This is a genomic window from Streptococcus sp. 27098_8_91 (assembly GCF_041432385.1).
In the GTDB taxonomy this organism is placed as follows: domain Bacteria; phylum Bacillota; class Bacilli; order Lactobacillales; family Streptococcaceae; genus Streptococcus.
On record NZ_JAPVZN010000007.1, the window covers coordinates 1 to 57671 of the forward strand.

Annotated in this window: 49 protein-coding genes (1 of these 49 running past the window's edge); 15 read left to right on the plus strand and 34 right to left on the minus strand. The window is 41.6% G+C overall.

The features are described 5' to 3' along the window. Nucleotides 1–4757, minus strand: a 4757-nt coding sequence (locus tag O3611_RS07020; protein ID WP_371608193.1) for an Ig-like domain-containing protein, incomplete at its 3' end; no start/stop codon positions are given. Nucleotides 4758–5049: 292 nt separating this feature from the next. Between O3611_RS07020 and O3611_RS07025 the strand changes: the two genes are divergently transcribed. Together O3611_RS07025 and O3611_RS07030 are read left to right on the plus strand one after the other, a co-directional pair. Further along, the gene (locus O3611_RS07025; protein ID WP_371608194.1) at nucleotides 5050–6519 is read left to right on the plus strand and encodes a M protein trans-acting positive regulator PRD domain-containing protein; all 1470 of its coding nucleotides are present in this window, start codon (nucleotides 5050–5052) and stop codon (nucleotides 6517–6519) included. Nucleotides 6520–7269: 750 nt separating this feature from the next. Continuing rightward, on the plus strand, nucleotides 7270–10965 hold the full coding sequence (locus tag O3611_RS07030; protein WP_371608195.1) for a pullulanase: 3696 nt from the start codon (nucleotides 7270–7272) through the stop codon (nucleotides 10963–10965). 95 nt (nucleotides 10966–11060) lie between these two features. Here O3611_RS07030 and O3611_RS07035 read toward each other — a convergent pair whose 3' ends face one another. The 3 genes from O3611_RS07035 to O3611_RS07045 all read right to left on the minus strand — a co-directional run bounded on the left by O3611_RS07035 (nucleotide 11061) and on the right by O3611_RS07045 (nucleotide 13579). Continuing rightward, nucleotides 11061–11906 carry an IS630 family transposase gene (locus tag O3611_RS07035; protein ID WP_371608196.1) on the minus strand — a complete coding sequence of 282 codons (846 nt, stop codon included), beginning with the start codon at nucleotides 11904–11906 and terminating at the stop codon, nucleotides 11061–11063. Nucleotides 11907–12230: 324 nt separating this feature from the next. Next, nucleotides 12231–12668: an Rrf2 family transcriptional regulator gene (locus O3611_RS07040; protein ID WP_371608197.1), complete on the minus strand. Its 438-nt coding sequence runs from the start codon at nucleotides 12666–12668 to the stop codon at nucleotides 12231–12233. A gap of 71 nt (nucleotides 12669–12739) precedes the next feature. Further along, complete coding sequence (locus O3611_RS07045) at nucleotides 12740–13579, minus strand: metallophosphoesterase (RefSeq protein WP_371608198.1); 840 nt, start codon at nucleotides 13577–13579, stop codon at nucleotides 12740–12742. Between the two features lie 144 nt (nucleotides 13580–13723). Between O3611_RS07045 and O3611_RS07050 the strand changes: the two genes are divergently transcribed. After that, entirely contained in the window at nucleotides 13724–14176 is a 453-nt protein-coding gene (locus O3611_RS07050; protein WP_049504821.1) for a universal stress protein, read from the plus strand. 116 nt (nucleotides 14177–14292) lie between these two features. On the opposite strand, the gene O3611_RS07055 is transcribed toward O3611_RS07050, so the two are convergent. Next, the gene (locus O3611_RS07055) at nucleotides 14293–15684 is read right to left on the minus strand and encodes a Cof-type HAD-IIB family hydrolase (protein WP_371608199.1); all 1392 of its coding nucleotides are present in this window, start codon (nucleotides 15682–15684) and stop codon (nucleotides 14293–14295) included. A 66-nt stretch (nucleotides 15685–15750) separates the two neighbouring features. On the opposite strand from O3611_RS07055, the gene O3611_RS07060 reads away from it, so the two are divergent. Continuing rightward, nucleotides 15751–16713 (plus strand): asparaginase, encoded by a 963-nt coding sequence (locus O3611_RS07060; RefSeq protein WP_049527269.1) that lies wholly within the window; start codon nucleotides 15751–15753, stop codon nucleotides 16711–16713. 304 nt (nucleotides 16714–17017) lie between these two features. Here the strand turns inward: O3611_RS07060 and ccpA are convergent, their stop codons facing one another. Beyond that, nucleotides 17018–18025: a catabolite control protein A gene (gene ccpA, locus O3611_RS07065; RefSeq protein WP_371608200.1), complete on the minus strand. Its 1008-nt coding sequence runs from the start codon at nucleotides 18023–18025 to the stop codon at nucleotides 17018–17020. A 205-nt stretch (nucleotides 18026–18230) separates the two neighbouring features. On the opposite strand from ccpA, the gene O3611_RS07070 reads away from it, so the two are divergent. Beyond that, nucleotides 18231–18548, plus strand: a complete 318-nt coding sequence (locus tag O3611_RS07070; protein WP_311522812.1) for a DUF960 domain-containing protein — start codon at nucleotides 18231–18233, stop codon at nucleotides 18546–18548. Nucleotides 18549–18590: 42 nt separating this feature from the next. Here O3611_RS07070 and folK read toward each other — a convergent pair whose 3' ends face one another. From folK to O3611_RS07105, 7 genes are all read right to left on the minus strand, one after another. Next, entirely contained in the window at nucleotides 18591–19403 is an 813-nt protein-coding gene (folK, locus tag O3611_RS07075; protein WP_371608201.1) for a 2-amino-4-hydroxy-6-hydroxymethyldihydropteridine diphosphokinase, read from the minus strand. A 41-nt stretch (nucleotides 19404–19444) separates the two neighbouring features. After that, nucleotides 19445–19999, minus strand: coding sequence for a GTP cyclohydrolase I FolE (gene folE / locus O3611_RS07080; RefSeq protein ID WP_000380927.1), 555 nt, complete (start codon nucleotides 19997–19999; stop codon nucleotides 19445–19447). Nucleotide 20000: 1 nt separating this feature from the next. Continuing rightward, nucleotides 20001–21299 carry a folylpolyglutamate synthase/dihydrofolate synthase family protein gene (locus O3611_RS07085; RefSeq protein WP_371608202.1) on the minus strand — a complete coding sequence of 433 codons (1299 nt, stop codon included), beginning with the start codon at nucleotides 21297–21299 and terminating at the stop codon, nucleotides 20001–20003. 1 nt (nucleotide 21300) lies between these two features. Continuing rightward, nucleotides 21301–22245: a dihydropteroate synthase gene (gene folP / locus O3611_RS07090; RefSeq protein WP_371608203.1), complete on the minus strand. Its 945-nt coding sequence runs from the start codon at nucleotides 22243–22245 to the stop codon at nucleotides 21301–21303. Nucleotides 22246–22552: 307 nt separating this feature from the next. Continuing rightward, nucleotides 22553–23752 (minus strand): phosphoglycerate kinase, encoded by a 1200-nt coding sequence (pgk, locus tag O3611_RS07095; RefSeq protein ID WP_001096781.1) that lies wholly within the window; start codon nucleotides 23750–23752, stop codon nucleotides 22553–22555. A 374-nt stretch (nucleotides 23753–24126) separates the two neighbouring features. After that, nucleotides 24127–24663 carry a hypothetical protein gene (locus O3611_RS07100; RefSeq protein ID WP_371608204.1) on the minus strand — a complete coding sequence of 179 codons (537 nt, stop codon included), beginning with the start codon at nucleotides 24661–24663 and terminating at the stop codon, nucleotides 24127–24129. Between the two features lie 240 nt (nucleotides 24664–24903). Further along, nucleotides 24904–30165, minus strand: a complete 5262-nt coding sequence (locus tag O3611_RS07105; protein WP_371608205.1) for a G5 domain-containing protein — start codon at nucleotides 30163–30165, stop codon at nucleotides 24904–24906. Between the two features lie 304 nt (nucleotides 30166–30469). On the opposite strand from O3611_RS07105, the gene O3611_RS07110 reads away from it, so the two are divergent. Then, complete coding sequence (locus O3611_RS07110) at nucleotides 30470–32101, plus strand: Na/Pi cotransporter family protein (protein WP_371608206.1); 1632 nt, start codon at nucleotides 30470–30472, stop codon at nucleotides 32099–32101. 134 nt (nucleotides 32102–32235) lie between these two features. On the opposite strand, the gene O3611_RS07115 is transcribed toward O3611_RS07110, so the two are convergent. From O3611_RS07115 to O3611_RS07170, 12 genes are all read right to left on the minus strand, one after another. Then, a complete protein-coding gene (locus O3611_RS07115) occupies nucleotides 32236–32532 on the minus strand; it encodes a bacteriocin immunity protein (RefSeq protein WP_371608207.1) in 297 nt (98 codons plus the stop codon). 24 nt (nucleotides 32533–32556) lie between these two features. Beyond that, nucleotides 32557–33621: a glutamyl aminopeptidase gene (gene pepA / locus O3611_RS07120; protein ID WP_153224885.1), complete on the minus strand. Its 1065-nt coding sequence runs from the start codon at nucleotides 33619–33621 to the stop codon at nucleotides 32557–32559. A gap of 103 nt (nucleotides 33622–33724) precedes the next feature. After that, nucleotides 33725–33979 (minus strand): membrane protein insertion efficiency factor YidD, encoded by a 255-nt coding sequence (yidD, locus tag O3611_RS07125; protein ID WP_049510280.1) that lies wholly within the window; start codon nucleotides 33977–33979, stop codon nucleotides 33725–33727. After that, nucleotides 33979–34704 carry a pseudouridine synthase gene (locus O3611_RS07130; RefSeq protein WP_016466836.1) on the minus strand — a complete coding sequence of 242 codons (726 nt, stop codon included), beginning with the start codon at nucleotides 34702–34704 and terminating at the stop codon, nucleotides 33979–33981. The genes yidD and O3611_RS07130 overlap by 1 nt, the downstream gene beginning before the upstream one ends. Next, nucleotides 34691–35260: an SMC-Scp complex subunit ScpB gene (scpB, locus tag O3611_RS07135; protein ID WP_371608208.1), complete on the minus strand. Its 570-nt coding sequence runs from the start codon at nucleotides 35258–35260 to the stop codon at nucleotides 34691–34693. Before scpB ends, O3611_RS07130 begins: the two co-directional genes overlap by 14 nt. Nucleotides 35261–35272: 12 nt before the next feature. Then, complete coding sequence (locus O3611_RS07140; RefSeq protein WP_371608209.1) at nucleotides 35273–36007, minus strand: segregation/condensation protein A; 735 nt, start codon at nucleotides 36005–36007, stop codon at nucleotides 35273–35275. Beyond that, on the minus strand, nucleotides 36007–36741 hold the full coding sequence (gene xerD / locus O3611_RS07145) for a site-specific tyrosine recombinase XerD (RefSeq protein WP_371608210.1): 735 nt from the start codon (nucleotides 36739–36741) through the stop codon (nucleotides 36007–36009). The genes O3611_RS07140 and xerD overlap by 1 nt, the downstream gene beginning before the upstream one ends. Continuing rightward, a complete protein-coding gene (cbpB, locus tag O3611_RS07150; RefSeq protein WP_371608211.1) occupies nucleotides 36738–37199 on the minus strand; it encodes a cyclic-di-AMP-binding protein CbpB in 462 nt (153 codons plus the stop codon). Before cbpB ends, xerD begins: the two co-directional genes overlap by 4 nt. Beyond that, nucleotides 37196–37717, minus strand: a complete 522-nt coding sequence (locus tag O3611_RS07155; RefSeq protein WP_004251713.1) for a metallophosphoesterase — start codon at nucleotides 37715–37717, stop codon at nucleotides 37196–37198. The genes cbpB and O3611_RS07155 overlap by 4 nt, the downstream gene beginning before the upstream one ends. After that, on the minus strand, nucleotides 37693–38664 hold the full coding sequence (locus O3611_RS07160) for a nucleoside-triphosphate diphosphatase (RefSeq protein ID WP_061863415.1): 972 nt from the start codon (nucleotides 38662–38664) through the stop codon (nucleotides 37693–37695). The genes O3611_RS07155 and O3611_RS07160 overlap by 25 nt, the downstream gene beginning before the upstream one ends. Beyond that, nucleotides 38661–39455 (minus strand): glutamate racemase, encoded by a 795-nt coding sequence (gene racE / locus O3611_RS07165; RefSeq protein WP_049503242.1) that lies wholly within the window; start codon nucleotides 39453–39455, stop codon nucleotides 38661–38663. The genes O3611_RS07160 and racE overlap by 4 nt, the downstream gene beginning before the upstream one ends. 205 nt (nucleotides 39456–39660) lie before the next feature. Continuing rightward, entirely contained in the window at nucleotides 39661–39906 is a 246-nt protein-coding gene (locus O3611_RS07170; protein WP_001048970.1) for a YneF family protein, read from the minus strand. A 315-nt stretch (nucleotides 39907–40221) separates the two neighbouring features. Here O3611_RS07170 and O3611_RS07175 point away from each other — a divergent pair, with 315 nt between their 5' ends. After that, nucleotides 40222–45735 (plus strand): SIALI-17 repeat-containing surface protein, encoded by a 5514-nt coding sequence (locus O3611_RS07175; protein ID WP_371608212.1) that lies wholly within the window; start codon nucleotides 40222–40224, stop codon nucleotides 45733–45735. A 110-nt stretch (nucleotides 45736–45845) separates the two neighbouring features. Here O3611_RS07175 and O3611_RS07180 read toward each other — a convergent pair whose 3' ends face one another. From O3611_RS07180 to O3611_RS07190, 3 genes are all read right to left on the minus strand, one after another. After that, entirely contained in the window at nucleotides 45846–46508 is a 663-nt protein-coding gene (locus tag O3611_RS07180) for a hypothetical protein (protein ID WP_248034830.1), read from the minus strand. A gap of 190 nt (nucleotides 46509–46698) precedes the next feature. Then, the gene (locus O3611_RS07185) at nucleotides 46699–47394 is read right to left on the minus strand and encodes an LrgB family protein (RefSeq protein ID WP_248034829.1); all 696 of its coding nucleotides are present in this window, start codon (nucleotides 47392–47394) and stop codon (nucleotides 46699–46701) included. Next, nucleotides 47391–47765 carry a CidA/LrgA family protein gene (locus O3611_RS07190; protein WP_000781321.1) on the minus strand — a complete coding sequence of 125 codons (375 nt, stop codon included), beginning with the start codon at nucleotides 47763–47765 and terminating at the stop codon, nucleotides 47391–47393. Before O3611_RS07190 ends, O3611_RS07185 begins: the two co-directional genes overlap by 4 nt. A 281-nt stretch (nucleotides 47766–48046) precedes the next feature. Between O3611_RS07190 and O3611_RS07195 the strand changes: the two genes are divergently transcribed. The 7 genes from O3611_RS07195 to queF all read left to right on the plus strand — a co-directional run bounded on the left by O3611_RS07195 (nucleotide 48047) and on the right by queF (nucleotide 51594). Next, nucleotides 48047–48427, plus strand: coding sequence for a MarR family transcriptional regulator (locus O3611_RS07195; protein WP_084917404.1), 381 nt, complete (start codon nucleotides 48047–48049; stop codon nucleotides 48425–48427). A gap of 99 nt (nucleotides 48428–48526) precedes the next feature. Further along, nucleotides 48527–48748, plus strand: coding sequence for a DUF4649 family protein (locus O3611_RS07200; RefSeq protein ID WP_000570256.1), 222 nt, complete (start codon nucleotides 48527–48529; stop codon nucleotides 48746–48748). A 14-nt stretch (nucleotides 48749–48762) separates the two neighbouring features. Next, nucleotides 48763–49077, plus strand: a complete 315-nt coding sequence (trxA, locus tag O3611_RS07205) for a thioredoxin (RefSeq protein WP_001029581.1) — start codon at nucleotides 48763–48765, stop codon at nucleotides 49075–49077. A gap of 201 nt (nucleotides 49078–49278) precedes the next feature. After that, a complete protein-coding gene (gene queC / locus O3611_RS07210; protein ID WP_153224871.1) occupies nucleotides 49279–49932 on the plus strand; it encodes a 7-cyano-7-deazaguanine synthase QueC in 654 nt (217 codons plus the stop codon). Next, entirely contained in the window at nucleotides 49932–50375 is a 444-nt protein-coding gene (gene queD, locus O3611_RS07215; RefSeq protein ID WP_125415378.1) for a 6-carboxytetrahydropterin synthase QueD, read from the plus strand. The genes queC and queD overlap by 1 nt, the downstream gene beginning before the upstream one ends. Beyond that, on the plus strand, nucleotides 50368–51084 hold the full coding sequence (gene queE / locus O3611_RS07220) for a 7-carboxy-7-deazaguanine synthase QueE (protein ID WP_371608213.1): 717 nt from the start codon (nucleotides 50368–50370) through the stop codon (nucleotides 51082–51084). Before queD ends, queE begins: the two co-directional genes overlap by 8 nt. An 18-nt stretch (nucleotides 51085–51102) precedes the next feature. Next, complete coding sequence (gene queF / locus O3611_RS07225; RefSeq protein WP_371608214.1) at nucleotides 51103–51594, plus strand: preQ(1) synthase; 492 nt, start codon at nucleotides 51103–51105, stop codon at nucleotides 51592–51594. Between the two features lie 262 nt (nucleotides 51595–51856). On the opposite strand, the gene O3611_RS07230 is transcribed toward queF, so the two are convergent. From O3611_RS07230 to O3611_RS07240, 3 genes are all read right to left on the minus strand, one after another. After that, nucleotides 51857–52525 carry an MIP/aquaporin family protein gene (locus tag O3611_RS07230; protein WP_371608215.1) on the minus strand — a complete coding sequence of 223 codons (669 nt, stop codon included), beginning with the start codon at nucleotides 52523–52525 and terminating at the stop codon, nucleotides 51857–51859. 109 nt (nucleotides 52526–52634) lie between these two features. Next, a complete protein-coding gene (locus tag O3611_RS07235; RefSeq protein WP_371608216.1) occupies nucleotides 52635–53426 on the minus strand; it encodes a DUF2785 domain-containing protein in 792 nt (263 codons plus the stop codon). 11 nt (nucleotides 53427–53437) lie between these two features. Next, nucleotides 53438–53770 (minus strand): helix-turn-helix domain-containing protein, encoded by a 333-nt coding sequence (locus O3611_RS07240; RefSeq protein ID WP_001133064.1) that lies wholly within the window; start codon nucleotides 53768–53770, stop codon nucleotides 53438–53440. 149 nt (nucleotides 53771–53919) lie between these two features. Between O3611_RS07240 and O3611_RS07245 the strand changes: the two genes are divergently transcribed. Beyond that, the gene (locus O3611_RS07245; RefSeq protein ID WP_371608217.1) at nucleotides 53920–54309 is read left to right on the plus strand and encodes a nuclear transport factor 2 family protein; all 390 of its coding nucleotides are present in this window, start codon (nucleotides 53920–53922) and stop codon (nucleotides 54307–54309) included. A gap of 169 nt (nucleotides 54310–54478) precedes the next feature. Here the strand turns inward: O3611_RS07245 and pepF are convergent, their stop codons facing one another. The 3 genes in view from pepF to prmA are tightly spaced (at most 10 nt apart) and all read right to left on the minus strand, a layout consistent with a single transcriptional unit that may run on beyond the window. Then, nucleotides 54479–56275 carry an oligoendopeptidase F gene (pepF, locus tag O3611_RS07250; RefSeq protein WP_371608218.1) on the minus strand — a complete coding sequence of 599 codons (1797 nt, stop codon included), beginning with the start codon at nucleotides 56273–56275 and terminating at the stop codon, nucleotides 54479–54481. Between the two features lie 10 nt (nucleotides 56276–56285). Next, the gene (locus O3611_RS07255; RefSeq protein ID WP_371608219.1) at nucleotides 56286–57029 is read right to left on the minus strand and encodes a 16S rRNA (uracil(1498)-N(3))-methyltransferase; all 744 of its coding nucleotides are present in this window, start codon (nucleotides 57027–57029) and stop codon (nucleotides 56286–56288) included. Nucleotide 57030: 1 nt separating this feature from the next. Continuing rightward, a protein-coding gene (gene prmA / locus O3611_RS07260) for a 50S ribosomal protein L11 methyltransferase (RefSeq protein ID WP_371608249.1) crosses the window boundary here: on the minus strand, nucleotides 57031–57671 show its 3' portion. It continues 310 nt past the right edge of the window; only the last 641 of its 951 coding nucleotides appear in the window; its start codon lies off the right edge, out of view; it ends in the stop codon at nucleotides 57031–57033.

Consider the following 57671-nt stretch of genomic DNA (forward strand, 5'->3'; position numbering starts at 1 on the left):
TCCTTAGCTTTTGGCTCGTTCTTATCTGCATCTGTTGGTTTTTTAGTTACAAATTTTGATAGTGGTTCTTTATCTGTAGAACCATCTGTATATGTTACTACAAGATTTCCTTTGTCATCGTTTGTGACTGATTTAATCTTACCATTTTTATCAACTGGAGTATCTTTTGCGATATTCGCATCGTCATTTTTCTTGTTGTACTCAAGTTTCAGTTTTTCTTTGATTTTATCTAAGTCATCGTTTGTTACATTGGTTGGATCTGCTACCTCAACTTTATCAGCTGGAGCTGGAGTTGCAATATCGTACTTATCTGTTTGAGATTTAACGATAAAGTGAACATATCCTGGAGTCTGAGTTGCATTCGGATTTTTATCTAATGCATTAAAATCTGTATTTGATGGTGCATTATCATTGTCATTAGCAACAACAAAACTTGTCCAATGGTTTGGAGCTTTAAGTGTTGTAACACCTGTCATCTTAATAGTAGCTGTAGCACCTGATACAGTACCATCACCATGAGTGACTGCTGAATTCTCGATTTTTCCAGTTGTGAAACCGTAATCTGCCGTATTATCTTTTCCAATACCACCAGGACCACGTACATACATATCTTTAACAGCAGTGTTGTCTGATGCTTTGAATGTTAAATCAGTGTTTTCACCTGTATAAACATAGATTTCTTTCTTAGCTTCATTTGAGTATGGAAGTTCTACTTTTGGAGCTACGTTTACAAATTCTGACAATGGTTTTGTATCTTTAGAACCATCTTTATAGGTTACAACAACATCGTTTCCTTCTTTTTCTACTTTATCAACAACTGTTGAAGCATCTTTTACTTCTTCACCTTTTTTGTCAGCTAAACGTGCATCTGGATTGTTTTGAGAATATTCAACTTTAACTTTCTCTTTAATTTTTTCAAACTCTTTATCAGTAACATTGTTAGCATCTGATACGGTTACTTTATCAGCCGATGCTGGAGTTTTAATATCATATTTCTTAGTTTGTGCTTTTAATACGAAAGTTACTGCACCTGGGTCGGTTAAGTAAGAACCAACAACCTCTCCATTTTTCTTAGTTTTTACCGCAGTATTATTGATTAATGCTCCATCAGTATCAGTTGCAGTGGCAAAACGTGTTACAAGCTCTAAAGAGTCGTTTTCTGTTTTTGGCAATCTATCATCAAGACCAGAAACTCGACCTGTTACTTTAATTTTTGCTGGTGTAGCAGTTTCAGAATTAATCGCTGTTACAGTATATCCAAATTCATTATCTTGTTTTTCTGGGTTCCCATCAATATTATTTAAGGCAATATTTCCACCTTTTTTAAGTGAAGCTGATTTAATTTTTCCAGAATCATCATTAAAGGTAATATCAACGTCTGCATCTTCACCAGTATAAAGATAAACTTCTTTTTTGTTTGGAGCTGGATCTGAATACGGAATCTCTACTGTTGGTGCTACGTTTTCACGTGCTGGAGTTGCTACTTTAGGATCACTTGCTACTGATGTGTTACCTGCCGCATCTGTTGCTTTGGCTGTTACATTACCTGCTGGAATATCAACTTTTGGAGTAATCGTTGCTTTTCCATTTGCTCCTGCAGTTGCTTCACCAATCTTGTTGTTGTTTTTATCGTAAAGGGCTACGGTTGAACCTTTTTCTGCAGTTACTTCAACTGGTGTCTTAGTTCCTGCTTTACCTGTTAGATCTGTATTCACTACTGGTTTCGCTGGAGCTGTTGTATCTGTCGCAACTTTAGCATCACTTGGTTTTGATTCATTACCTGCTGCATCAGTTGCTTTGGCTGTTACAGGACCTGCTGGAATATCAACTTTTGGAGTAATCGTTGCTTTACCATTTTCTCCTGCAGTTGCTTCACCGATCTTGTTGTTGTCTTTATCGTAAAGGGCAACAGTTGAACCTTTTTCTGCAGTTACTTCAACTGGTGTCTTAGTGCCTGCTTTACCTGTAAGGTCTGTGTTCACAACTGGTTTGTCTGGAGCTGTTGTGTCTTTCGCTGGGTTAACGAGATATGCTGCTGCAACCTTATCTGTTGACTTATCAGGATAAGTGATGGTAAGGTTCCCTTTTTCATCTACACTGTATGTCGCATTTGCTGGAAGACTTGGGTTAGCAGTTTTAACTGAGTCGATGATCTTGGTCTTTTCATCTTCAGAAACCTTATTAGGATCTGCAACATCTACTTTTGTACCTGCTACTGGTTCATACTTCTTAGCAGTCTCAAGAACAACAACTCTAATAACATCTGTAAATTGGTTACCCTTTTTATTACGAGCAACGAATCCAACATCTACAGTGCCTGCCTTTTGTGTCTCAGCAACTGTACCAATGTATTTATTTTTTTTGTTTCTCCAGGTATTTGAACCTGCAGTTGCGAAGAAGTGACCCTGTGGGAACACTCCTGCGACCCCAGTTGGATTTTGATAAGCATCGAATTTCTCAAGAGAAGGTGTCCCATCTGCCCAAACGTCAATATCAATCTTATCTCCAGGATAAACTGTTACAAGGTTCTTAGACACTATAAGAACCAGAGAACCATTAGATTGTTGACTTACTTTTCCTTCAGTCAATGGTGTTTTTGTAACTGTAATCGGTGCACTCTTAGCTGACTCTTTACCACCTGCTGGTGTTGAAGTAGCTGTAATCTCTCCTTCTGGAAGGCTGTTTGTAGGGCGAACAGTTGCTACACCTTTGTCGTTAGCTACAGCTTCACCGATCACAACGCCATCTTTGTTGTAAAGTTTAACAGTTGAACCTGCTGGTGCTTTCACTGTTACATCAGCTGGAGTACTTGCTTTACCTGCCAAATCATTGACAATTTCTGGGGCTGATGCTGGGGCTGTAGTTGCGCCATCTACTGCTGGAGCGGTTGGTTTTGATGGTTCTGGTTGTGGTGCAACTGGTGCTGGAGTTTCTTCTTTTGGAGTCTCTGCTTTTGGAGCTTCTTCAACGTTACGTGATTGCCATCCTTGAAGACTTGAGTAGCTACCTTCTTGCATGTTAGAGATAACTCGAGCTGTTGTTCCAGCTTTCATATCTTTGTTCAAGGTCAAGTTGATCGTTGAGTAGAACTTACCATCTTCACTTGAAGCAACACTAGCAATAGCACTGCTTGAAGAGTTTACTTGCCACTTACCTGGAACAGCCGTACGCTTGAGTCCAACTTCTTGCGCCTTGCCATCTGTATCTGTGAATTGGAAATAAGCTGCTCCCGCATCATGTGGCACTTTCAAGGTAACGTTTCTATCATTTGCAACAAGATTATTCTGTTGTTTTGATTTAGATGATGGTACGATCTCTGAGTGACCGAGAGAGATGTTTACAGGGGTAGCAGCACTTTCTACTCCACCAACTGTTTGGGTAACGCTAATGTCATCCCCAGTAACCAACTGTGGACCACCAGAGACGCTACTATTCAAACCAAAATCAAGTGGGAATGACCATTGGCCGTTTGCCGCAACTTGGGTTTGCTTAGCAGTTTGACCCTTACTCTTAAGATTGATGATAGCACCTGGTTTACCTGTACCTGAGATTGTTGTATCTGTAGAAGCTACAGTAGGCACTGTAATCGTGTCATTTGTTTGGGTATAAGTGTTGTTGACTCCTGGTTGTGGTGCAAGTCTTGATGAGATATTAACACCGACTTCTGGGAAGTCTGAAGTACGATTTTTAACAGCTGATGAACCATTCATCCCACCATTTTCTAGTGAGTTTTTTACAATAGCTGTTGCAAAACGAGCAAACAGATTGTGATGGGTCCCTTTAGTCACTACTCTATAGGTAAGCGAATCAGGAACTCCTCCACCAACGTATTTATAATGAGACGCCAAAGCTTTGTGATTGCTCATAGCAGGGAGCTTTCCAAAATCTTTCTCAACGTAATAATCCTCATTCAGACGTCCAGCATTAGGACCACGGTCTACGACAGTAATACTTTGAATTGTATCATCTGATGCGACCACCAAGCCAGCAGCTTGGTGATTCTTATGCTGCGGTACAACACTAATTGTCCAAGTTGTTGTGTCTCCATCCACACTGTAGCGAACTGACTGAAACTGCTTGACACCCGCACCAGCAAATTCACCTTCAGCGACTGATCCGTCAACTGAACGGTATGCTGCACGTGAACTTAGATCACGTTTCCCTCTTGAACGGACTGGTTCAGCTGGTGCGACTGGTTCAGTTGCCGCTTCCGTTACTTCTTCAACTTTAGCTTCAGTGGCTACTGCTGTTGCTTTTTCTTCTTTGGCAGCAAGTTGAGCTACTGCCTCTTTGAGACTAGCGACTGCTGTATCCACTTGGTCTTGGCTAGCTTCTGCCTTATCCAAAACCTTTTGTGCTTGTTCAAGTGCTGTGTTCAAGCGAGAAAGAGAGTCTTCTGTCTTTCCTGCTTTGTCCAAGCCTTTTACTTCTTCGACCAACTGGGTCAAAACTTCTTTGTTAGCTGTTTTAGCAGTAGTGTTTTCTGCTACCACTGCTTTTTCAACTGTTGCTGGCTGAGTCTCTGCCACAGCAGCAGGAGCTTCATAAGTCCCCGTTTCTCCACCATATCCAGGCTTAGCCTCTTTAGCTTTTGAGCCACTCTCAACTGTAGATTCCGATGCTGTGTCTGCATGGACCGTTTGAGTAGCTAAGCTAGCTCCGACCGCAAAAACAAGCGAACAACCAAAAAGGAAATGTTTTCCTTTTTTAATCATACGCCAGTTCTTCTGCTCTGCATTTTTACGATTAAAATACATTCTTATCTCCTATTTATTTTTTATTAGAGTCGCATGTGTTTTACATACGTTACCATTATAAAATATAGAGGCAAAATAGTCAATCACTTTGTTTGTTTAGAAAAAAAAAAAATCCTAGGTACAAATCATTTCCAAATTTACTCTTTTTTTAGTAAAATTATTATAAAATTTGATAATTTATAAACGATTTTTAAAAGTTTTTTTCGAAAACATGCTATAATAGAGAAAAGCCCTGATAATTTTTTTATCTTTTTTTGTTTATAATACTTTATATTTTCAAGGAGTATTTCCCATGAGAGAACTATTATCTCACAAAGAACAGAGACAATTAAAAATTCTAGAATACTTATTTGAGAACCAAGAATGGATTCATATTGACACCTTGGCTGATATTCTAGATCTGAATGGACGCATCATCAAAAGCGATATCAAAGAAATGCGCGAGCAACTTTCTTGCTTTGATATTTTATCATCAACTGCTGGTATCCGACTAACGAACGAACAGAACTTTGGTATTGAGCGAATTTATAGACACATTTTGCAAGAGTCTGTTAATTTTCAGGTACTCAAAGCTTTCTTCCTATTAGAAGAACCATTTACTTTCGAGCACCTAGTTGAAACGCTTGATATTTCTCTTCCCTCACTTCGTAAGAAGGTTGCTGAGATCAATAATATTTTGCAATCAAAGTATAAATTCAAGCTCAAGGTGACCCCTATTTCAATTATTGGAGACGAAAGAGACATTCGCTTCTTTTTTGCCCAATATTTCCATGAAGCCTATGGTTTCTTCAAATGGCCATTTCCTTTCTCTTCTGAAGATGTGGATGAATTTGTGACTTTTTTTGTCAAGGTCACAGGCTATCCTATCACCTACCAAAATATGTTTCAGCTGAAGACACAAATTGCAGTCAATCTCCATCGAGCAAAGATTTTACCGAGACCTAAAGGGGAAATCGAGTTTGACTCTCTTCGCCCTATTTTTAGTCAACTTTCAAACTTCCAGCAGGAATTGCAATCTCTTGGTGATCGTCTTGGAATCACACTCGATTTTACAACCATTGACCAAATTTTCAGCTCCTATACTCAAGAGGGGATTTTCTTCACGGTCGAGGATTTCCTAGAGGCGCGGAAAGACAATGAGAAAGTCGATCACTCCTATCACTCAGCTCGAGATGTCCTCGACAATCTTACCCGACAGTTTGATGTCCACTTTTCAAATACCGATCAATTGATTTGGCACTTGCATAACACTGCATTTCTAGAGCGTCAAGAAATCAACTCAGAATCTATCATTTCTCATAACAAATCTTATGCACTGAATAAGATTAAAAAGTTCTTCCCAGATTTTTACGAAGCAGCTAGTTTTGAAATGATGCGCTATAAGTCTAGCTTGGGACAAAAGGAGCAACTTCACGCTGTACTCCATTTAGTCTATACTCTTTTAACCCACGCAACTGATCTAATGGAACAACTCCTAAAGCACCAAACCAAGGTTCGTGTTCTTGTTTTGAGTGAGTTTGACTTTGCCCATCCTCAGGCTTTGATTTCACTCTATCAATTTTACACCTCTAGAAACATCCACTTTGAAACATGGGATAAAGCGACACTCAATGTCAATGAAATCATGGAAGCGGGTTACGATGCCATCATTACCAACTTTGATATTGAAGGATTGGTTCATCCGAAACTCATGAACATCGGTCGCATGGCTAATCTACAAGTCGTCAATGAACTCAATACTCTTTCCATTAGTAAACTTTAAAAAAGCCTCTGTTTTATAACCAAGTAAGCAGACTAAAACATATACAAACGCATAATGTCAGTTATCTTAAAAACTTGATATTATGCGTTTTTATACTCTTCGAAAATCTCTTCAAACCGCGTCAACGTCCATCTGCAACCTCAAAGCAGTGCTTTGAGCTGACTTTGTCAGTTTTATCCACAACCTCAAAACAGTGTTTTGAGCAACCTGCGGCTAATTTCCTAGTTTGCTCTTTGATTTTCATTGAGTATTACTTTCAACAATGGATTCGCACTTGTCGATAAATTTTTGCTCATTTACAACATAGTGGATTGAAATAAGGTATGAACAATTCGATTAGGAAAGGCAAACTAATTTCTAGAAATATTTTTAGCAGTCGTAATGTACTGTTCTAGATTCAATCCACTATGCATTGTGAATTCTAAAAAAATTGCTAGAAATTGACTTAAGTTCTCTAGTAAATTTGTTCAAATTTTATTTAACTATAACCTATATATTTCAGTCTAACAAAAAACTTTTCCTTGCTTTTCTAGAATATAGCAAGAACTACTGATTAGCTGGTCAATTTCAATATTTATACCTAGGCTAGGATATTTCTTCAGTAGACTATCAACAAAAAGGGGTTTTGATTTTAATGGAGGTTGATTTTTCACCTAGTCTGATTTCTCATCTACAAAACAAAAGAAAACGATTGCATAAACTCTTACTCCATGATATACTAGGATAAAAATAAACAATAGGAGAGTGTCTATGAAAAACACGTCATCTCAACCAGATAAAAAAATGATTTACAGCATCCGTTCTCTGAAAAACGGAACTGGCTCTGTCCTTATTGGAGCAAGCTTTATCCTCCTTGCCTTAACAGCACCTTCTGTATCTGCAGCTGAAACTAGTCTTGGCACACAAGAAAATGTAAGCGCTATTAGTGCAGGCCCAGCTACTACAGAAACCAGCCAAGCTGAGGAAAAAACGCCTATTTTGGCTCCAAAAGATGCAAACGCTTCCCTAGATTCTAAAACATCTGAACCAGTAGCAATTTCTGAAACAGCTACAACTGAAGCTACTCCAAACCTTCCAAACAACAAAGACGAGAAAACAGAAGTATCAAGTCTAGCCACTGAGAAAGCTTCGCTAGCAGACACTGTATCTGAAACCCCAATCGCAGACAACTACTTCCGTATCCACGTCAAAAAACTTCCTCAAGAAAACCAAGATTCGCAAGGTCTTTGGACTTGGGATGATGTTGAAAAACCATCTGAGAACTGGCCAAATGGCGCCCAGTCCTTCAAGGATGCCAAGAAAGACGACTACGGCTACTACCTAGATGTCAAACTAAAAAATGAACAAGCCAAGAAAGTCAGCTTCCTCATTAACAACACCAAAGGGGACAACCTTACTGGAGATCGTTCAGTAGAGCGTCTCTCTCCAAAGATGAATGAAGCTTGGCTAGATGAGGACTACAAAGTCCACAACTACCAACCTCAGCCAGCGGGAACGATCCGCGTCAACTATTTCCGCACCGATGGCAACTATGACAAGAAATCTCTCTGGTACTGGGGAGATGTGAAGACTCCAAGCAATGGTGAATGGCCTGACGGTACAGACTTTACTGCAAGTGGAAAACACGGACGCTACATCGACATTCCGCTCAATGAAGCTGCCAGAGAATTTGGATTTTTACTATTAGATGAGAGCAAGAAAGGCGATGATGTGAAAATCAGAAAAGAAGATTATAAATTTACTGACCTGAAAAACCACAGTCAAATCTTCCTTAAGGATGATGACGAAACAATCTACACCAACCCTTACTATGTGCATGACATCCGTATGACTGGTGCCCAACATGTGGCTAAGTCCCGTATTGAAAGCAGTTTTTCTACCTTGGTTGGTGCTAAAAAAGAAGACATCCTTAAACATTCCAACATCACTGACCACCAAGGGAATAAAGTGGCTATCTCCGATGTTACAATCGATGAAGCAGGTAAGAAGGTAACCTACATCGGTGATTTTGCTGACACTCAAAATCCTTACACCGTTGCCTACGATTCAGACCGTTTTACAACTCGTTCTAGCTGGCGTCTCAAAGATGAGACTTACAGTTACGATGGCCCTCTTGGTGCTAACCTTAAAGAAGATGGCAAACGTGTTGATCTGACTCTCTGGTCTCCAAGTGCTGATAAAGTTTCTGTTGTCATCTACGATAAGAAAGATCCTGAAAAAGTGGTTGGAACCGTCGCTCTTGAAAAAGGAGAAAAAGGAACCTGGAAACAAACTCTGAATGAAAACTCTGGTCTTGGCATCAGCAACTATACTGGCTACTACTACCACTATCAAATCGAGCGCCAAGGCAAGACTGTCCTCGTACTTGATCCTTATGCCAAATCTCTAGCAGCTTGGAACAGCGATTTAGCCAAAACAGACGCTGCCCATAAGGTTGCTAAAGCTGCTTTTGTGGATCCAGCAAAACTTGGACCTCAAGACTTGACTTATGGTAAGATTCATAACTTCAAATCTCGTGAAGATGCTGTTATCTACGAGGCTCACGTTCGTGACTTCACTTCAGATCCTGCCATCGCAAAAGATTTGACTAAGCCATTTGGTACTTTTGAAGCCTTTATCGAAAAACTAGACTACCTAAAAGACTTGGGCGTGACCCACATCCAGCTCCTCCCCGTCTTGTCTTACTATTATGTCAATGAATTGAAGAACCAAGAACGCTTGACTGACTATGCTTCAAGCGATAGCAACTACAACTGGGGTTATGATCCTCAAAACTACTTCTCCTTGACTGGTATGTACTCAAGCAATCCGAAGGACCCAGAAAAACGTATCGCAGAATTTAAGAACCTCGTCAATGAAATCCATAAGCGTGGCATGGGTGCTATCTTAGACGTAGTTTACAACCATACTGCCAATGTTGATATCTTTGAAGACCTTGAGCCAAACTACTACCACTTCATGGATGCAGACGGAACACCTCGTACTAGCTTTGGTGGTGGTCGTCTAGGAACAACCCACTATATGTCTAAACGCGTCATGGTAGACTCTATCAAGTATCTAGTTGAAACCTATAAAGTAGATGGTTTCCGTTTCGATATGATGGGAGATCATGATGCAGCTTCTGTCGAAGAAGCTTACAAGGCTGCACGCGCCCTCAATCCAAATCTCATCATGCTTGGTGAAGGTTGGAGAACCTATTCTGGTGATGAAAATATGCCTACTAAAGCTGCTGACCAAGATTGGATGAAACATACCGATACTGTCGCTGTCTTTTCAGATGACATCCGTAACAACCTCAAATCTGGTTATCCAAACGAAGGTCAACCTGCCTTTATCACAGGTGGAAAACGCGATATCAATACCATCTTTAAAAATCTGATTGCTCAACCAACCAACTTTGAAGCAGATAGCCCTGGAGATGTGATTCAATACATCGCAGCCCATGATAACTTGACCCTTTTTGACATCATTGCCCAATCAATCAAAAAAGACCCAAGCAAGGCTGAAAACTATGCGGAAATCCATCGTCGTTTGCGCCTTGGAAATCTCATGGTCTTGACAGCTCAAGGAACTCCATTTATCCACTCTGGTCAGGAATACGGACGTACCAAACAATTCCGTGACCCTGCTTACAAGACTCCAGTAGCAGAAGATAAGGTTCCAAACAAATCTCACTTACTTCGTGATAAGGATGGGAACCCATTTGACTATCCTTACTTCATCCATGATTCTTATGACTCTAGCGATGCTGTCAACAAGTTTGATTGGACCAAGGCAACTGATGGAAAAGCTTATCCTGAAAATGTCAAGAGCCGTGACTACATGAAAGGTTTGATTGCACTTCGCCAATCTACAGATGCCTTCCGACTCAAGAGTCTGCAAGATATCAAAGACCGTGTCCAACTCATCACTGTCCCAGGCCAAAATGGTGTGGAAAAAGAAGATGTAGTGATTGGCTACCAAATCACTGCTCCGAATGGAGATATCTACGCAGTCTTTGTCAATGCGGACGAAAAAGCTCGTGAATTTAACTTGGGAACTGCCTTTGCCCACCTCAGAAATGCTGAAGTTTTAGCAGATGAAAACCAAGCAGGACCAGTCGGAATTGCCAACCCGAAAGGACTTGAATGGACTGAAAAAGGATTGAAATTAAATGCCCTTACAGCTACTGTTCTTCGAATCGCACAAGGTGGTGCCATCGTTGCCCCAGCTGTGGAAGAAAAACCAGAATTTGATCTTTCTAGCTTGAATGTCGAACAAGAACAAGGTCAAGCCCAAAACCTAGCAGCAAATCCTGAAACCCAAGAAACTGCTGCAGAGGCTCTTTCTCAGAAAGTCCTTCCAAACACTGGAACTGAGAGCAAATCTCTTCTTACTCTTGCAGGAATCAGCCTCCTAGCCCTCCTTGGACTTGGTAGCTTCCTCAAGTCAAGAAAGGAACAATAAAAGCAAGGACTCTATAAATCCAGCAACTTGATAGAAAAACATGTAAAAAGAGGCTGGGAGAAAAGTCTTTAAAATCAGAAAAACGCATATTATAGTTATTTAGTTTTAAAAAAGCACTCTAATGATTCAAAGATATTGGGGACTTCCCTTAATAAATCTGTCACTTTCTTTTTCAAGATAGCCCAAGCCTGCTCAATAGGATTCAAATCTGGTGAATACGGTGGTAGAGGTAAGAAAAAGTGTTTATCTTGAATGCAAATCTCATCCAAGATGTTCTTGGGATGAAAACTAGCATTGTCCATGACAATGACATGAGGGGTCTTCAAAGCAGGTAGAAGTTGCGTTTTGAACCACTCCACAAAAAAATCGCTCGCCATACTTTCCTTGTAAATCATAGGAGCTATAAACTCTCCGTCTACTTGTCCTGCAACAATTGAAGTCCGCTCAAAACGCCGTCCACTAATCTTTTCATAGACTTTCTCCCCTCTAGGAGCCCGTGCATAAGGACGATAGAGGTAGCGGTCGATTCCTGTTTCGTCAATATATACGACTGGTAAATCTTTTAGGCTATTCAAAATATCAAGAAACTCAGCGACTTTCTCAGGATCTTGTTCCTTAAAGCTAGTCGTCTTTTTTAAAGTGACCTTAATCTGCTTTAAAGCTGCCCATACTGAAGGAACAGCACAATCAAAATGTGTCGCAATTTCCCGTAAAAAAGCATCTGGTTGAGCCTCTACAAAGGCCTTCAACTCCTCCAAAGGAATCTTTCGGCTTTTGGCGACTCGCTTTTTCCGCTCTAAGTGTCCTTGTTCACGTAATTTCTTTTCCCATGTGAAGAGAGTTCTGACGCCAACATCAAAAACTTTGGCCGCCTCGACATGGCTGTGTCCCTCTTTGATGTAATCTAATGCTCGTTGTTTAAAATCTGTACTATATGCCATGGCTTTATTATAACATGTATTTTATAAACTAAGTGACTATATCAGATGTTTAAAACTTGATAATATGCGTTTTATTGTGGAAAGATTTATACTCAATATTCTACTAAAATTATGTTTGTGTCTCGCCTCTTCAGATTTAAAAAAGGTTCATTTTGATCAATTTGTTTCAATCTCTTTCTTTTACTAGAGAAAATAAAAAAACTCTTAAAAATAGCATTATGTCAGCATTTCCAAGAGTTTTTACTATATAGTATCCAACCTCTATAAGGGCAATTTTTTATTACTGATAGAGTAGGTCTACGTTCTGCCTCTTTCTAGAAACTCTTATTTCTCTATCCTTGCTTCTGCATCCGCTACTACTTGGGCAAGACTGGTTTGGCTCAGCTCCTGCTCCATGGCTAGCTGAATCTTTTGTAATTTCTCATCTAAAACCCCATGGATGTTAGCTCCTACTGGACAGGCTGGATTAGGATTATCATGGAAACTAAAGAGTTGTCCTTTCTTCCCTAAACACTCAACTGCTTGGTAAACATCTAAAAGACTAATATCCTCTAGGTCTTTGATAATCTCTGCTCCACCAGTTCCACGCGCGACGGAAATCAAGTCTGCTTTTTTCAGTTGGGACAAAGTTTTTCGGATAATAACAGGATTGACTCCAACACTACTAGCTAGAAAATCGCTAGTCACCTTGCTTTCCTTACCTTTTAGGGCAATAATGATCAACATATGGGTCGCGATGGTAAATCGACTTGAAATTTGCATCCTCTTCTCCTTTTTTCGTCAGATTAGTTCCTTCTTTTCTTAAGTTTATTATATCTCTTCTAGTTGTAATGTCAAGAGTTACCACTAAGCCAGTCATCCAATTCAACATCATGTCCTTGACTCTGAGCGATTTCGTGCAACAAGTCCTGATTGTGGGTATGGTGAATCCCATTAACTAAGCTTTCATAATAAACTTGGTAGTAGGGTAATTGTAAGTCTTTGGCTAGCTGTAATTCTGCCTCAATATCATAATCGACACGACGAAAATCAGCATCTTTTAAACCTTTTTCGTCAAATTCTAAGATCATGTATTGGGCCCGCAAGTCTTTGCGTAAATTCTCAGATAAAAAGAAGGGTTGACCAATCGAGCCTGGGTTCAGGATAAGCTGGCCACCACTACCATAGCGAAGAAACTGCTGATGGATATGACCATAAATGGCAATATCGCAATCTGGATTGGTGACAAGACGATCAAAGTCCTCTTGCTTACCAAGATGAATCAGCTCTCTTCCCCAGTTTTTATCAGGCAAGTGATGGCTAATCCCTAGCTTCAGATCTCCAAACTGGCGGTGCACTTGCAAGGGATAGTTCTGCAGCGCCTCAATCTCCTCGATGCTGATCTCTTCCATAATATACTGACACTGGCGTAAGAGGTAACGATGGCTGGGTCTGGTTTCATCTAACTGACGATGGCAGGCACGCCACAAGCTCTCCTCCCAATTTCCTAGAACTATAAGAGTGATGGGTAAAGTGTCTAATCTCTGGAGAATATTTTTTCGTCCTGTTCCAGGCATTAGGATATCTCCTAAGAGCCAATACTCATCAACCTCCGCCTTCTGGGCATCTGCCAGAACAGCCTCTAAGGCTGTTGTATTGCCATGTATATCTGATAATACTGCGATTTTTGTCATATCTTTTCCTCTTAGCTTTTCTATTTTTATTATAACAAACTCCAAGTCAAAGTCAAAAAGCACCTATCTTCCTATCGTTTTTTACTTTACTTTTTTAGTGAAAAGGATTACAATAAAGATAATAAGAACGAGGAGGTTTTTGCTATGACACAACGTTATGAAAATATCATGGTAGCAGTTGACGGTTCTAAGGAAGCTGACTTGGCTTTCATCAAAGGAGTTCATTCAGCACTGCGTAACCAAGCAAAACTAACTATTGCTCATGTCATTGACACACGTGCTCTTCAAAGCATCTCAACATTTGATGCCGAAGTTTACGAAGAATTGCAAGTAGAGGCCAACGATTTGATGGCAGAATACGAAAAGCGTGCAAGAGATGCTGGTCTCACAGACATAAAAGTTGTTATTGAGATGGGTAACCCTAAAACTCTCTTAGCTAAAACAATTCCAGACAAAGAAAAGGTTGATTTGATTTTAGTTGGGGCAACAGGACTCAATGCTTTTGAGCGCCTGCTAGTCGGTTCTTCATCAGAATATATCCTACGCCATACCAGCGTTGACCTTCTCGTCGTTAGAGATAAGGATAAAACTTTGTAATAAAAACAGAAATGAGGTTGGGATTTTTCTCCTAACCTCATTTTTTTCATAAATTGTTGATGCAGTAGTTGGAGCCAGGAAATCAAAACAGCATTCAAGGCTTCCTTTTCTATCGCCTATTTCTCATCGGCTCTTTCCTTGTGACGTTCATAGGCCTTTATCTGACGCTCAATCTCCTTTTTAATGGCTGGTTCTGGAGCATATCTCTCCTCCCAGTCATCTGGTTTTAGGATCTTGTGGGTCACTGGATCAAAATGAGCTTTTCCATCGGGAAACATTTTACCCATATTGGCTTGATGGACAATATCAAAAATCCGTTCTGGATCCACTCCCATCAAAACAAAGCTACCATAGGTGAAATACAAGGTATCAATTAAGGCATCCACTTGCCCTACCAATTCTTGCTTAGCAGGTGTTTTCTTGGCTACCTTATCTGCTGCTTTATCCAGCGCTTGGTGTAACTGTCCAACTGCCCGTTCGAAGTCTTTTTCAGAAGAGCTAGCAGCTCGAACAAACTCGACCAGTTCTTCTATCTTAAATCCCGCTCTATGGGTGGCACCTTCTAAATCCCAAGCTTGTGGCTCTTCTTGAGTTCGTTCATCCATCATGTGGTGGAAGGTTTTGACCTTATTGAAATGATAGTCACGGCTGACAAAGACTTTCTCTGAAGCCAAAACACCAAAGTGTTCCAAGGCCTTGTGAATCCCATCTTGCTGGTTGCTGGTTGTGATATGCTTCGCCACTTCCTTGACACTGCTACTACCATTGCCCATAGCGACTGACATCCCAACACCCGCCAGCATCTCTAAGTCATTGTCCGAGTCACCAAAGGCCATGACTTGATTGAGATCAAAACCATACTCTTTTCCGACTCGGCGAATGCCTTCTAACTTGGAATTTCCTTGGTTGATGACATCGGCTGCAAAAGGATTACTACGAGTTAATTTCAAGTCTTTAAAATCAGCTGCTGCTTTCTCAGATTCTTCTGGCGTCATTAGCATCAAAACTTGATAAATAGGCTGATTCATCAAGTGAAGCAAGTCTTCTTCCTTCTGAGGAACAATCTTACTCACCATTCGATTAAAGGAATGACTAACTGTACGAGTCAACATAGAGGGGACAAAACGACTCACCCTTTGAGAAAAAGAACCTAGGCCAAAAGACATGATTTTCGAACCCAGCATGGCATCCTTAGTCCCTAGAGCAATCTCCTTGCCCTCTTTTTTGGCATAGGTGATCAACTGCCGTAAATGAGACTTGGAAAGAGGACTTGTAAACAAGACTCTGTTTTTATTAAAGATATATTGGCCGTTATAGGTTACGGCAAAATCCAGATCTAAATCTTCCATTAAATCCTTAACAAAAAAAGGTCCTCGCCCTGTCGCTACTCCAACAAGCACTCCCTGGTCCTTCACAATCTTAATCGCGTCCTTAGTGGATTTCAAAACACTCTTGCGATCGTTGACTAGTGTTCCATCGATATCAAAAAAAACAGCTTTGACTTCCATCCTACCTCAATCTCCCCTTTTTGTGATACAATGATTATACCACATTTCAGAAAGAGTGAGTAAATCATGCCTAAGAAAATCCTTGTTTTACATACGGGTGGTACTATTTCCATGCAAGCCGATGACTCTGGTGCTGTTGTGACTAGTCAAGACAACCCTATGAATCATGTATCCAATCCACTTGAGGGAGTTGAAGTCCATGCTCTCGACTTTTTTAATCTGCCAAGTCCCCATATTAAACCCAAACATATGCTGTCCCTCTATCAAAAGATCAAAGAGGAGTCTGAACATTATGACGGTTTCGTGATTACACATGGGACAGATACCTTGGAGGAAACTGCCTATTTCCTTGACACTATGGAGGTTCCTCACAAACCAATCATGCTAACAGGGGCCATGCGTAGCTCTAACGAACTTGGAAGCGACGGCGTCTACAATTATCTTAGTGCCCTACGCGTCGCGAGTGACGATAAGGCTGCTGATAAGGGTGTCTTGGTCGTGATGAATGACGAGATTCACGCTGCTAAGTATGTGACCAAGACGCACACGACAAATGTTAGCACCTTTCAAACGCCAACCCACGGCCCTCTTGGGCTCATCATGAAACACGAGATTCTCTACTTTAAAACAGCTGAACCCCGTGTTCGTTTTGACCTAGATAAGATTCAAGGCTTGGTCCCTATTATCCCTGTCTATGCCGGTATGACAGAAGAACTCCTCGATTTACTTCCCGTTGATCAACTGGATGGACTTATTATTCAGGCTTTTGGTGCTGGAAATGTTCCCAAGGAAACAGCACAAAAATTGAACGCCCTTATCCAAGAAGGACTCCCAATCGCCTTGGTCTCTCGTTGTTTTAACGGGATTGCCGAACCTGTCTATGCCTACGAGGGAGGTGGCGTTTGCCTGCAAAATGCTGGTGTTTTCTTTGTCAAAGAGTTAAACGCTCAAAAGGCCCGTCTCAAACTCCTCATTGCTATCAATGCTGGCCTTAGAGGGGATGAATTACGAGCCTATATGGAAGGATAATACTCTTCGAAAATCAAATTCAAACCTCGTCAACGTCGCCTTGCCGTAGGTATGGTTACTGACTTCGTCAGTTTCATCTACAACCTCAAAGCAGTGCTTTGAGCAACCTGCGGCTAGTTTCTTAGTTTGCTCTTTGATTTTCATTGAGTATAAAAAAGTCGGTGAGATAGAAATTACTAGATCAAGTCTTGTTTTCTAGTTCACTCCGAGAGCTTCCAACCACCAACTTAATGCTTGAACTATTGACCAAAAAGTTTCTGCTACTAAAAAGCGAGGTCGGGATTTTTATCCCGACCTCTTCTTGTTAATCTTTACGAGTTGAATGACGTTCTACCAAACCATGTGGCAAAAGAACTTCACGCTCTTCTAACTCTTCCTTATGCATAATCTTTGTCAACATACGCATACTAATAGCACCGAGGTCATACAAAGGTTGCGCAATGGTGGTTAGGTTTGGACGAGTGTAACGCGCGATTTGCGAATCATCACTGGTGATAATTTCAAAGTCTTCTGGTACAGAAACTCCCTTGTCAGCAAGTCCGTTCAACACACCTGCTGCCAGTTCATCTCCTGTTACAATCGCTGCTGTTGCTTTAGAAGAAATCAAACGTTCTGCCAAGGCATAGCCATCGTCATAACGGTATTTTGATTCGAAAACAAGACCTTCACTGTAGTTGATTCCCGCTTCTTTTAAGGCATCTTTGTAGCCAACTAAGCGAATCTTGCCATTAATATCATCCACTAATGGTCCACTAACGAAGGCAATTTTTTTGTTTCGCTTCAAAAGATGACGGACTGCATCAACTGTAGCATGTTTATAGTCAATATTGACACTTGGAAGTTGGTGTTCTACGTCTACTGTTCCTGCAAGAACGACAGGTGTGCGTGAGCGTGAAAACTCTGAGCGAATCTTCTCAGTTAAATGATAACCCATGAAGATAACGCCATCCACCTGTTTAGAAAAGAGAGTATTGACCACAGATACTTCCTTTTCATCATCCTCATCACTATTGGCAAGGACGATGTTGTATTTGTACATCTCCGCGATATCGTCAATCCCTTTAGCAAGGGCAGAGAAATAAGTATTTGTGATATCTGGAATGACGACTCCAACTGTTGTCGTTTTCTTGCTTGCTAGACCACGTGCTACTGCATTAGGACGATAATCTAGACGTTCAATAACCTCTAAGACTTTCTTTCGAGTATTTTCTTTAACATTTTTATTGCCATTGACAACACGGCTGACAGTCGCCATTGACACTCCCGCTTCTCGGGCAACGTCATAAATTGTTACTGTATCATCTGTGTTCATTCCGTTTCCTTTCTACTTTGAAAATTTTGTTTTCATGATTCCACTGTTCTCATTTTACCACTAATTGTAAGCATTTTCAAGCGTTTGATGAAGATTCGTTGAAAAAATTTCAAAATCATTCTCATATTTTTAAAGGTAGTTGACTTTTCTTGATTTTTCTAGCAGTTTGCAGTATGATAATAAAAAAATCAATTAGGAGATAGGAATGGCTTTTACAGATTCTCATAGACGATGTGCCAGTTTCGGTGTGGTGACCAATTTACCCGACGATGTTATCGATTCAATCTGGTATATAATCGATCATTTTTTAAAGCATGTTTTTGAGCTAGAAGATGAATTGGAATTTCGACTTTTGAATCATGAAGGCTCCATCACTTTTCGTTTTTCTAGTCAACATCTACCAACTACGATTGAATTCGACTTCAATCATCCCTTTGACCCACTCTATCCACCTAAAGTTCTGGTCATGGATATGGATGGGAAGGAAACCATTCTCCTACCAGAAGAAAATGACCTATTTTAAAAACTCTAGTCTCCTCTATCTACTTAGGAAACTAGAGTTTTCTTATTTTTTCAATCCTTGGTACAAGTGCCGAATCGGTTGTTTCAGCGTTGGATGAATAAAATGCGGAGCTATTTCCTGTAAAGACTCTAAAACAAAGAGGCGCTCAGCAATATAAGGATGAGGCAAGATGAGGTCGTTTGTATAGATGACTTGGTCCTCTACAAAAAGCAAATCCAGGTCAATCAAGCGAGGTCCCCAATGCACCTCTCTAACCCGTCCCATCTCTGATTCAATCGCTAACAAGGTTTCTAACAAGATTGGAGCTGGAAGCCAAGTTTCTACTTCAATCACCTGATTAGCAAAGCTATCCTGCTCCACACCACCCCAAGGCTCAGTCGTAATTACGCTAGACTCCTTGAGAACATGGATGCCACGAGCTCGCATTTTGTCAATCGCTTGCTGGAGATTAGCCGTCTTATCCCCCATATTGCTTCCTAAAGCGATAAAGGCACGCTGTTTGCGACGGTGGATGGTTACTGAACAGGTATCTAGTGGTAAATGGACAGGCGCCCATGGTTTTTTAAGTTCCAGCTCAATCTCTTGAACGAGAGAGTAGGTTTCAAAAGTACGCTCTACTAGTTTGTAGGCTACTGTTTCAATCAGGTCTTCGCTTTCTTCCTGAAACCAAGTCGTCCATTGCTGGCAAAGTTCTCCGTAATGGACAGAAGCAGTTAAATCCAAGTCTGTCGCAGCCTTGGTCATATCATAGGATAGGGTGGCTGAAACGACAAACTTCTGCCCCAGTTCCTTCTCACTAGGAAAGAGTCCATGAAAGGCGAAAATTTCTAGGTCTTTAATTCGCAGTTGATCCATAAACTAGTCCTTTCTAGAAAAATCCGCTTGACGCGGATTTTTTATAGTCCCATCAGACGATAAGCCTGATCCCGAAGATCCTTATCTGTCTCAAATAGACCACGAGCTACTGTAGTCAAGGTCGCAGTTCCTGGTTTTCGAACACCACGCATACTCATACACATATGCTCTGCTTCAATGACAACAAAAGCTCCCTTAGCACCCAAATACTCCATCAAGGCATCAGCAACTTCGATATTCAAACGCTCTTGAATCTGTGGCTTTTTAGAGTAAACTTCCACCGTACGAGCTAGCTTAGACAAGCCTGCTACACGCCCATCTGGGATATAGGCAATGTGAGCTCGACCATAAAATGGTAAGAAGTGATGTTCACACATGGTATGGAAAAAGATATCCTTTTCCACTACCATATTGTCATCGATAATCTCAAAGGACTTTGACAGGTGCTCTTCAGCAGTTTGCCCAAGACCTGAAAAAATCTCTTGGTACATACGAGCGACACGGGCTGGTGTTTCCTGCAAGCCTTCGCGATTTGCATCCTCACCAACTGCCTCGATAATCATTTTTACAGCTTCTTCAATCTTTTGTGTATCCATTCTAATTTTTCCTCTCCATTAGGTAGGCTCTCACTTGGGCTAAAAAGTATAATGAACCCGTGATAATCCTAACTGTTTTTTTCTCTTCATTTTCTGATAATTTTTGGTCTAGAAATTTTTGCCAATCTTGGTAGTTGAGATTTCTAGAATCAGACATCTCTTTCAAGACTTTTTCATCCGTCGCCCGACTATCCTCAAAATGAGTTAGCGTAATCTTATTATCGGGCAAGGTTTCTAGCAAGTCCAACATTTCCTCCAAGGCCTTGGTTTTGATACAAGTAAAGAGGATTTCCTTCTGATAGTCCGTAAAGCGTTCTTTCAAGGTAGCCAACAAGGCCTTGATGGCATGAGGATTGTGGGCCCCATCTAAAATCATCAAAGGTTCTCTAGAAACAACTTCCAAGCGTCCAGGCCAGCTTGTTTCTTCTAAAGCTTGAGCCACTAAAGCATTATCTGGCAATTCTCGACCAGTCGCTTGGCAATAGCTATCTAACAAGGCCAGCGCCATCCCAGCATTCTCAATCTGGTGCAAACCAAGCAATCCTGTTTGGAAACGACCTTGTCTAATAGAACTTGTATAGTCAAATGCCTCTCCAGTGACAATACTCTCATGATGGCTTACCTGATAATCTCTTCCATAAAAAATTCTAGCAGCCTGTTTTTCCTCTGCTATCTGGTCGATAACCACTAAGGCTTCTGGGACAATATTTCCTGTTACCAGGGGAACTCCTTGTTTGATAATTCCAGCTTTCTGCTCCGCGATAGCTTCCAAACTATCCCCTAGTAAAGCTACGTGATCCAGGCCAATGGTCGTAATACCTGTTAAGATAGGCTGACAAACATTGGTACTATCCAAAAGTCCGCCCATACCTACTTCCATAATAGCCACATCGACTCGCTCAGAAGCAAAATAATCATAAGCTATAGCAGTAATAATCTCAAACTCTGTCGTCCCCTGCAAATCATGAGCATGCTCCCCCTCAAGTAGTGAGCGATAGTCCGCCATCAGCGTTTCCAATCTCGCTTCTGGGATGGACTCGCCGTTAATAGCAATCTGATCGGTATAATGAATCAGATAAGGAGAGCTGAAGACACCAACTCTTAGTCCCATCTTTTCCAACAGATTCTTCAAAAAAGCTATAGTAGAGCCCTTTCCATTGGTTCCACCAATATGAATAACCTTGAGTTTAAGATGAGGATTGCCACGTAAGGCTAATAGCTCCACCATCCTCTCCAGACCAAAATGCGGTTGATCTGTCCGGTAGTTTGCTATCCACTGATTCGTTTCGTTTTTATTCATGTTATTTATATTGTTTCAAATCTAAATTTTCCGCATGGTCTGCCAGACGGATGGCTGATGCAATTTCGACTGCCATCTTGTGACTGGCTACATCGTGCACGCGCACCACTTCCACACCTTGTCTAGCAGCAATGCTGGTCACATGAGCCGAAGCTATGTCCCGATTGCAGAAACCAACTTCTGTATCTGGATTGACTTCAAAGCCATTTTCTTCAAGGATATTGATGACAAAGCGCTTGCGCGATACTCCAAGAAAGATTGGATAGCCCTTCTGATGTAGTTTATCCAGGTCCCGTAAAAGAAGCAGATTTTCTTTCTTGGTCAGACCAAAGCCGATTCCCGGATCCAACATAATCTTGTCTTTGAAAATCCCTGCTTTTTCCGCTCTTGCTAGAGCACGGTCAAAGAAAGCTGTCATCAATTCTTCTACTGATAGTTGTTCAAAGTCTGCTAAGTCTTCCTTTGTAAAAGCTTGATTAAAGCCAAAATGAGGAAATATGAGCGAACTAGGATGCTGAGGACGTGCCATAACTGGATTGAACATGATAACCACCTGGGCCCCAGCCCTAGCAACCACCTCTGCCATTTTCTCGTCACCCATGAGACCAGTGATATCATTGACTAGATTGGCACCAGCAGCCAAAGCAACTTCTGCTACTTGACTCTTCCAAGTATCAATAGAGATGAGGACATCACTTTCCTTGCGAATCGCTTTAATCACTGGAACAACACGCTGGATTTCCTCTTCTATCTCAACATAACTACTTCCAGGTCGAGTGGATTCCCCACCGATATCTAAGATAGTGGCTCCTTCAGCTATCAATTTTCTAGCCTGCTTCAAGGCTTCCTCAACGGCAAAAAACTTCCCCCCATCTGAAAAAGAATCAGGGGTGACATTGATAATTCCACAAATAGATGTTTTTCTAAGATTCTCTCTTTTTATCACACTAGTCTCTCAATTTTCATTTAGATTGGTATCTCTCTATTTTACTGTTTTTTTTGGATTCTGTCCAATTATCTTTCAGTTCCTTAATATCATTAAGACTACAAAAGAGCGCAAAAAAAGAGTGTGGGACAGAAATCGGTAATTCGTTAGAATTCGATTTCGTCGTCCCACCTCCGCACAGTTGAGTAGGGTTGTAAAAGCTGATGAAATCAGCGTAGTAGAGCCCACTCAACCACTGCGTCCTGCTCGACAATCCAAAGACAATTGAGAGGCTAGAACTTTTGTCCCAGCCTCTTTTTTTATAATCTTATTTTTCAGTCAATGCTGCAAGTCCTGGAAGAACTTTACCTTCGAGAAGTTCCATTGAAGCGCCTCCGCCCGTACTAATCCATGAGAACTTGTCTGCGCGACCAAGGTTGATAGCTGCAGCAGCTGAGTCACCACCACCGATGATTGATTTAACGCCTGGTTGTTTCACGATAGCGTCCATCACACCGATTGTACCAGCTTGGAAGTCAGGGTTTTCAAATACACCCATAGGTCCGTTCCATACAACTGTTTTCGCACCAGTCAATGCTTCATCAAATTTAGCGATAGATTTTGGACCGATATCCAAACCAAGGAATCCTGGGTCTACTGCTTCACCTTCAGTGTCTTTCACTTCAGTGTAGTCAGCAAATGCGTTTGCTTCTTTTGAGTCAACTGGCAAGATCAATTTGCCGTTTGCTTTTTCAAGAAGAGCTTTAGCGACATCCAATTTGTCTTCTTCTACAAGTGAGTTACCGATTTCGATACCTTGTGCTTTGTAGAATGTGTAAGTCATACCACCACCGATAAGAACTTTATCAGCTTTTTCAAGCAAGTTTTCGATAACACCGATCTTGTCTGAAACTTTTGAACCACCAAGGATAGCCACGAATGGACGTTCTGGAGCTTCAACAGCTTCTTGGATGTAAGCAATTTCGTTTTCAAGAAGGAATCCAGCAACTGCTTTTTCAACGTTTGCTGAGATACCAACGTTAGATGCGTGTGCACGGTGAGCTGTACCGAATGCATCGTTTACGAAGATACCATCTCCAAGTGATGCCCAGTATTTACCAAGTTCAGGATCGTTTTTAGATTCTTTCTTACCGTCAACATCTTCAAAACGAGTGTTTTCAACCAAAAGAACTTGTCCATCTTCAAGAGCGTTGATAGCTGCTTCCAATTCAGCACCACGAGTTACACCTGGAAGGAAAGTAACTTCTTGACCCAATTTAGCAGCCAAGTCAGCAGCTACAGGAGCAAGTGATTTACCAGCTTTGTCTGCTTCTTCTTTTACACGTCCAAGGTGAGAGAAAAGAATCGCACGTCCACCTTGTTCAAGGATGTACTTGATAGTTGGAAGAGCTGCAGTGATACGGTTGTCATTAGTAATCACGCCATCTTTTACAGGAACGTTGAAGTCAACACGAACGAGAACTTTTTTCCCTTTCAACTCAACGTCTTTAACAGTCAATTTTGCCATTTGGAAAGACTCCTTAATTTTTTTTACGTGTTAATTATATCACAAAATCAATAAAAGAGATAGCAAAACCTTAAACTTTTATCCTGAAACAGGTCTCTCTAGTAAATCAGACTTACTCTTTACTCTCTGAGGAAAGCCCTCACTGTTTTTATCTTCATCTATGGTATGTTGCTCATTTATAGAGGAAGAGCTACTGTCTGGAGTTGTGTCTTTATTTTTTGAACTAACTCTTCAGAAACTATTCAATTTTTAAAAATCTATTTTGAAAGTTTTGCATTGCGATAGAAAAACTCTCAGAAATATCAGCATCGCATGTCTAAGAGTTGAATCATTTTTATTCAGTTTAATTTCAAATTAAAGACCTATCTGCATCTCTAATTAAACCTATCCTGATACTTCATATTAAACAACCACTGAAGATTGACCACGGGCTTAGATTGTACATCAAGGATGGGTTTAAGGGTCTCTCTAATCTCTCCTTTTATCTTTGTTTCATCAATTGTTGCAGTATCAATTTCTTTATACTCTTTATCGAGGGCCCACTCAAGCTCAAAATCCTTATCAAACTTATAGGACACATCGTTTTTATCACTGTAGCCATAACCTCCATCAAACTCACCAAAACTGGTAGGATGACCACTTGAATCGATAGAATTTTCGATAAAATTCGCTCCATCATCATCATAGCGAATACCTTCAATTTTCGGAGTATAAATCTCCCCCATGTTTTCAATCAGCATAACTAAGTCAGGCTCTGTCCCCTCTTTATGAGGCATCCGTTGCGCATAATAGACTGAGTTAGATAGCAAATTAATCGTAGTAACAGCATACATACTCGCTCCTATAAATACTACTAAGCCAAGGCTCACTACTACAATGATTACAGCAATGACTACTTTTAACAATTTCATCTTCTTTTTCCTTTCTTATCCCCAAACCAATTCTTGATGAGAGTTACTAGAAATAACTCTATAAACAGACACAACCAAAAAAATTAAAAGCAGAACATGCAAACATTTCATTACAAGGTTTCTTTTAAAATAATAAAAATCTTAACACAAACATTCTAAGAATGCAAAAAGGCAGGAGCCAAAAATAGCTCTTGCCTTTTAATACTATTATCTTGTCAGACGGTAATTTAGAAGTTCAACTTACTCTTCTTTTTTCTTTTGCGCTAGAAGTCCAAAGCCACCTAGGACTCCAACCAATCCTAAAACAAGGAGATTTGTATCTACTTCTTCACCTGTACTTGGAAGTTGTTTTCCTTCAGGTTTTTCAGCTTTTGAAACTTCCTGCTTAGTCGTTTGAATCACTTGAACAGGTGCGACTGGTTTTTCAGTTGGAATTTCAGCCACTTTTGTACCAACTTCAACAATCTCAGTTACTGGCTCTTTGACAAGTTCTGTCCTCTTAAGACTGCGGTTGCCTTCTGAATCAACCTCTACAAGATTTCTACGAAGCCCTTCCATTCCAGCTTGAACTAGACGATGTTCACCTGCTAAAAGGTTTGAGTTTTCTCTTTCTTCACGTCCAAATGCAAGAACTTCTTCTTCAACTACCAGGCTTGGTTTCTTAACTTCCAAGACTTTTGGTCCTTCTAGTGGCTGAACACGGCTTTCTACCTTAGTACCGACTTCAGTAATCTCAGTCACTGCTTCCTTGACTACCTCTGTCTTAAGAAGTGTACGATGGCCTTCTGTATCTACTTCAATCAGACGACGAGTTTGGCCTTCAACTCCAGCTTGAACTAGACGACGTTCACCTGCTTGAAGGCTCGAATTTACTCGTTCTTCATGGCCGTATGCAACCTTTTCTTCCTCAACCACTAATGCTGGATTGCTAATGGTCAAATCTTTGACTCCGTCTAGTGGTTGAACACGGCTTTCTACCTTCGTCCCAACTTCAGTAATCTCAGACACTGCTTCCTTGACTACCTCTGTCTGAAGAAGTGTGCGATTGCCTTTAGCATCTATCTCAATCATGTGACGGATTTGCCCAGCTTCACCAGCTTGAACCACACGGCGTTCACCTAGTAAAAGCTCTGCTGTTGGACGCTCTTGGTGATTGAAAGCTACGGCTTCTTCTTTCACTTCCAATTCTAGTTTTTCGAGAACAAGATTCCCAGAACCGTCCAATGGTTGAACACGACTTTCTACCCTAGTCCCAACTTCAGTAATCTCTGCAACTGCTTCCTTGACTACCTCTGTCTGAAGAAGCGTGCGATTGCCTTTAGCATCAACTTCAATCAGACGACGAGTCTGACCTTCTATACCTGCCTGAACGATTCTACGTTCACCCACCAAGAGGTCTCCTGACGGACGTTCTTGGCGTTCGAAGGCTTGAGTTTCTGTTTCAACCACTAGCTCAGGTAGAACTTCAACTGTTGGAGCAGTTTCACCTTCTTCTAAGCTACCCACATGGTGGCTTTCTTCTGCAGGAGCTAGTTTCTTATTCAGCTTTTCTTTTATGTCCGCAAAAGCTTCTGGAGTTGGCGTTTGTGAAGATAACAAAGCTTCAGCTTGTGCAATCAACTCAGATTGAGGATCTTTTTCAATGACGGATTCGAGCAAGCTTTCCAATTCTTCTCTAGCAGTTTGATAACGTTGATTGCCATCCAAATCCACACCAGCTTGTTTCAAGTCATTCAAGGCTTGGTTGACTGCTTCTTGACTAGCATCATGATTTTCTAAGATCGCTTTCGCTGCATCAATCTTCTCAACTAGAGCTGCTTGTTTTGCTGCATCCGCAAATGTATAAGCTAATGTTTCTTTGCGTCCTTGAGCAGATGTGATTTCTTGTTTCAGATATTCGTCGTTAATGGCTGCCTTAGGTGATACTAGAACATCAAATTCGACAGTTTGTCCTTGATAGTGCAACTCAAGTTTTTGACGGCCTGTCTTTTGAGAATCATAACCTGTAATTTCGACTCCTTGGTCTGTAAAGCTATGTTCAGTCTCCGTCTCATCATCATACAAGACCTTGAAACGTCCTTCTGAGAAATCTAGAGCATCACCTACCAAGTAGTCAATTTTCGGTTGCTTGCTAATATACAAGGCTGCTACTTCTTTTGGACCAGCTTCTTCACCAGTCACTTGAACCTTGAAACTTCCTGCAACTGGAAGACCAAGATAGGTTACTGTTAACTCTTGTTCGCCATGATGGTGAGCATCGTAGCCGTTGACTACAACACCAGCATGACTAAGGTTGATGACTTCATCTGCTTCTTCACCTTCGTATTTGACACGGAGAAGACCACCTTTAAAATTCAATTCCTCACCAACTTGATAAGTTGCCTTTTTAGGTGCTACTTCTAGACTGACAGCCTTAATCTTTCTTTCATCCTGAGGAATCGTCACAGCAAGAGTATTACTGATTTCTTTTCCTGGTAATTGTGTGCAGTAGTAAAGAAGGCTTGGACGTTTTTCAAAGCTCAATGGTTCTGTTGCCAAATCTCCTCCAACTACCGTATTTAAGGTAGCGATTGGAGTTTGTGAATCTGCCTTGTCATAGACTGTAATGGTTGCTCCAGCAGGAACTTCTGAGAATCCAAGCTGGATCTTATTGTCTGTCAGAACACGCGCTGCAACTTTAGCCATTGGGATGTTTTGGCTCTCCGTATCAAGAGTTTCATACATCTTCCAGTTGTAGATACGAATGGCTTTCCATGGTGTTCCATTGTCAGATGTAATAACGTGCAAACGCCAGTCTTGGGCCGTAATTGGGCTATCAAGGGTGATATCTGAAACATGAGCTTTATTACCACGAACTGATTTGGCTAGTTTCCATTCTCCAGCTTCATCCTTATAGTAGAGGTCGAAATCTTTAGTATTCATCAAACCATCGTTGACGGATTCTCCACCAGCACCGGCATGATCCATGACCCATCTAACAACACGGCGTGGTTGTGTCAAACGGATATCTACGCTACCACTCAATTGAGCAGAAGACCATTTGTCAGATAAACTGGTGATAGTTCCATTCAACATACCTTCGATACCTTCGCCGCCTTCTGTGTCTGGGAAGGTACTTCCAATAACAGTCGCTCCTGGAACGATATTTTCTGCTAATGGTCTTGGGAGACTTGTATCTTGAACCGTCATGCCCCATTCGAAGTTTGTAGTTGCAGCTTCAGAGCGAAGGCCATTCTTACCGACTGCAACAACCTTCAACTCTTGACTGGTTCCAGTTGCACTAGCTGAACGGCTAACTTTTGGTAGGTAGATAGTAGTGGCAGATGAGCCTGTCAATAGGCGCCAAGCATCGCCATCCTTTTCATAAACTTCATAGAAATCAGCGTCTTTATTACCTGTAAATTGAACAATAGCTTCCGCTTCTTGGGCATTTTTGAGAGATTGCTTGGCTACTTTAAGAGCTGTTGGTGCTTGAGGAGCCTCTTGATTATCTGTCACAGTCAACTCACCCAAGTTAAATTGATAACCCTTAAGAGCAGCAGTATTTTCGAAAGTAAGTTTGATACCGTAAATGGTCTGACCTGCCAAGGCACTCAAGTCAAATTCGTCTTTTGTCCAATCGTCGGATAGAGTCAGTTCTTTACGAGCATTCTCACCACCATAGGTATAGTTTTTCTGAGTGGCAAACTCTACATAAACCTTGCTTCCCTTACCACCCTTATGGGCAACCCGAAGTTTTGTTTTATCCGTCACTTCCAGTTTTGTAGAGTAAAGACGAACATCTTGGTTGGTATTTTCGGCTAAATCACCCGCAAACTTGAGTGAATTTCCGCCATTGTAGGCATCTTCAAAATCGTAATCAGCTTGGAGCTTAGCTCCTGATGATGTTTGCCACCAACGCCATGTAGGCAAGATACCTGATACAGAACGATAGTTCCACTCAGAATCCTTGGAAACTTTACCGTCCACAAACCATTTTTTACCATGTCCTGTGTTAAAGGATGTTGTAAAAGTACGGCCTACTGCTGGTGTGCGGTCAGCTACGAGGTTGGCAATCCCGTACCAGTCCTTGTCATCTGGTTTTTGACCAGTTGGATCTCCTTGGTAACCTGTGAAGAAAATATTTTCATTCTTATGATAGTCTTCACCTGTTTTCCCAAGGCTCGTGATAGTATCTGGGGCAAAAAGTCCAAGTGATAAGCGAAGTTTGCCATTCTCATCAAAAAGGGCATCCCATTTTACTTTTGTCTTATAAGAACCACCTTGTTGCAATTCCAAACCTGCAAAAACATCATACTGACTGCGTTCTAGCCATTTAGCCATAGCTACAGAGTAATCATTTTTCTCTTTAGTCCAGTTAAAGTTGGCAAAGAAGTGATCTGCAGGAACCTTGTCTCCTTCTTTTTGCATGAATGGATAGTTATACTCGCCTAGTCCGTCTTCGTGATAACGACCATATTCATAGGTCATAGCATCGTACCAAGAATACTTGACAGGATGGTTGACTTTAGCAGCATATTCCTTGGTATAGAGCATGAAGTCACGCATTTTCTTACCAAGAGGCGTTACGATATCACCTGTTGTTTCTTGGTTGATAAAATATCCATCAAATCCATAATATTTAGCTAAATCAACCAACTTGCGAGCGATAGGGAAAGTTCCGTCTTCGTCTTGTTGAAGGGCTGCAGCGAATTTTTCTTGGTCTGCAATACTGTTAGACCAGTTGAAGAAGAGTGTACCCAATACAGGGACACCATTACGGTGACCAGCATCAATCACGTCCGGAGTTGGAACGAGCCCTTCCCAGAAGACCATTGAATTCAAGTATTGCCAGTAGTCAAAAGCATAGGCTTTAAACTCTTCACCACCTACAGAAGCGTGGTCTTTAGCCTTAGAGTTAGTGTTAGCAAGAGCTTCAACCTTAGCGTCCTTATTAGCTTTTTCGTTAACCACATATCCACGATAGCGCTTGGCTAGTTCTACTGAAGAGCGGTTAATAGCATCGTCTTCGCGAGCACCTGGTTCCCATTTCAACAAATCTTCCCAAGTGTCAAATTTAATTTCTTTTGGTCGAAGACTTTTTTCTTCATTCTTAGGAACGTCTGAGACAGTTGCTTTCTCTTCAGCCTTATTTTCTGTAGCCACAGGTGCTTCTTCAGCCTTAGGAGTTTCAGCAGTTGGACTTGTCGCTTCTTTATCACCTGCATTCAACTGGTCCAAGGTTGGTTTTTCTTCTGAAACTGGTTGCTCACTTTCCTTGTCTTCCCTTGCTTCTAGCTCTTTCAATACTTCTGGTGCTGGTGTAGTTGCTTCTGCTGATGTAGTGGTTGACGGTTGCTCTGAAGCTACTGCTGTAGTTGTTGCCCCATTTTCTGGAACGACAGACTCTTCAGCCAAAGCTGGACCTGCAAATAGAACTGAACCAATCATCAATGAGCAGGCACCCACTGACAATTTCCGAATACTATAGCGACAATGTTTTTCAAAAAATGGATTCTTCATCTTTTTCTCCTTTGACTTTCCACAAAAAGTAAGCGCTTTATTTTTGAATTAAAAAAGTAGCTGTTCCAAAAACACACAGAACAGGTCATTTTTATTTTACGATATTTAGAAAAAGAGTCAACACTAGCCCTTCAAGAACTATAAAGAAGTGAAGAATTAATATAAATTAGACAATCATTGACCATTTTTCGAATAAAATCAACATTTTTCTCAAAAAAGAGCATTTACTACTTGTTAGATTTACTTTTATCCTTTAAAATAGAATGGGAGAAATTCCGCGATTATTTTTCGGAGGAAAAAGAAAATGTCCATTAATTGGCAGGAAATTATTTTTCACTTTTTAGGTGGTCTGGGTCTATTTTTATATAGTATCAAGACCATGGGAGACGGTTTGCAACAAGCTGCTGGAGACCGCCTTCGATATTACATTGACAAGTACACAAGTAATCCCTTCTTAGGGGTTTTAGTGGGGATTGTCGTCACTGCCCTAATCCAGTCAAGTACAGGTGTAACGGTTATTACAGTTGGACTGGTCAGTGCTAGTCTCCTCACCCTTAGACAGGCCATCGGGATTATCATGGGAGCCAATATTGGAACGACCGTAACGTCCTTCATTATCGGTTTCAAACTTGGCGAGTATGCCCTACCCTTGATTTTCCTTGGAACCATGTTCTTATTCTTTACAAAAAACCGTACTGCAAATAATATTGGACGTATCCTTTTTGGTGTGGGTGGTATCTTCTACGCCCTCAACCTCATTAGTGCTGGGATGAGCCCTCTTAAAGACTTGCCTCAGTTCAAGGAATACATGGTTACCTTGGGGCAAAATCCTATCTTGGGAGTTGTGGCTGGTGCTGTCATTACCGTTTTGATTCAGGCATCTTCTGCAACCATCGGGATTCTACAAGGTCTCTATGCAGGTGGATTCCTCGACCTCAAAGGGGCACTACCAGTCCTATTCGGAGATAATATCGGTACAACCTTAACCGTTATTATCGCAGCAGCCGGAGCAAATGTTTCTGCTAAACGGGTTGCAGCAACACACGTTACCTTTAACGTTTTAGGAACCATCCTCTGCTTAATCTTATTAGGCCCATTCACTGCGATGATCGAGTACTTCCAGGCACTACTTCACCTCTCACCTGAGATGACGATTGCCTTCTCACACGGTGCCTTTAACGTAAGTAACACCATTGTACAATTCCCATTCATCGGTGCCTTGGCTTACTTTGTTACTAAGCTAATCCCTGGTGAAGACGAAGTTGTTAAATACGAACCTCTTTACTTGGATGAACAACTCATCAAGCAAGCTCCTTCTATCGCCCTAGGAAATGCCAAGAAAGAACTCTTGCACTTAGGAAACTATGCGGTTAAAGCATTTGACCTTTCTTATGACTACATCATCAATTCTGACGAGAAAGTAGCTGAAAAAGGGCACAAGACTGAAGAAGCTATCAATACAATCGATGAGAAATTAACACGTTACCTCATCAGCCTTTCTAGTGAAGCATTGAGTCAAAAAGAGAGTGAAGTCTTAACCAACATCCTTGACTCTTCTCGAGACTTGGAACGTATCGGTGACCACGCTGAAGCTTTGATTAATCTTAACGACTACTTGCAACGCAAGAATGTTCAATTCTCTAACTCAGCCCTAGAAGAGTTGGAAGATATTTACCGTCAAACAAGCGATTTCGTTAAAGATGCTCTTGAGAGTGTTGAAAACAATGACCTTGAAAAAGCTCAATCACTTATTGAACGCCATGAAGCCATCAACAAGATGGAACGCGTCCTTCGTAAGACACACATCAAACGCCTCAACAACGGCGAATGTTCTACCCAAGCTGGTGTCAACTTTATCGACATTATTTCACACTATACTCGCGTGTCAGACCACGCTATGAACCTTGCTGAAAAAGTTTTGGCTGAACAAATTTAATACTCAATGAAAATCAAAGAGCAAACTAGGAAGCTAGCCGCAGGCTGTACTTGAGTACGGCAAGGTGAAGCTGACGTGGTTTGAATTTGATTTTCGAAGAGTATAAGATAAAAAAATGCTTTGATTCGAACGAATCAAAGCATTTTAAATAGCTCTCCAATCATAATGGAAGAGGCAGCTGCGCCCTTGTACCTAGCTTCTTCCTTTTGGATAAAGCTGGCCAGATTGACTAACTCTGGCGCTGGGGTCTTGGGATTCTTGAGAAGTTCAAGAGTGACCAGACCTGATAGCCGTACTGCTAGCAATCGCTCATTGGTGCTAGGTAATTTCTTAGCAGTCTCTACAAGTGCGATCACTAGATCTTCACTCAAGTTTTGACGGGCATGATTGTAAAGATCCCGTATCAAGGTTTCTAGGTTTGGTTCTTCCATACCCATCACCTCCATCTTTTCAGTTTAATAATTTTTGATCAAATCTACAGTAGAGCGATCTAATTTTTTAACCAAGGCTTGTAAGAAAGCTTGAGCTTCTAAGAAGTCATCCATGGCATAAAGTGTTTGGTGAGAATGGATATAACGAGCGCAGACACCGATTGTAGTAGAAGGTACACCAGCATTTTTCAGATGAGCTGCACCTGCGTCAGTTCCACCTTTTCCGCAGTAGTATTGGTACTTGATTCCAGCTTCTTCAGCAGTTGTCAAAAGGAAATCCTTCATTCCTGGGAGAAGCAAGTGACCTGGATCATAGAAACGAATCAAGGTTCCATCACCAATCTTACCTTGGCCACCATAAACATCACCAGCTGGTGAACAGTCAACTGCAAGAAATACTTCTGGATCAAATTTTGTTGTAGAGGCATGGGCACCACGAAGTCCAACTTCTTCTTGGACGTTAGCTCCAAGGTAAAGTTCATTTCCTAGTTTTTGGCCTGACAAGTTTTCAGCCAACTCGCTAACCATGAGCACACCATAACGGTTATCCCATGCTTTTGAGATGATATTTTTTTCATTGGCAGTGAGGATTGCGCTACTATCTGGAACAATTGTATCTCCAGGACGGATACCAAAACTTTCAGCCTCAGCCTTATCCGCAAAACCACCGTCAAAAACGATATCTGAAATAGCTGGCATAGTTGGTCCACCTGTGCTACGAGTCAAATGTGGAGGAACTGAACCTGAAATTACTGGAATCTCACGGCCTTCACGTGTAAAGAGTTTAAAGCGTTGGCTGCTAACAACCATAGGGTTCCAACCACCAATGCTGACTACTCGGAAGGTACCGTCTGCTTTGATTTCACTAACCATGAAACCAACTTCATCCATGTGAGAGGCTACCAAAACACGAGGTGCATTTTCAACTTCTGAGTGTTTAACCCCAAAAATACCACCCAAGCCATCAGTCACAACTTCATCCACGTGAGGTGTTAATTTTTCACGAAGATAAGCGCGAACAGGTGCTTCATGACCTGAGATAGCGGAAAGTTCTGTTACTTCTTTGATTTTAGAAAATAATGTTGTCATTTCTATCCCTTCTTTCTTTCAACCATTTTACCACTTTTTATAGGAGAAAGGTAGTGGAAATCAACATTTTACCAAGTAACTTACTCTTATAACAATAAAAGAATCACAAATGTGATCCTTCTTCTCTTGTATTTCGCTTTAATGAAAAGTAGTCTGGTACTGGATCTTTACCCGTTTCAGACCAAGGATGGCAACGTAATATCCTAGCCAAGCCCATCAAAACTCCCTTGAATCCATGTTTATCAATAGCTTGAATCATATAGTTTGAACAGCTGGGCTCAAATCTGCAAGAAGGTGGAAAGGCTGGCGAGATAAAGCGTTGGTAAAAGCGCACTGGCGCAATTAAGATTTTTTTCATTATTTATTATTGGTTACAGCCATGGTGTGTAGTTGGCTGATTTCTTTTTTATTGAGACGTCGTGATTCTCCTGGACGAAGTCCTGTCAAGTCTAGATGACCAAAACGAGTTCGAGAGAGTTTATCTACTTGGAGGCCAACAGCTTCAAACATTTTTTTGACCTGGTGATTGCGTCCTTCATGGATAGTCAATTGAACAACTGAACGGTTTTTGACTGGATCCACTTTGAGAATCTCGTAAACAGCTGGCTTGGTTTTCTTGCCATCAATTTCTACTCCTCGAGTCAAGGGACGAAGATTTTCTTTGTTGGCAATTCCTTTCACACGCGCAACATAGACCTTGTCAATCTCATTACGAGGGTGAATCATCTCATCTGTAAAGTCTCCATCATTGGTCAAAATCAAAACTCCAGACGTATCCCAGTCCAAACGTCCCACAGGGTAGATACGCTCTTTAACATTGGGCAAAAGGTCGACAACAGTCTTACGACCCTTGTCATCTGTCACACTGGAAATCACACCGCGTGGTTTATTGAGCAGATAGTAGACCTTTTCTTCGTTATAGATTGGTTGTCCTTCAACTTCGACCTTGTCGCCTGACTTGATAGTCGTTGCTAGTTCACGAACCACTTGGCCATTGACAGTTACCAAGCCTTGCTTGATCAACTCTTCTGCTTTTCTCCTACTGGCCACACCTGCGTGGGCAATATATTTATTGATTCTCATCTTCTTCTATCCTTTCACCAAATAATTGGCTTTCTTGTGCTTGAATGTCAAGCTCATCAATCACGGGCAACTCTTCCAAATGGTTAATGCCCATATAATCCAGAAAATAATCCGTCGTTACATAGAGATTAGGGCGTCCAAGAACTTCTTTTTTCCCGTCTTCTTTTATCAAGTCAAAGGCTTGCAACTTAGCTAGCGCTCCACTTGAATTAACCCCCCGAATAGCATCGATCTCTATCCGTGTGATAGGCTGCTTATAAGCAATGATGGACAAGGTTTCAAGGGCAGCCCGAGACAGGCTCTGATTGATAGGTGCCTTAGAGTATTCTTTCAAAACGGCTGCGAATTGAGGCTTGGTTACCAATCTGTAGGCACCACCTGTCTCAATCAAGGCTAAACTGGAATCCTGGTCTTTTTCATACTTTTTGGCTAATTTTTCTAAGCTTTGCTGGATACCAGTCGGTGGCAAAGAAAGGAGCTCAGCCAACTGGCGAATCCTAATCCCCTCTTCACCCGCTACAAACAAGAGCGCTTCTATTTCTGCTAAAGTACTCATATTCCCTCTCTATCAAGCTTGACTCTGCTCTACTTGATTTTCCTCATTCTTTTTCAGGAGATAGATATCTCCAAAGCTCTCTTTTTGAATCAAGAGAATTTCTTGGGTTTTAATCAACTCCAAGGTTGCTAAAAATAGTGTGATGACCTCTTGTAAATCCTTGGTTTCTTTAAACAAATCCTGCAAGCATAATTGCTCACCTTCAACCAAGGCTTCTCGGACGATAACCATCATATCCTCAATCTTATACTCATCTCGTAAGATTGTTGTGTGACTTTTCGAGAATTCTTCCTTTTTCTTGGTCAGTAAGGTTGAAAAGGCTAAGAAAAGATCAATCGTCGTCTTATCATGCACAAGTTCAGCATCCTCATAAATCAACTCTGTCGGCGCTTTTGAGTAATATCGAGCTCGTTCTTGATGCTTCACTTCCAACTGCTCTCCCAAAAGTTTAAACTTACGGTATTCTTCGATTTGAGAAAGGAGATCCTGCTCTAGGTCATCCTCTAAATCCGTCACTTCTGCAACCTTTGGCAAGAGCTTGCGACTCTTGATTAGCATGAGTTGACTAGCCATGACCATGTATTCACCTGCCACCTCTAAACGCATGGCTTGTAAGGTCGAGATATAAGCTAGATATTGCTCGATAACCTCTGTAATCGGCACATCATAGATATCCATCTGGTACTTTGAAACCAAGTGTAGGAGCAAGTCCAAAGGCCCTTCAAAATCTTTTAATTTAATATCCATTATCTATATTTTTCCAAGGTCATGACTGTCTTTAATCCTAATTTTTTAGCAATTTCGTACAAGTCAACCTTTTCTTCGATTTGTCTTAATATAAACTGTTCTCTCAATCCTTGGGCAGATAAGGCTGAAAAACCTTTTTCCTTTAGAAAGGCTTCTAACTGACGAAAGGCCCACTGACGAGAATAGGGCTTCCCAGCTTTTTCAAAGAGGTAGCTCTGTCCCATCAAAGGTTCTAACTCCGCAAGCAGGTTTGTGGGAAGGCTCAAGATTCTTTGTTGAGAAGCTTTATTGACTCTCAACACTTGAAAATCTAGGTTCACATCACTTGTTTTTAAGGCTAGAATTTCACTTGGTAAGAGGCCCAATTCAACTATCAGTAAGGCCAACAAGCGTCCCTCTGGATAGGCACTTTCTTGCCAGAAAGAACTGAGATCTAAAAGTTCTGACTGAACTTGCTTTTTCTCAGCCTGTTTCGGCAATTCTAAACGATAAAAGGTAGCAATTTTCCCCTTCTGGTATAAAAAGTAAAGAAATTGATTGCAAGCAGAAACCTTACGCTTTTGGGCACTGATTTTAAACTGAGATAGCTGAGCTTGGTAGATTTTTAAACTTGTCTCAGAGATTCGTTCTCCCACAAGATCTAAAAACTGCTCCAAGTCATACTTATAGGATTGCTTAGAATTTACAGACAAACCTTGTTTTTCTTCTAAAAATACTGAAATTCCTTCTCTCATTTGCTTCGAATCTCATATTCCTTACTAAAATCATGCAGAAGGGCATTGACAGCCTTAAGGATAGACTTCCGTGTGATAATGCCTTGGAAGATACCATCCTTGTCAACGACTGGTAGGAAAGACTCATCCACTAACTTATGTAAAACATCCGTCAGTGTATAGTCTGGACTGACAACTGCTACGTCCTTCTTAGTCATGTGTACGATATCCGTATCTGACATGGCTTCCTGACTCAAGCCCTGCTCCATCTGGTAGGCCAGAATGTCTCTAAGTCCAATGGTTCCGACAAATCCTTTCTCATCAGTCACTACTGGCACTCTGGTATAGGTCATCTGGCTAAGGAGGAGAATTGCATGATCTGCATTGTGGGTATCAATGAGCACAGCCAAATTTCCAGCAGGAGTTAAAAAGGTTTCCTCTTGCTCCAGTAAAAACTGTTCAAACTCTTTGGCAATCATCGAGCGAACTCCTTGGATAAGCCTGGATAGACCTCATGGTTACGTGTCAAAAAGTCCACTTTAAAGTAGCTATCATCAATCTCTACACGGGCATAGAGACATTCTCTGATGGTCCCACGTGGTTGACTAATAGAACCAGGATTTAGGAAAAGGGTCTTCCCTTCCATCCAAGCATTTGGAACATGCAAGTGCCCATAAAGACAGATATCTGCATCTTCCTCTTGAGCCCAAAAATCAAGCTTTTGGAAATTGAAGTTAATATCAAACAAATGTCCATGAGTCTGGATAATCTTGGTAGGACCCAGTTGAGTCACCAAACGTTCTGGATAGTCTGAATAAAAGTCCATGTTTCCTCTGACTACTTGGATTCCTTCCCAGAGTGGTGAGTCTGGGCGAAGTTCCGAGTCACCATCGTGAAAAATGGCATCAACTTTCCCAAGATAGCGGTCACGTATTTCTTCTACAATCAAGCTATCTCCGTGGGAGTCACTCATTACAATGATGGTTTGCTTTGCCATGATGGAAATACCTCCAAAAGTTTCTTAACGGCTAAGGCACGGTGGGATTGACTATTTTTTTCTTCAAGGGTTAATTCAGCTGATGATTTACCAGTTTCTCCTACTAAGAAGAGTGGATCATAACCAAAACCATTTTCCCCCTTAGGTTCAAAGTTAATGTAACCTGGCCAATCAGCTTCGACAACCAAGCTTTCCTTACCTGGGCTAGCTACGACCAAGGTTGTATGGAATTGAGCTGAACGGTCCTTTAGTTCAAAGACCATAGCCAACTCGTGCAAGAGTTTAGCATTATTTTCTTGGTCAGTAGCCCCTACTCCTGCAAATCGAGCTGACCAGACACCTGGTAATCCACCGAGAACATCGACTTTAAGACCAGAGTCATCAGCTAAAACCATCTTGCCTGTTAATTTAGAGATGGTTTCTGCCTTAAGGCGGGCATTTTCTTCAAATGTCATACCTGTTTCGGCTACTTCAGGTAGGTCTGGATAATCATTGAGATTTTCTACGTCATAACCTAGTTTGTCAAAGATAGCACGAAATTCCTTGGTTTTACCTTCGTTACGAGTTGCAATCAACAAGGTTTCTCTGACTTTATTTGTCTCGAAAAAGTCTTGAACATTGACTCCTTCTTTAGGCAATTCTACATGCAGAAGTTGTCCATTTTCAACTAAGAGCAAGGCACCCTGACGTTGGATGACTTCTAAGTTTCGGTTCGCTTCTTGGTTGAGAATATCTACCACAAAAGAGAGTAAGCGGTAGGCTGAACCATATCGTAAAACAGTGACTGAAAGCGGAAATCCTCGCTCCTCATCTCGAAAGATTTTGGCCAAATCAAATAGCGGAAACTCTAACTCATCATCCGTCAAAGTCCGAATGCCACCAAAAACACTGTAGGATCCAACATACCAGTCCTGGTCATCCTTGTATTCATAAATTTTGTTTGTCATAATGTTACATGCTCCACATGAATCTCTTTTTCCAGCCATTCTGCACCAATCTGGGCAAAACTCTGACTATTAGCTGTTGTATAAAAACGGTGTTGAAGGGGCGCTGCATCTCGACTACGGTTAATCTCAAAGTAATTGAGTAAGACTGAGATATCGCGCACACACTCAGCTCCACTATCGATCAGCTGAACCTTAGGCCCCATGACATTTTGGATGATAGGTCTGAGGAGTGGATAATGAGTACAGCCTAAAATCAAGCTATCCACTTTTCCGACTAAGGGACGCAAAGTTTCATAGACAACTTTCTTGGTCACACTGGTCGATAGAGCACCTGACTCGACCAAGGGAGCAAACTTAGGGCAGGCCAAGCTTTCCACTTGTAAATCTGGGTCTAGATCATGAATCTTTTGTCGATAAATATCTGATTTTACCGTCATCGGGGTTCCAATCACACCGATCTTCCCACCTTGACTCGCTTTGATGGCTGCTGATGCACCAGGCAAAATCACACCCAATACCGGAATATCCAACTTGGCTTTAATCTCTTCCCAGACGACTGCCGTTGCTGTATTACAAGCAATAACAATCATCTTAACATCCTTGGTCAAAAGAAAGTTGACCAGTTGCCAAGTATATTCACGAATCTGCTCAGCAGGACGGGGACCATAAGGAGCCCGTGCCGAATCTCCAATATAGACGATTTCTTCATGGGGAAGCTGGCGCATGAGTTCACGTACAACGGTCAAGCCTCCAACGCCCGAATCCAAAAAACCAATCGGTCGATTATCCATACAGTCTTCTTTCTAGTATTTTTTTCTGATTGATAGTTCATTATTATTCATTTCTTCCTGAAATTGCTGACAGACTGGGTAGCTCCCCACTGTCTCCCTCTTAATCATAATCAATTATCAATAGAATGCAAGGAAAAAGTCTTATCTCTAAATATCAGTCAAACATAGTGAGAAGTCTGGAACTTTCATCCCAGACTTTTCCTATTTATTTCTTTTTATTGTTAGCAAGGGCTGCTTTTTGTTGGCGAATGATTTGGTGGTAAACTTGTTGTACTTTAGCTTCACTTGGCTTTTGACCGTTTGCACTCAAGAGAGTACGAACTGCTTCTGCGTTCAAACGTGGGTTATCCGCAAATTCTTTTTCGATTTGCTTGCGCACCAAGTACATACCTCCAAGAGCTCCTCCTAGAAAAGCCAAAAGAATCAATACAATTGCTAAAATAAGGTTCATAACATTTCTCCTGTTTCTTTTTGAATCTTCTATATTATACCATAAAGTCCTACGCCTGACTAGTTTGAGTTACGCTTTCAGATGGCTAATTCCTCATATTTCATTTCATATCTAATCATTTTTAAGTTCGATTTTTATAAAAAAAATAGAAGCACTAAAATTTGGTAAAATAAGGCCATTTCTCTTGAAAGCCCTTGCAATAGTTTTGTTTATTTGTTATATTAAGATTATCTGAAAAAATCACACATATTTCTGCAAGACTTATTTTTTTAAAAGACAATGTATGCGCTTACAGAATTAAGAAAGGAGAATTTTGTGGATAAGAGATATTGGGAAAAATCCTGCAAGTATAGCATCCGCAAGCTAAGTGTCGGAGCTGCCTCTGTTTTACTTGGAGCTGTGTTTTTAGCAGCACAGGGTGTTGCTGCTGATGGTGTCGAGATTACGGAAAGTGAGGCAACAATTACTGAAACCTCTGCTAAACCGGATACGAAGGTAGAGGAAGTTGTTGCTTCTAACACAGAGACTCAGCCTGTAGCTGAATCAGCTGAAAAGCAAACAAACCCTGAGGCAGAACTACCTCAAACTAGTAGTCAGTCAGAGACAAGTGCTACTACCGCACCTGCTGACAATAAGGAGAGCGAGAAACCAGAACTTCCTGTGAACAAGCAAGAACATTACGAATTACATTACAACCAGCCAACTGCTCCTTCCTATGACGGATGGGAAAAACAAGCCCTCCCAGTCGGAAATGGGGAAATGGGTGCCAAGGTTTTCGGACTCATCGGTGAAGAAAGAATCCAATACAACGAAAAAACACTTTGGTCTGGAGGCCCACAGCCAGATAGTCAAGACTACAACGGAGGAAACTACAAGGACCGCTACAAAGTCTTAGCCGAAATTCGTAAGGCCTTAGAAGACGGTAACCGTCAAAAAGCCAAACAACTAGCAGAGAGAAATTTGGTTGGGCCAAACAATGCCCAATACGGTCGCTACCTAGCCTTCGGTGATATCTTCATGGTCTTTAATAACCAGAAGAAGGGCTTGGAAAATGTTACTGACTATCATCGTGGCTTAGATATTTCTGAAGCTATCACAACTACCTCCTATACCCAAGATGGGACAAGTTTCAAACGAGAAACCTTCTCTAGTTATCCAGATGACGTCACTGTTACCCATTTGACTAAAAAGGGAGATAAGACGCTTGATTTTACCCTTTGGAACAGCTTGACTGAAGATTTGATTGCTAATGGAGATTATTCTTGGGAGAATTCTAAATACAAACAAGGGACTGTTAGCGTTGATTCTAATGGTATTTTACTCAAGGGAACTGTCAAAGACAACGGTCTGAAATTTGCCTCTTATCTTGGTATCAAGACAGATGGACAAGTCACTGCTCAAGATGGTTATTTGACTGTTACAGGAGCAAGTTATGCAACACTGCTACTCAGCGCCAAGACTAATTTTGCTCAAAATCCGAAAACCAACTACCGCAAGGATATTGATGTAGAAAAAACTGTCAAATCTATCGTCGAAACTGCCAAAGCCAAAGACTATGAGACTCTGAAAAATGACCACATCAAGGATTACCAAAGTCTTTTCAATCGTGTTCAACTAAACCTCGGCGGTAGCAAGTCTAATCAAACTACAAAAGAAGCTCTCCAAACCTATAATCCAACAAAAGGGCAAAAACTAGAAGAGCTCTTCTTCCAATACGGACGTTACCTACTGATCAGTTCTTCTCGTAACCGGACAGATGCCCTCCCTGCCAACTTGCAAGGAGTCTGGAATGCTGTAGATAATCCACCTTGGAACTCAGACTACCACCTCAATGTCAACCTACAAATGAACTACTGGCCTGCCTACATGAGTAATCTCGCAGAAACGGCTAAGCCAATGATCAATTATATCGACGACATGCGCTATTATGGTCGTATCGCTGCTAAAGAATACGCAGGTATCGAATCCAAAGAAGGTCAAGAAAACGGTTGGTTGGTTCATACTCAGGCGACACCATTTGGCTGGACTACTCCTGGTTGGAACTACTATTGGGGTTGGTCTCCTGCTGCCAATGCTTGGATGATGCAGAACGTCTATGACTACTACAAATTCACCAAGGATGAAACTTATCTTAAGGAAAAGATTTATCCAATGCTCAAGGAAACTGCTAAGTTCTGGAATTCCTTCTTGCACTACGACAAGGCTAGTGACCGTTGGGTTTCTTCTCCATCCTACTCGCCAGAACATGGAACTATCACGATTGGGAATACCTTTGACCAATCTCTAGTTTGGCAGTTATTCCACGACTATATGGAAGCAGCCAATCATCTGAAGGTCGACCAAGATTTGGTGACAGAAGTGAAGGCTAAATTTGACAAGCTCAAACCACTTCATATCAACCAAGACGGCCGTATCAAGGAATGGTACGAAGAAGACAGCCCGCAATTCACTAACGAAGGCATCGAAAACCATCACCGCCACGTTTCTCATTTGGTTGGACTCTTCCCAGGTACTCTATTTGGCAAGGATCAGCCTGAATATCTAGAAGCTGCACGCGCAACCCTAAACCACCGTGGAGATGGTGGAACTGGTTGGTCTAAAGCCAATAAAATCAACCTCTGGGCTCGTCTCTTAGATGGAAATCGCGCCCACCGTTTGTTGGCAGAACAGCTCAGATCTTCAACTCTAGAAAACCTCTGGGATACGCACGCGCCTTTCCAAATCGATGGGAACTTTGGTGCAACCAGCGGTATGGCAGAAATGCTCCTTCAGTCTCACACAGGCTACATTGCCCCATTACCAGCCCTTCCAGATGCATGGAAAGACGGGCAAGTCTCAGGCTTAGTCGCTCGTGGTAACTTTGAAGTCAGCATGAAATGGAAAGAGAAAAATCTTGAAACGCTATCTTTCCTTTCTAATGTTGGTGGAGACTTAGTCGTAGACTATCCAAATATCGAATCTAGTATCATCAAGATTAATGGCAAGGAAGTTCAAGCTAGTCGCCTCAAAGATAACCGTATCCAACTTGCGACTCAAAAGGGTGATGTCATTACCTTTGAAAACTTCCCTGGACGAGTGACTCGCTTATCAGCCCTTCGAAAAGATTCCGTCACAGCTGAACTCGACTTTAACACAGTTGAGGGAGCAAGTCATTATGTCATCCGACGAGAAAGCAAGGATGAAAACAGCCAAACTCCTAGCGTTCGTGAGTTCATCACCAACCAAACTCACTTTATCGATCGCTCAATTGATTCTAGTCATGCCTATACTTATAGCGTTAAGGCTATGCTAGGGGACCGTACAACACCAGTTTCAGATTCTGCTTCTATCGATGCCTTCAGTGAGTTGATGGATGACCGTGACAAGCGCATCCAATACGGCTCTGCTTATGGAAACTGGGCTGACTCAGAACTCTTTGGTGGAACAGAGAAATACGCCGATATCTCAAATGGGAATTATTCCGATAAGGATACAACAGCAACCATTCCTTTCAATGGACCTGGTATTGAAATTTACGGACTCAAGTCTTCTCAATTAGGACTTGCTGACGTTAAAATCGATGGCAAGTCTGTTGGAGAACTTGACTTCTATACAGCAGGAGCAACTGAAAAAGGTGTATTGATAGGACGTTACACAAATCTATCCTCAGGTCCTCATTTGATGACCATCACTGTTAAGCGCGAGCACAAAGGACGTGCAAATGAGCGTGCAAAAATTTCTCTCGATTACTTCAAAGTCTTCCCAGGACAAGGAGCAACTGTTGAGAAAATCGACGACCGTGACCCTCGTATCCAGTATGGTTCCATGTTTAAGGATTGGAGCGATGCAGAACTCTATGCTTCTACAGAAAAATACGCTGACATCAACGCTGATGATAGCCTTGCTTCTGAAGCCACTGCAACCATTCCATTCTCTGGAACAGGTATCAGAATCTATGGATTAAAAACAGCATCACTAGGCAAGGCACTTGTCACACTGGATGGAAAAGAGATGCCAGCCCTTGACTTCTACACTCCAGGAGCAACTGAAAAAGGAGCTTTGATTGGTGAATTCACCAATCTAACAGATGGCGACCATGTTCTCACTTTGAAAGTAGATCCAAATTCTCCACAAGGACGAAAGAAAGTTTCTCTTGATTCCTTTGATATCTTAAAAGCTCCGTCCGTGTCTCTCGATAGTCCAAGCCTTGATCCTATTAAGTCCAAAGATAAGACTGTTACCTTAACCCTACCAACTGGTAATTGGGATGGAGTCGCTGTCACCTTCCCTGGTATCAAAGGTCCTCTTCTACTCAGAAAAGTCGATGATGACCATCTTGTCACATCGGGCGAACAAACAGTATTAACCATTAAGGACAACAAGGTTCAACTAGATATTCCTGAGGCTACAGATCGTAAAGCTGGCAATTCGATAGAAGCTTATGCCATCCAAGATACAACAACTACTAGTCCTGTTGTAGCAGTCTTTCCTAAAGACGAAACTGCTCCAGTTGAAGAAAAAATCCTTACAAGTAAAGGGGATGAGCCTGCTCCAGTTGTAACCATTCCTGAGTACACAGAGCCTATTGGAACAGCGGGAGATCAAGAAGCACCTACTGTGGAAAGACCTGAATACACTGGTCCTATCGGAACTGCTGGGGAGCAAGAAGCACCTTCCGTGGAAAGACCTGAATACACTGGTCCTATCGGAACTGCTGGGGATCAGGAGGCACCTTCTGTGGAAATTCCTGAATACACCGGTCCTATCGGAACTGCTGGGGATCAAGAAGCACCTTCCGTGGAAAGACCTGAATACACTGGTCCTATCGGAACTGCTGGGGATCAGAAAGCACCTACTGTGGAAAGACCTGAATACACTGGTCCTATCGGAACTGCTGGGGATCAGAAAGCACCTACTGTGGAAAGACCTGAATATACCAAACCTATTGGAACTGTGGGAAATCAGGAAGCACCTACTGTGGAAATCCCCGAATACACTGAGCCTATCGGCACAGCGGGAGACCAGGAAGCACCTTCCGTTGTAATTCCTGAATATACCAAACCTATCGGGACTGCAGGAGACCAAGAAGCACCTTCCGTGATAATCCCTGAATATACTGAATCTATCGGGACTGCAGGAGACCAAGAAGCACCTTCCGTTGTAATTCCTGAATACACTGAGCCTATTGGAACTGCAGGAGATCAAGAAGCGCCTTCTGTGGTTATCCCTGAATACACTGAGCCTATAGGGACTGCAGGAGACCAAGAAGCACCAAGCATCACACTTCCTGAGTTTAAACTCAAAGTAATGAAAGATAAGACCACAAGAGCTCAAGTTATTAGTGGAACAACTGAACTCGAAGGAGCAAGTTATCTTGACAGTCAAAAAGTTGAAAACAAAGAACTCTTAGGCAAGATATACGATGCTTATGCCCTTCAACTCAAGGATAAAGATGGCAAATTAGTTCAACCAAAAGGTGCTGTACTCGTTCGTTTACCAGTTTCAGGTGCTGTCCAAGAACTCTATCAGTTGACTCCGACAAAAGACTTAAAATCACAAGAGTTCACCATCCGAGATGGGTATCTTGAGTTTATCGCTCTTGACCTGAACACCTATGCTATTGTTTACAAGACAGAAGGATCAACTATTAAACCTATCCCAGTTCATATGGAAGAAAGAAACCTAGAAACTACAAAACCATTGGTTGAAAGTAATGATGTCAATGACAAAGCCTCTACGAATGAAAAACAACTTCCAGCTACTGGTGAACAGACTAGTCCCCTCCTCTTTATGGCGAGCCTCAGCCTAGCCCTCTCGGCTGCCTTCTTACTAAAAGGTAAGAAAGATTAAACATTGTCCCCCCAGGAATAAAAATTTATTCCTAGATAAAAAAGGATGGAAAATCATTCCATCCTTTTTCTGTTTTAACCTTATCAATAAAGTCACTGACAATCAAACACCTAGAAATCAAGCCCCAGAATAATCCATTCATCTACATAATCCCAAAAAGGGATTGGGTAAATGGGTAACTCATCCTTTGACCAGAACACTCCACCTTGACTCATTGGTTTAGATAAGTCTAATACGAGATACTTTCCCATACCATTGCTAAAAAAATTGTAATAACTGGAAATGTCATTTGTTAACTGATCCTCAAATTCCCAATCATAATCAGCTATTGGTTCAATCATATCTAGATCGTCTAAGCCCATGCTTTTACTGGTATAGTCATTAAACCCTTCATGAATATGTGTATAGAAATCACGGATACTCCCGTCAAGTTCTAGTTTTGACTGATTAAAGTGGTCTGTAAACTCTCGGTCCGAAATCGGTATTTTACCCTCATAAAATACTAGACTCTTGCTCTGATAAGTTCTAATGGAATAAAGCAAGGAATAGGTAGGTCCAATTTTGATAAGGTCTATAGCCTCCAGAAACTCTTCTAGATAAGAGATCGTATTGCTGAGTTCTTCAGCTAGATATTTTTTCCATTCTCCTAGGATGATTTGTTTTCTTTTAGAAAAATCTGATGTTTGAAACGCATCCCGCCAATATTGTGGAATAGGATGATTGGACAGATTTTTAAAATTAGATAAAATCTCGACCAGCTCTCCAGATATCACATATTTCTTTAAAAATTTAATTTTTCATTCATAAACTATCTCTATTCATTTCTGTAAAATCCCCTTGACGCCACTTTTCTTCAACTCTTAAGTCCTAGATAGATAGATATAGTTTCGGGTCACAGGACAATCTTTTTCATCCTCACCCTAAAATAAAACCGATGTTCTCCAAATTCTTAACCCTTGCTTTTTAACTCAAGATCAAATTAGCTACAATAGGACTGATAAATACATAGAGAACACCTGTAACACCAATAGCTAATCCTCCCATAGCACCTGCAACTGGTCCATAGCGAAAGGCCGTTCCAGTTCCAACAGCGTGTCCTGTTCCACCCAGGGCTAGTCCAACAGCTACTGGATCGTCTATTTTTAGCCATTTTAGAAGTGTTGGTCCGATTACACTGGTCAAAATACCAGTCGCTACGACAACTACTAGAGTCACAGTAGTCAAGCCCTGCAACTTTTCTGTGATTCCCACTGCCATAGCAGTCGTTACTGACTTAGGAAAGAGGGAAATAGCTAGGAAAAAGTCCATACCAAAGATTTTGGCCACAAGGGCTGTGAAAGAGGTATTGACCACTACCGCCAGCAAACTACCAAAGAGAATACTGCGAGCATGATGCTTCATCAAGTGGAAACTCTTATAAAGGGGAATTCCTAGAGCCACTGTTGAAGGAACAATCAAGTTGTTAAGATAAACCCCACCTTGGTAGTAATCTTGGTAGGAAATGCCAGTTACCTTTAGAAAGATGATAATAAAAATAGCTGACAGCAACAAGGGAGTCGTTAAGGGATGAGGATAGCGTCTGAAAATCATCATTCCCCCAAGATAGGCTAAGATGGACAGGGCGATCCCAAAAAGGGGATTGGATACAAATTCGCTCATTTAGCACCTCTTTCTTCGTAGTCACCTTCATAGCGTTTTTTGATAAATTGAACCACAAGCGCAATCAAGATGATATTGATTACTGCCGCAAAAAAGACAATCAAGACAATAGGTAGGAGATAGGGAGCAATCACATCAAACTTTTCCATAATTCCAACCGCAGGAGGTAGAAAGAGGATGGTCATGTTGGCCAGCAAAAAGTTCCCCACCATATTGACATGGCGGATACGCAGCCACTTGAACTGCAAGGCTAGAAAAAGAATAATCAAGCCGATAATACTGCCTGGAATGGGCAAATGAAAGAAACTAGAGATCCCCTCTCCGATTAGAGAAATCACAAAGAGAATCATTAATTGAACATATAATTTCATCCTAAACTCCACGAAATAGACTTCTTGCATACCAGTTTACTCTTTTTTCAGAAAATTTCAAGGAAATACACAAGAGTTGATGAAAGTTTGAGAAGAAAGGGGATACAGGCAATTACAGACTAGTGAAAACAGCGTAATTTAGGATAAAAGATTTCAGCGTCCTTCTTGCCAGCTTTCTTGAAAAGTAGTATAATTATTGCATGCGCAATCATCTTGTGATACAGAGATTGTCCGTTAATGGACTTTCTTCTACTTATGACTCTAAAAAGAAAGGAGATACTATGACCTATTTGGAAAAATGGTTTGACTTCAATCGTCGTCAAAAAGAAATTGAAGGTCTCTTGGAAGAGACCATTGCCCAGCAGAGTGACCAAAGTCTGACCTTGAAAGAGTTCTACCTCCTCTACTATCTGGACTTGGCCCAAGAAAAATCTCTACGCCAGATTGACCTGCCAGATAAGCTTCATCTGAGCCCGAGCGCTGTTTCTCGAATGGTAGCTCGCTTGGAAGCTAAAAATTGCGGTCTACTCAGTCGCATGTGTTGTGATCAAGATAGACGCTCTAGCTTTATCTGCCTGACAAGTGATGGGCAAAAGACACTGGCCTCGCTACAAAAGGCTGTCGAAGAAAGCTTGGAAACTGGTTTGGATTTCTTGATTTAAGATGATTTTAGAAAAAAGTTGCGTGCGCAATCATTTTTCTTGACATTCTCTTTTACAAGGAGTAAAATAAAGTCATCATTAAATAAAGGAGTTTTTAAAATGATTGAAATTACCTATCTAGATGCCAGCAAGAACGAAAGAACTGTGACTTTCGAGTCTTATGAAGATTTTGATCGTTCACAACAAGCTTGCCTTATCGGCGTCGCAGACTACTACCCTGTCCAAAAATTAACTTACAACGGTCATGATTTGGACTACCATGGGACTTATGGAGATGTCTTCTTCTATCTCATGAAACAAGATTTAAGCCAATATAACTAAAAAGGAGAAATACAATGGCAAAAGCAATTACAGATGCAACATTCGAACAAGAAACAAAAGACGGTTTGGTCTTGGTAGACTTCTGGGCAACTTGGTGTGGTCCATGTCGTATGCAAGGTCCAATCTTGGATAAATTGTCTGAAGAACTTTCAGAAGATGTTTTGAAAATCGTTAAAATGGACGTTGATGAAAATCCAAATACAGCTCGTGCTTTTGGAATCATGTCTATCCCAACTCTTCTCTTCAAAAAAGACGGCCAAGTGGTAAAACAAGTTGCTGGTGTTCATACAGCAGAACAAATCAAGGCCATCGTTGCTGAATTGAGCTAATCATACTAGAGACCAAGTACTTGCTTTGGTCTCTTTTTTCTTGTCCTTTGCCATTTTTCAAAAAATATGCTAGACTGTAGGTAGAATATTACGATGTTTGGGACATGCCATCGCTAAAAAAAACCTCTACTTGGTATTTTTTAGCTCCCTCATGGGAGCTTTTTGCGTGCTCTGAACATTTCCCATTTTGGAAGGAGTACTATGAAACGTCAATCAGCCTTGGTCGTCTTTAGTGGCGGTCAAGATTCCACAACCTGCCTCTTTTGGGCTAAAGAACACTATGAAACAGTCGAAGCTGTCACCTTTGCCTATGGTCAACGCCATCATCTCGAAATTCAAGTTGCCCAAGAAATCGCTAAGGAACAAGGCATTCGTCATCACATCTTAGATATGTCTCTGCTGGGGCAAATCACTGAAAATGCCCTGACCTCTGATATGGAGATTGAGCAAAAAGAGGGAGAGGTTCCCAATACCTTCGTTGATGGTCGCAACCACCTCTTTCTATCCTTTGCGGCAGTTCTTGCCAAGCAACGTGGCATTAAAGACATCGTGACAGGTGTCTGTGAGACAGATTTCTCTGGCTACCCTGATTGTCGAGATGTCTTTGTCAAATCCCTTAATGTGACGCTCAACCTTGCCATGGATTACGACTTCGTTATCCAAACACCTCTCATGTGGCTGGACAAGGCTGAAACTTGGGAATTAGCTGACCAACTCGGTGCCTTTGGCTATGTTCGCGAAAAGACCTTGACCTGCTACAATGGAATTATCGGCAGTGGCTGTGGGGATTGTCCAGCCTGCCACCTACGTCAACATGGGTTAGATGTTTATCTCTCACAGAAAGGAGAGGCCTAATGTTTTTTGCACCCAAAGAAATCAAACAGGAAACAGGGGAATCTCTTGTCTACAATCCTCACAGAACCTTAGTATCAAAAGAATTTACCTTTGATGCCGCCCACCACCTCTTTCACTATGAGGGAAAATGCAAATCTCTGCATGGTCACACTTATCATCTGCAGATTGCTGTCAGTGGATTTTTAGATGAACGTGGTATGACCTACGATTTTGGAGACATCAAAGCGATCTACAAGGACTACTTAGAACCCCACTTGGATCATCGCTATCTCAATGAAACTCTTCCCTATATGAACACGACTGCTGAAAATATGGTTTACTGGATTTTTCAAACTATGAACCAAGAGTTGCCAGACGAACGTGGTCTCCGTTTGGAATACGTTCGCCTCTATGAGACTCCGACTGCCTTTGCGGAATTTAGACGGGAGTGGTTAGATGACTAGGGAACGTGTCCTCAAACTACCAGTTCTGGAAATTTTTGGCCCAACCTTTCAAGGTGAAGGTCGTGCTATTGGGCAGAAAACCATGTTTGTCCGCACTGCAGGTTGCGACTACCACTGCGACTGGTGCGATTCTGCCTTTACTTGGGATGGTTCTGAAAAACCAACTCGCATGACAGCTGATGAGGTCATTGCTGAATTAGATAAATTGGGGAGCTACGACTACGTTACCTTGTCTGGCGGAAATCCTGCTATCCTAGCAGCCAACATGGCTGAGCTAGTAACCAAGCTCAAGGAACGTGGTATCACTCTTGCCGTTGAGACCCAAGGCTCCCGCTGGCAAAATTGGTTAAAAGATATCGACCAAGTCACTCTGAGTCCTAAGCCTCCTTCCTCCAAGATGGAAGTCAACTTTGAGACCTTGGACTTTATCGTTTCCCAACTAGACCCAGACAAAGTCACCTTTAAAATCCCTGTCTTTGATGATGCAGATCTAGCCTTCGCCAAAGGTATTCAAGAACGCTACCAACCAGATGTCCTCTTCTTATCGGCGGGAAATCCTGAGCCCAAGGCTACAGGCAATATTGTCCAAGACCAATTGGATCGCCTCAAAGAACTCTGGGAACGCGTCGCTGCCGACGATAGCTGGGGAAATGTCCGCGTCCTTCCTCAACTCCATACCCTCCTCTACGATAACCAACGTGGTGTTTAAGATTAGAAAGAAAAAATCATGTCACAACAAGAAGAAATGAAAAACCTCAGCCTCCTGGGCAACAAAGAAACCAACTACATTTTCGAATATCAACCAGAAGTCCTCGAATCCTTTGACAATCGTCATGTGGAAAATGACTATTTCATCAAGTTCAACTGCCCTGAATTTACCTCACTTTGTCCCATCACTGCTCAGCCAGACTTTGCAACTATTTATATTTCCTACATTCCTGACAAGCTCTGTGTCGAGTCAAAATCCCTCAAACTCTACCTTTTTAGCTACCGAAACCATGGAGATTTTCATGAAAACTGTATCAACACTATCGGGAAAGACTTGATCAACTTGCTAGACCCTCGCTATTTAGAAGTCTGGGGAAAATTTACACCTCGCGGTGGCATTTCAATCGACCCCTACTACAACTACGGTAGACCTGGAACCAAGTATGAAGGATTGGCAGAACAACGCCTCTTCCAACATGACCTCTATCCAGAGAAAATTGACAACCGTTAAACTTATACTCAATGAAAACCAAAGAGCAAACTAGGAAGCTAGCCGCAGGTTGCTCAAAGCACTGCTTTGAGGTTGTAGATAAGACTGACGAAGTCAGCTCAAAACACTGTTTTGAGGTTGCAGATAGAACTGACGAAGTCAGCTCAAAATACTGTTTTGAGGTTGCAGATGGAAGCTGACGTGATTTGAAGAGATTTTCGAAGAGTATAATACGAAAAAGCCCTGTTCCTCAAGATGAGGAGCAAGGCTTTTTAAGTTTCAATTATTCTTCTGTTCCAAGGAAATTTTTAGCAGCGAGAGCTGCAAGAACTCCACCAACGATTGGTGCAAGGATGAAAATCCAAACTTGTTGAAGAGCTGCGCCACCTACCAAGACAGCAGGAGCCAAGCTACGAGCTGGGTTTACTGAAAGTCCAGTGATGTTCAATCCAACAAGGATCATAGCCATCAATGACAAACCAATCACCAAACCAGCGATTGCGCCATTCCCTTTGCTTGCTGAAGTTACAGTCATGATGACCAAAACAAACAAGAATGTTGCGATTGTTTCAAACAAGAAACCACCAAAGACAGTTACACCGTTTGCCAAGGCATTTTCACCAAGACTTGCAGTTGACATACCTGAATTTGCCAAGAGGAAGAGTACAGATCCAGATGCAAGGAAAGCACCAACCACTTGTCCAAGGATGTAGTTTACAAGCTCTGAAGATGACAAACGTTTGTTAACAAACATAGCGATAGAAACAGCTGGGTTCAAGTGAGCACCTGAAACAGTTCCGATTGAGAAGGCCGCGACTACGATTGCCAAACCAAAAGCAAGAGCAATCCCAAGGTGTCCAAGACCTTCAACACCATTTCCAAAAACAACGGCTCCTGTTCCGATGAACACAAGCATAAAAGTACCGATTAATTCAGCAACAAATTTTTTCATGTTAAGTCTCCTTTTTTCAAACTATGTATTAGTCTATCAGAAGAAGGAAAGGGTTTCAAGAAATGTGCTTGGAAATTTTGTGTAAGTTTTCACATTTGATAGTCGAAATCTAATATTGAAAAGATTGAATTGCTTTTTTCAAGTCATCTTGTAAACTATTTCTCTGGTCGAGTTGAACATAGACTTCTAAGAGACAGGATCTAAAATTGGAAAATTTATAAAAATCTTCCGTCTCTTCTATCGGGAAATCAAGTGACTTTATCCAAGAGGCTAGTGTCGCTTGATCCACCTTGCCTTGCAAAATAGGTTCGTAAAGCACTCTGGCTAAGCGCCATTCCTCATCATCTATAAATCGAATCGAAATTCTTTTAAACAGTTGACCAAGGATCTCAAACACCTCATAAATTCGACTTGCAGAAAAGTCTGGATGACAAACGACTTCAGTCAAGAGATCCGCTCCATGCGCAAAAGCATGTACCCAACCATACTGGCTTGAAAAACCAGTCGTATCCTCTTCTTTTTCAAGGTAGTGCAAGCCTTGATCGAGCATCGTATTTCTGATATCACTTTTAAGCACTTGATAATAAAGAGAGTGTTGGTTGCCATCGGCAGATAAGAGATTGGCATAAATAAGTGCCCTAAAAGAACGTTCAAGTGTTGACAAGCCTACCTTATCAATCTCTTTGTCTAGTCCTCCATCAGATAAAATTTCCTCAGCAATGAAATGAAATTGTTCCTGTGTAAATAGCTCTTCCTGAATCCCTCTAGCAAAGCTTGTAAAAACAAGGTCATCACGAATTTCTGGAGAAGGATCTCCCAAATGATCAAGCAACCACTGGATTTCCTCCTGGTTATAACTTGGTTTTTCTCCTGCTATTTTTCTAAGTAACTCTTGATACATAGTCAATACCTCTACATTTCTAGCAACTTGATATAATCTAGACCCCATTTCTCGACAGCATCTAAAACAACTCTGAATTCCTGCCCCATTTCAGTTAAGCTGTACTCAACTCGTGGTGGAACTTCGGCATAGACCTTTCGTTGAACAATCTTATCCTTTTCTAATTGACGGAGATGACGGGTCAAAATAGTTTGAGTAATCCCAGGCAATAATCTCTGCAATTCTTTAAATCGTTTGGTACCCGTACTCAACTGATAAATGATTACCAGTGCCCATTTCCCCGTTAAAACCCTTTGCGTTGTCGCAAATGGACAAATACCATACTCACTCACTTTATTTGGCATAAAATATCTTCTTTCTATTTTTTTAAAAAAATTTACCTTTTAGTATCAACAATAGTACTACTTTTGATACTAGCTATCGAAAAAGTGTCTACTTGTTTTTTTGTTTGTAACTGTTACAATTATATCATAAAAAGAAATGGAGAATAGATATGTCAACAAACTTAGAAATTTTCAATGCTTATAACCAAGCTTTAATTGCTGGTGACTTTCCTGGTGTCTTTGAAACGATGGCAGACGATATTGTCTGGCATCAACCTGGTAATCATAGTATATCTGGTTCAGTTGTTGGTAAGGACAAGCTAGGAACTCACCTAGCTACATTTGCTGAGAAATCTAATGGAACCTTTAAGGTGGTAACAAATTGGGTTTCTGACAATAAGGATTTAATCGCAGCCAATGTTACTTTTCTTGGAACACGGGCTGATGGTACTGAACTCAATATGAACGGGATTGACCTCTTCCGTATTGAAGACGGAAAAATCAAAGAAGTTTGGCTCTTCTCTTCAGATCAAGCTGAAGAAGATAGCTTTTGGGGATAACTAAAGAAGCCGGGACAAAAAATTTTGATTTTAGGAATTCTTTATTATAAATTTTTTAAAGCAATAGATTAGATAAAAAAGCGAACAAGACAGAATTCTGAGTGTCAGATAACTCGTTTTGTTCGCTTTTTATATTTAAGGTTAGACTTTGGTCCCAGACTCTTTTAATTTACTCTCCCAACTGGGCACTGTAGGCGATAATCTGATCAACTGTGTCAGACAAGAATTGGATGGTATCACGAAGTGGTTTATCTGTTGAAATATCCGCTCCGATAATCATGGCTGACTCAAGTGGTGTCTTACTACCACCTGATTTGAGGAGACTGAGCCAATCTTCAGCTCCAGTTTCTGAATGTTTCAGATGAAGATAACCTGCAGTCGAGATGACTAGTCCTGCTGAGTAGGTGTAACTATACAAGCCCATATAGTAGTGAGCTTGACGCATCCAAGTCAAAGCTGCATCATCATCAATCTCAATAGCATCGCCCCAGAAATCCGTCAAAACTTCCTTCATAATGCTGTTGAGTTTGCTTGCTCCGAAGGTTTCTCCTTCTTCAATCAATGTATACACCTTACGCTGGAAGGCTGCTTCCAAAAGGTGAGTGATAAAGTTATGGAAGTAGGTGTCTGTCAAGCGGTGGGCAAGGGCGAAACGTTTTTGACGAGGGTCGTCAGACTGGTGCTCCAAGTAGTCACTGAGTAGCAATTCATTGAAGGTCGAAGGCGCTTCGACATAGTAGGTCGACATGTGGGCGTTGAAGTAGCTTTGGTGATTATCCGAAAAGATGAATTGACCAGAATGCCCAATTTCATGAATCAAGGTATAGACATCGCTCAAACGGCCTGTCCAGCTCATGAGAACATAAGGATGCACGCGATATGGATCCGCCGCATAACCGCCAGAATCCTTGCCACTATTAGCAGCAAAGTCCACCCAGCGCTCTTCTTGATAGCGAGCAACTTCCTGACAATATTCTTGCCCCAAAGGTTCTACAGACTTCATGACCAAATCATAGGCATCGTCAATAGTCACTTGAGGATTCAGGGCGCTGTCCAAGTCCAATTTCCAGTCTGCAAAGGTCATCTTTTCAAGACCATTGACCTTGGCAACATGTTTGAGGTATCTCTGAGCAACTGGCGCAAAGTCCTTCATGATGAGATCAATCTGACGATCAAACATAGCACGGTCCACTTCTTGCTCAGCTAGAAGATAGTCAAAGACTGAGTCGTATCCCTTCATATCTGACAAGAGTTTTTCAGACTTGACTTGGGCTAAATAAGCTGCGGCAGCCGTATTTTGGTGCTTACGAAGTCCTTCTGAGAAGGAACGGAAAGATTTCTCACGAACCTCAGCATCCTCGTGGTTTTGGTAGAAATTCTCATAGGTCACAAAGCTATTTTTATAGGTCTTGCCATGGGCTTCAAAGTCAGCCATTTCAAAATCCCCAGCTCGCATCTTAGTATAAATGTCCTGTGGACTGTAGAAAACTTCACCCAGATTGGTCAAGGCCTTCTCCACATCAGCCCCAAGATAGTGGGCTTTTTTGATTTTGGCTTGACGAATAGCTGCAGTCAAATGTGGCAAGTAACCCAAACGGTCCAAGACTTCCTCATCTGCTGCTACCAAGGCATCATCAAAGAAAGTCAAGGCTACGCTGGCATCTGTTTGAAACTCCATCCCAGCCTGGGCGATATTGGCAAAATCTTCATTGCTATAGTCCGTCGTCTGAGGCATAAAGCTGTAATTGCCAATATGACTCATCTGAATGTAGATTTGTTCCAATTCCGCAAAGGCCTTTTCAAAATCTTCAAAAGTATGAAGATTGCCCTTGTAGTCACGGCTAAACTGGTTAATATCTTCACGCGCCTTCTCTATCGCACGCAAGAAATCCTCACGGTCTTGGTATAGGGCTGTTAAATCCCAAAGTTCCTTCTCTGGAAATTCTGAACGGTGTTTTTGTTCCATTTTCTTCCTCTTATTTCTCTAATTCTAATAAAACACTAAGGGCTGACAGGGCATAAAGCGGTGCTGTTTCTGCTCGCAAAATACGAGGACCAAGACCTGCCAAGACTGCTCCTTTAGCTTCAAAACTCTCGATTTCTGCAGGTGAGAGACCACCTTCTGGACCAAAGATAAAGAGCAATTTAGCTCCTTTTTCCAGTCCAGCAACTGCTTGTATAAGTGCGGCTGATTCGCCTTCTTTAGCCGACTCTTCATAAGCCACCACGATGCGGTCAAACTGGCTCAGTTGTGCTAGAAAATTTGCCTTTTTCTCAAAAAGGGTGATGCTTGGGACAAAGTTGCGCTTGCTTTGCTCGGCTGCTCCAAGGGCGATTTTTTCTAGTTTCTCGACTTTTTTCTCTAGTTTTTTACCGTCCCATTTAGCAACTGACCAGTCCGCGGGGAAGCCCCAAATCTGGTTAGCGCCAAGTTCAGTTACTTTCTGGGTGATAAACTCCAACTTATCTCCCTTGGGAAAACCAGATGCGATAGTCACCTGGACTGGCAGTTCCACATTGTCATCCAATTCCTCAACCAGCTCAAACTGACGCGCCTCCACATTGACCACGCGCGCCAAACGCTTAATGGCATCATCAAATACTAAAGCGACCTCATCATCTTCTTTCAGGCGCATAACCTGAAACATGTGCTTGCTGGTCTCCTTGTCTTCGATGGTGACAGGAGAGATTGCACTTCCCTTGACAAAATACTGTTGCATGCTAGCCTCCAATTACCCCTGAAATATCCTTGGTCTTCTTAAAGACACAGGCATTCCATTCCCCTTGAACCATGTGAGTTTCGAGGAAAAATCCAGCTGACTCAGCCGACTCGCGCACCATGTCCCACTTGTCCTTGATAATCCCACTCATGATGAGGTAGCCTTCATCCTTGACCAAGCGATAGGCATCCTCCGTCAGATGAATGAGAATATCCGCCAAGATATTAGCCACAATCACATCTGCCTCAATCTCCACTCCTTTAAGCAAATCGCCTGGCGCCACATGGATGTTTTCCATTCCAGGATTGAGCTCAATATTTTCCTGAGCGACTCGAACCGCTACATCATCCAAATCATAGGCAAAGATTTCCTTAGCACCTAGAAGTGAGCTTGCAATAGAAAGAACCCCTGAACCAGTCCCTACATCTAGCACTGTTTCGCCACCACGAAGAACTTGCTCCAAAGCAAAAAGACTCATCTTAGTCGTCGGGTGTGTTCCAGTCCCAAAGGCCATCCCTGGATCTAGCTTGATAATCTTCTCGCCAGCTGTCGCCTCATAGTCCGTCCATGACGGCACGATGGTCAAGTCATGAGTGATACGAGCTGGCTCATAGTATTTCTTCCAATTGTCAGCCCAGTCTT

What these genes read in the sequence shown, in the direction of transcription:
- O3611_RS07035 (WP_371608196.1), bottom strand. Translation starts at nt 11,906, where the DNA reads ATGGCATATAGTACAGATTTTAAACAACGAGCATTAGATTACATCAAA.
- O3611_RS07110 (WP_371608206.1), top strand. Translation starts at nt 30,470, where the DNA reads ATGTCCATTAATTGGCAGGAAATTATTTTTCACTTTTTAGGTGGTCTG.
- O3611_RS07155 (WP_004251713.1), bottom strand. Translation starts at nt 37,717, where the DNA reads ATGGCAAAGCAAACCATCATTGTAATGAGTGACTCCCACGGAGATAGC.
- folK (WP_371608201.1), bottom strand. Translation starts at nt 19,403, where the DNA reads ATGGATCAACTGCGAATTAAAGACCTAGAAATTTTCGCCTTTCATGGA.
- O3611_RS07040 (WP_371608197.1), bottom strand. Translation starts at nt 12,668, where the DNA reads ATGCAAATTTCAAGTCGATTTACCATCGCGACCCATATGTTGATCATT.
- O3611_RS07195 (WP_084917404.1), top strand. Translation starts at nt 48,047, where the DNA reads ATGACCTATTTGGAAAAATGGTTTGACTTCAATCGTCGTCAAAAAGAA.
- yidD (WP_049510280.1), bottom strand. Translation starts at nt 33,979, where the DNA reads ATGAAAAAAATCTTAATTGCGCCAGTGCGCTTTTACCAACGCTTTATC.
- scpB (WP_371608208.1), bottom strand. Translation starts at nt 35,260, where the DNA reads ATGAGTACTTTAGCAGAAATAGAAGCGCTCTTGTTTGTAGCGGGTGAA.
- ccpA (WP_371608200.1), bottom strand. Translation starts at nt 18,025, where the DNA reads ATGAACACAGATGATACAGTAACAATTTATGACGTTGCCCGAGAAGCG.
- O3611_RS07130 (WP_016466836.1), bottom strand. Translation starts at nt 34,704, where the DNA reads ATGAGAATCAATAAATATATTGCCCACGCAGGTGTGGCCAGTAGGAGA.
- O3611_RS07085 (WP_371608202.1), bottom strand. Translation starts at nt 21,299, where the DNA reads ATGAATAAAAACGAAACGAATCAGTGGATAGCAAACTACCGGACAGAT.
- trxA (WP_001029581.1), top strand. Translation starts at nt 48,763, where the DNA reads ATGGCAAAAGCAATTACAGATGCAACATTCGAACAAGAAACAAAAGAC.
- O3611_RS07170 (WP_001048970.1), bottom strand. Translation starts at nt 39,906, where the DNA reads ATGAACCTTATTTTAGCAATTGTATTGATTCTTTTGGCTTTTCTAGGA.
- racE (WP_049503242.1), bottom strand. Translation starts at nt 39,455, where the DNA reads ATGGATAATCGACCGATTGGTTTTTTGGATTCGGGCGTTGGAGGCTTG.
- O3611_RS07045 (WP_371608198.1), bottom strand. Translation starts at nt 13,579, where the DNA reads ATGACAAAAATCGCAGTATTATCAGATATACATGGCAATACAACAGCC.
- folE (WP_000380927.1), bottom strand. Translation starts at nt 19,999, where the DNA reads ATGGATACACAAAAGATTGAAGAAGCTGTAAAAATGATTATCGAGGCA.
- O3611_RS07055 (WP_371608199.1), bottom strand. Translation starts at nt 15,684, where the DNA reads ATGGAAGTCAAAGCTGTTTTTTTTGATATCGATGGAACACTAGTCAAC.
- queC (WP_153224871.1), top strand. Translation starts at nt 49,279, where the DNA reads ATGAAACGTCAATCAGCCTTGGTCGTCTTTAGTGGCGGTCAAGATTCC.
- O3611_RS07240 (WP_001133064.1), bottom strand. Translation starts at nt 53,770, where the DNA reads ATGCCAAATAAAGTGAGTGAGTATGGTATTTGTCCATTTGCGACAACG.
- O3611_RS07200 (WP_000570256.1), top strand. Translation starts at nt 48,527, where the DNA reads ATGATTGAAATTACCTATCTAGATGCCAGCAAGAACGAAAGAACTGTG.
- O3611_RS07235 (WP_371608216.1), bottom strand. Translation starts at nt 53,426, where the DNA reads ATGTATCAAGAGTTACTTAGAAAAATAGCAGGAGAAAAACCAAGTTAT.
- O3611_RS07030 (WP_371608195.1), top strand. Translation starts at nt 7,270, where the DNA reads ATGAAAAACACGTCATCTCAACCAGATAAAAAAATGATTTACAGCATC.
- O3611_RS07230 (WP_371608215.1), bottom strand. Translation starts at nt 52,525, where the DNA reads ATGAAAAAATTTGTTGCTGAATTAATCGGTACTTTTATGCTTGTGTTC.
- queE (WP_371608213.1), top strand. Translation starts at nt 50,368, where the DNA reads ATGACTAGGGAACGTGTCCTCAAACTACCAGTTCTGGAAATTTTTGGC.
- O3611_RS07105 (WP_371608205.1), bottom strand. Translation starts at nt 30,165, where the DNA reads ATGAAGAATCCATTTTTTGAAAAACATTGTCGCTATAGTATTCGGAAA.
- O3611_RS07060 (WP_049527269.1), top strand. Translation starts at nt 15,751, where the DNA reads ATGCCTAAGAAAATCCTTGTTTTACATACGGGTGGTACTATTTCCATG.
- O3611_RS07160 (WP_061863415.1), bottom strand. Translation starts at nt 38,664, where the DNA reads ATGACAAACAAAATTTATGAATACAAGGATGACCAGGACTGGTATGTT.
- O3611_RS07025 (WP_371608194.1), top strand. Translation starts at nt 5,050, where the DNA reads ATGAGAGAACTATTATCTCACAAAGAACAGAGACAATTAAAAATTCTA.
- pgk (WP_001096781.1), bottom strand. Translation starts at nt 23,752, where the DNA reads ATGGCAAAATTGACTGTTAAAGACGTTGAGTTGAAAGGGAAAAAAGTT.
- O3611_RS07185 (WP_248034829.1), bottom strand. Translation starts at nt 47,394, where the DNA reads ATGAGCGAATTTGTATCCAATCCCCTTTTTGGGATCGCCCTGTCCATC.
- pepA (WP_153224885.1), bottom strand. Translation starts at nt 33,621, where the DNA reads ATGACAACATTATTTTCTAAAATCAAAGAAGTAACAGAACTTTCCGCT.
- O3611_RS07190 (WP_000781321.1), bottom strand. Translation starts at nt 47,765, where the DNA reads ATGAAATTATATGTTCAATTAATGATTCTCTTTGTGATTTCTCTAATC.
- pepF (WP_371608218.1), bottom strand. Translation starts at nt 56,275, where the DNA reads ATGGAACAAAAACACCGTTCAGAATTTCCAGAGAAGGAACTTTGGGAT.
- O3611_RS07100 (WP_371608204.1), bottom strand. Translation starts at nt 24,663, where the DNA reads ATGAAATTGTTAAAAGTAGTCATTGCTGTAATCATTGTAGTAGTGAGC.
- O3611_RS07140 (WP_371608209.1), bottom strand. Translation starts at nt 36,007, where the DNA reads ATGGATATTAAATTAAAAGATTTTGAAGGGCCTTTGGACTTGCTCCTA.
- O3611_RS07115 (WP_371608207.1), bottom strand. Translation starts at nt 32,532, where the DNA reads ATGGAAGAACCAAACCTAGAAACCTTGATACGGGATCTTTACAATCAT.
- O3611_RS07245 (WP_371608217.1), top strand. Translation starts at nt 53,920, where the DNA reads ATGTCAACAAACTTAGAAATTTTCAATGCTTATAACCAAGCTTTAATT.
- O3611_RS07050 (WP_049504821.1), top strand. Translation starts at nt 13,724, where the DNA reads ATGACACAACGTTATGAAAATATCATGGTAGCAGTTGACGGTTCTAAG.
- O3611_RS07255 (WP_371608219.1), bottom strand. Translation starts at nt 57,029, where the DNA reads ATGCAACAGTATTTTGTCAAGGGAAGTGCAATCTCTCCTGTCACCATC.
- queF (WP_371608214.1), top strand. Translation starts at nt 51,103, where the DNA reads ATGTCACAACAAGAAGAAATGAAAAACCTCAGCCTCCTGGGCAACAAA.
- xerD (WP_371608210.1), bottom strand. Translation starts at nt 36,741, where the DNA reads ATGAGAGAAGGAATTTCAGTATTTTTAGAAGAAAAACAAGGTTTGTCT.
- queD (WP_125415378.1), top strand. Translation starts at nt 49,932, where the DNA reads ATGTTTTTTGCACCCAAAGAAATCAAACAGGAAACAGGGGAATCTCTT.
- cbpB (WP_371608211.1), bottom strand. Translation starts at nt 37,199, where the DNA reads ATGATTGCCAAAGAGTTTGAACAGTTTTTACTGGAGCAAGAGGAAACC.
- O3611_RS07070 (WP_311522812.1), top strand. Translation starts at nt 18,231, where the DNA reads ATGGCTTTTACAGATTCTCATAGACGATGTGCCAGTTTCGGTGTGGTG.